The sequence below is a fragment of the Streptomyces glaucosporus genome, from assembly GCF_039533345.1.
GTDB classification, from domain to species: domain Bacteria; phylum Actinomycetota; class Actinomycetes; order Streptomycetales; family Streptomycetaceae; genus Streptomyces; species Streptomyces glaucosporus.
This window is the reverse complement of record NZ_BAAATJ010000034.1, coordinates 1-53,983: the sequence shown is the minus strand read 5'-3', so window position 1 is coordinate 53,983 and position 53,983 is coordinate 1. Positions and strand designations below refer to the sequence as shown.

Below are 53,983 nucleotides of genomic sequence, written 5' to 3'. Positions count from 1 at the left end.
GCAAGCAGAACCACCGCGACACCCTGCGTTCCCTCGGCCTGCGCCGTCTGAACGACACGGTCGTCAAGGAGGACCGTCCCGAGATCCGCGGCATGGTGCACACCGTCCGCCACCTCGTGACGGTCGAGGAGGTCGACTGAGATGGCTGAGTCCTCGGCCAACAACCCGCTGAAGGTCCACAACCTCCGGCCTGCCCCGGGTGCCAAGACCGCCAAGACCCGTGTCGGTCGCGGTGAGGCCTCCAAGGGCAAGACCGCCGGTCGTGGCACCAAGGGCACCAAGGCCCGCTACCAGGTGCCGGAGGCCTTCGAGGGTGGGCAGATGCCGCTGCACATGCGGCTGCCCAAGCTCAAGGGCTTCAAGAACCCGTTCCGCGTCGAGTACCAGGTCGTCAACCTCGACAAGCTGGCGGCCCTGTACCCCGAGGGCGGCGAGGTCACCGTTGCGGACCTGGTCGCCAAGGGCGCGGTGCGCAAGAACCAGCCCGTCAAGGTGCTGGGCAACGGCGACATCTCCGTGGCCCTGCAGGTGACCGTGGACAAGGTCTCCGGCTCCGCCAAGGAGAAGATCACCGCTGCCGGCGGCACGGTCAACGAGCTCGCCTGAGCCCGATGACGTGACCAACCGGGGGCGCCCAGGAACGGGCGTCCCCGGTTGGTCGTTCCAAGGGGGGCACGGTCGCCGGTAAGGTGGCGTGCACTGTTGACCTCCACAGGATCTCCCTGTGGAATCTGAACCGTTTTATCCGTTGATCCTCAGACCGTAACCTCTCGCGCATGACGCGGGGGGCGCAGGAGGCACCGTGCTCACCGCGTTCGCCCGGGCGTTCAAGACGCCCGACCTGCGCAAGAAGCTGCTGTTCACCCTTGGCATCATGGTGCTCTTCCGGCTCGGGGCGCACGTACCCGTCCCGGGTGTCAGCTTCGAGAACGTCAACCTGTGCGTGAAAGAAGCCGAGGCGGCCGACTCCGGTGCGGGCCTCTTCGGTCTGGTCAACATGTTCAGCGGCGGCGCGCTGCTGCAGTTGACCATCTTCGCGCTCGGTGTCATGCCCTACATCACGGCGAGCATCATCCTGCAGCTGCTGGTGGTGGTGATCCCGAGGCTGGAGGCCCTGAAGAAGGAGGGGCAGTCCGGCCAGGCGAAGATCACACAGTACACCCGGTACCTGACAGTGGCGCTCGGCGTGCTCCAGGCCACCGGCCTGGTGGCGACGGCTCGTAGCGGCAGCCTCTTCGCGCAGTGCAGCGTCCGTGACGAGATCGTCCCGGACGATTCGATCTTCACCACGATCACCATGGTGATCGTGATGACCGCCGGCACCACGCTGATCATGTGGATGGGTGAGCTGATCACCGACCGCGGCATCGGCAACGGCATGTCGATCCTGATGTTCGTCTCGATCGCCGCCACCTTCCCGAGCGCCCTGTGGGCCATCAAGCAGCAGGGACACCTGGCGAAGGGCTGGATCGAGTTCGGCGTGGTGATCCTCTGCGGCCTGGCGATGGTCGCGCTGGTGGTCTTCGTCGAGCAGGCCCAGCGCCGCATCCCGGTGCAGTACGCCAAGCGGATGATCGGGCGTCGCTCGTACGGCGGTACTTCCACCTACATCCCGCTGAAGGTGAACCAGGCGGGCGTGATCCCCGTGATCTTCGCCTCGTCGCTGCTCTACATCCCGGCGCTGATCGTCCAGTTCAGCAACTCTCAGGCGGGCTGGGCGGACTGGATCAGGACGAACTTCCAGAACCAGGACAAGCCGATCTACATCGTCACGTACTTCGTGCTGATCGTCTTCTTCGCCTTCTTCTACGTCGCCATCTCCTTCAACCCCGAAGAAGTTGCCGACAACATGAAGAAGTATGGTGGGTTCATTCCGGGTATCCGGGCCGGTCGTCCCACGGCGGAGTACCTGAGCTACGTGCTGAACCGCATCACGTGGCCCGGATCGCTCTACCTGGGCCTGATCGCCCTGGTGCCCACCGTCGCGCTGGTGTTGTTCAACGCGAACCAGAACTTCCCGTTCGGCGGAACCAGCATCCTGATCATCGTGGGTGTGGGTCTGGAGACCGTGAAGCAAATCGAGAGCCAGCTTCAGCAGCGCCATTACGAAGGGTTCCTACGCTGATGCGAATCGTCCTCGTCGGACCGCCTGGCGCGGGGAAGGGCACGCAGGCCGCGTTCCTGGCCGAGAACCTGTCCATCCCGCACATCTCCACGGGCGACCTCTTCCGCGCCAACATCAGCCAGGGCACCCAGCTCGGGCAGAAGGCGCAGGAGTACATGCGAGCCGGACAGCTCGTACCGGACGAGATCACCATCGGCATGGCCAAGGACCGCATGGCGCAGCCGGACGCCGCGGGCGGCTTCCTGCTGGACGGCTTTCCGCGGAACCTGGGTCAGGCCGAGGCGCTGGACGGCATCCTGCGCGAGACGGGGACGAAGCTGGACGCGGTGCTCGACCTGGAGGTCCCCGAGGACGAGGTCGTCCGGCGGATCGCCGGGCGCCGGATGTGCCGCAACGACAGCAGCCACATCTTCCACGTGGAGTACAACCCGTCGAAGGCCGAGGGCGTCTGCGATATCTGCGGCGGTGAGCTGTACCAGCGCGAGGACGACAGGGAGGAGACCGTCCGCAAGCGCCTGGAGGTCTACCACAACGAGACCGAGCCGATCATCGACTACTACAAGGCTCAGGAACTCGTGGTGACCATCTCGGCGCTCGGCAAGGTCTCCGAGGTGACCCGGCGCGCCATGGAGGCGCTCGGGCGAGCCTAGGCCGCACGAGGACGACGGTAGGCCGCGGTGCCCCATCCGGGTGCCGCGGCCGTATCGTGTAAGGATGGGCCCGGTACCGGCGTACCGGGCGGACGTTGCAGGAAACGGAAGCTGGAAGGCGTCAGCCGCATGGTGGAGATCAAGACCCCCGAGCAGATCGCGAAGATGCGTGCGGCCGGGCTGGTCGTCGCCGCGATGCACGCGGCGTGCCGCGAGGCGGCTGTGCCGGGCGCGACCACCAAGGACCTGGACGAGGTCGCCGCCAAGGTGCTCGCCGACCACGGGGCCAAGCCGAACTTCCTCGGTTACGGCGGGTTCCCCGGCAACATCTGCACCTCCGTGAACGACGTCGTCGTCCACGGCATCCCGGACCGGGAGACCGTCCTGAAGTCGGGCGACATCATCTCCATCGACGCGGGCGCCATCGTCGACGGCTGGCACGGGGACGCGGCGATCACCGTCTTCGTCGGCGAGGGACACGGACCGGAGCTGTACGAGCTCAGCCGGGTCACCGAGGAGTCGATGTGGGCCGGCATCGCGGCCATGCGCAAGGGCAACCGGCTGGTGGACGTCTCCAAGGCGATCGAGGGCTACATCCGCCGCCAGCCCCGCCCCTCCTCCGGCCGCTACGGGATCATCGAGGACTACGGCGGCCACGGCATCGGCAGCCAGATGCACATGGACCCGCACCTGCTGAACTACGTGGACCGCCGGCGCGGCCGCGGGCCGCGGCTGGTGCCGGGGATGTGCCTGGCGATCGAGCCGATGGTCAGCCTGGGCAGCCCGAAGACCCACGTGCTGGACGACGACTGGACGGTCAAGACGGACGACGGCTCCTGGGCCTGCCACTGGGAGCACTCCGTGGCGCTGACCGAGCAGGGCCCGCTGGTACTGACCGCGCCGGACGGCGGCAGGGCGAAGCTGGCCGAGTACGGCGTCACGGCCGCCCCCGACCCCCTGGCCTGAGCCCGCACGCCCCCTCACGCGCCCCCGGTGGTTCCCCCGGGGGCGCTTTCCCGGTGCGGTTCCGGTATCTTCCCCGGGTCCGCGTAAGGATCTACCGGGATGGGCATACATCCCCGGATTCGTCTTTCCCTCCGACGTGCCGTAGACTGGCTCGTCGGTCCATGTGTGCCTGCGCGCACCCACGGGCTGACCCAGGTAGCCGATCCCGGAAGGTGAAGCGCTCAAGCATGGCCAAAAAACAAGGGGCCATCGAGATCGAGGGCACCGTCGTCGAGTCTCTCCCGAACGCGATGTTCAAGGTGGAGCTCCAGAACGGGCACCAGGTCCTCGCGCACATCAGCGGCAAGATGCGGATGCACTACATCCGTATCCTTCCCGACGACCGTGTCGTGGTGGAGCTGTCTCCCTACGACCTGACGCGTGGGCGGATCGTCTACCGCTACAAGTAGATCTTGCCTCCGCCCCGTCCCCGCGGGGTGGTGGCCTGACCCGGAGAACCTCACATCCATGAAGGTCAAGCCGAGCGTCAAGAAGATCTGCGACAAGTGCAAGGTGATCCGCCGCCACGGCCGGGTCATGGTCATCTGCGAGAACCTGCGCCACAAGCAGCGCCAGGGCTGACGCACGACGACCCCCGCCTCGCACCTCGCGGTTCTTCGCGCGACGCAAGCGACAAGTAGATACGCAGACACCCGACCCCCCGCCGTGACATCCGTTACCGCCGGTGGGGACGACACCCCCGGACGGAGGCCGGGGACCCGGCTCGTAGACCGCTACGGGAACGGTGCTGCGGAAGACCTCCGACAAGAAAACAGGAGCCACGTTCATGGCACGCCTCGAAGGCGTCGACCTCCCGCGCGACAAGCGGGTGGAGGTCGCCCTCACCTATGTCTTCGGCATCGGTCGCACGCTCTCCAAGCAGACGCTGGCGAGCACCGGTGTGAACCCGGACACCCGAGTCCGTGATCTGACCGAGGACGAGCTGGTCCGGATCCGCGAGTACGTGGACGCCAACATCAAGACGGAGGGTGACCTCCGCCGTGAGATCCAGGCCGACATCCGCCGCAAGGTGGAGATCGGCAGCTACCAGGGTCTGCGCCACCGCCGCGGTCTGCCCGTCCGGGGTCAGCGCACCAGCACCAACGCCCGCACCCGCAAGGGCCCGCGTCGCGCGATCGCCGGCAAGAAGAAGCCGGGCAAGAAGTAGTCCGCACCGGACACCGAACAGTGGTCCGGACTGTAGGACCGACCACCTCCACGGGAGAGAGTTTCCATGCCTCCGAAGGGCCGTACGGCCGGCGCCAAGAAGGTGCGCCGCAAGGAGAAGAAGAACGTCGCCCACGGGCACGCTCACATCAAGAGCACGTTCAACAACACCATCGTTTCCATCACCGACCCCACCGGCAACGTGATCTCCTGGGCTTCGGCCGGTCACGTGGGCTTCAAGGGTTCGCGCAAGTCGACGCCGTTCGCCGCGCAGATGGCCGCCGAGTCGGCCGCCCGTCGCGCGCAGGAGCACGGGATGCGCAAGGTCGACGTGTTCGTCAAGGGTCCCGGCTCCGGCCGTGAGACCGCGATCCGCTCCCTCCAGGCCACCGGTCTCGAGGTCGGCTCGATCCAGGACGTCACCCCGACCCCGCACAACGGCTGCCGCCCGCCGAAGCGTCGCCGCGTCTGATCCAGGCTGAAGTAGGAGATACACGAACATGGCGCGTTACACCGGGGCCGACTGCAAGCGTTGCCGTCGGGAGAAGCAGAAGCTCTTCCTCAAGGGAGCCAAGTGCGAGAGCGCTAAGTGCCCGATCGAGATCCGTCCTTACCCCCCGGGTGAGCACGGACGCGGGCGCACCAAGGACAGCGAGTACCTGCTGCAGAAGCGTGAGAAGCAGAAGGCCGCTCGCATCTACGGAGTCCTGGAGAAGCAGTTCCGCGGGTACTTCAACGAGGCCAACCGCAAGCAGGGCAAGACGGGTGAGAACCTGCTGCAGATCCTCGAGACCCGTCTGGACAACGTGATCTACCGGGCCGGCTTCGCCAAGTCCCGCGACCACGCCCGTCAGCTCGTCCGTCACGGGCACATCATGGTGAACGGTCGCAAGACCGACATCCCGTCGTTCCGGGTCTCCCCGAACGACATCGTCGAGGTCCGTCCCTCCTCCCGTAACCTGACCCCCTTCCAGGTGGCTCAGGCGGAGGCCGGCGAGAAGACCGTGCCGGCGTGGCTGGAGGCCATCCCCTCCAAGCTGCGGATCCTCGTCCACTCGCTGCCCGAGCGCCAGGTGATCGACACCCAGGTGCAGGAGCAGCTCATCGTCGAGCTGTACTCGAAGTAACGGCTCGCGGTACGGGCGGCACGGTACGCACGTGCGGTGCCGCCCGTACCCTTGCAGTAGAAATCGGGCCTCCTGCCCGATGCTCGGCATCAAATAGCGGTTGCCGAAGACTGGAGGCACATCCCCATGCTGATCGCTCAGCGCCCCTCACTGACCGAAGAGGTCGTGGACGAATTCCGTTCCCGGTTCGTGATCGAACCGCTGGAGCCCGGCTTCGGCTACACCCTCGGCAACTCCCTGCGCCGTACGCTCCTCTCCTCGATCCCCGGTGCTGCCGTGACCAGCATCCGGATCGACGGCGTCCTGCACGAGTTCACCACCGTGCCGGGCGTCAAGGAGGACGTCACCGACCTGATCCTCAACATCAAGAGCCTCGTCGTCTCCTCCGAGCACGACGAGCCGGTCGTGATGTACCTGCGCAAGCAGGGCCCGGGTCTGGTCACCGCCGCCGACATCGCCCCGCCGGCCGGTGTCGAGGTCCACAACCCCGACCTGGTTCTCGCCACGCTGAACAGCAAGGGGAAGCTGGAGATGGAGCTGACCGTCGAGCGCGGTCGCGGCTACGTCTCCGCCGCGCAGAACAAGCAGGCCGGCCAGGAGATCGGCCGCATCCCGGTCGACTCCATCTACTCGCCGGTCCTCAAGGTGACCTACAAGGTCGAGGCGACCCGTGTCGAGCAGCGCACCGACTTCGACAAGCTGATCGTCGACGTCGAGACCAAGGAGGCCATGCGTCCCCGTGACGCCATGGCGTCCGCCGGCAAGACCCTGGTCGAGCTGTTCGGCCTGGCCCGTGAGCTGAACGTCGACGCCGAGGGCATCGACATGGGTCCGTCCCCGACGGACGCCGCGCTCGCCGCCGACCTGGCCCTGCCGATCGAGGAGCTGGAGCTGACCGTCCGCTCCTACAACTGCCTCAAGCGCGAGGGCATCCACACCGTGGGCGAGCTCGTCGCCCGCTCCGAGGCGGACCTGCTCGACATCCGCAACTTCGGTGCGAAGTCGATCGACGAGGTCAAGGCGAAGCTCGCCGGAATGGGCCTGACCCTCAAGGACAGCCCGCCCGGATTCGACCCGACCGCCGCCGCGGACGCCTTCGGCGCCGACGACGACGCGGACTCCGGTTTCGTCGAGACCGAGCAGTACTGACCGGTACCGGACGGTACCGGCGCCGGCTCCCGCCGGCACCCCGGCCGGGCACGGCACCAGCCGCGCCCGGCCGGCCCACGCATCCGGGCCGCGCAGCGCCCCGGACTCCCACGGGCACAAGCACGTGCGGACACTGACACCGGTACCTGATACGGCCGGTGCAGGAGAGAGGACAACGGAACATGCCGAAGCCCACCAAGGGTGCCCGCCTCGGCGGCGGCGCCGCGCACGAGAAGGCCATGCTGGCGAACCTCGCCACCGCCCTCTTCGAGCACGGCCGCATCACCACCACCGAGGCCAAGGCCCGCCGCCTGCGCCCGGTGGCGGAGCGTCTGATCACCAAGGCGAAGAAGGGCGACCTTCACAACCGCCGCCAGGTGATGAGGACGATCCTCGACAAGAGCGTCGTGCACACGCTCTTCACCGAGATCGGCCCGCGCTACGAGAACCGTCCGGGCGGCTACACCCGGATCACCAAGATCGGCAACCGTCGCGGCGACAACGCGCCCATGGCGGTCATCGAGCTGGTGGAGGCCCTGACCGTGCAGCAGGAGGCTGTCGGCGAGGCCGAGGCCGCCACGAAGCGCTCCGTCAAGGAGCAGCAGGCCAAGGACACCGCGGGCGACGAGGCCGCGGCGGACCTGAAGAAGGACGAGGCCGCCGAGGCCCCGGCCGAGGAGAAGGCCGAGACCGAGGCCCCGGCCGAGGAGAAGGCCGAGGCCGACGAGGAGAAGAAGGACGCCTGAGGCGCCCTCGACCCCTCGTGACGAGCGACACGCGGCGGACCCGCCTCCCCATCCGGGAGCGGGTCCGCCGCCGTCTGGGAGGAACACCGGCGTGAGCGACGAAGTGGAGCCCGGGCACGTACGGGTCCGGCTGGACCTGTCGTACGACGGCAGGGACTTCTCGGGCTGGGCGCGGCAGCACGGGCGGCGCACCGTGCAGGGCGAGCTGGAGGACGCGCTGCGGACCGTGACCCGCTCGGAGAGGACCTTCGAGCTGACGGTGGCGGGCCGCACCGACGCGGGCGTCCACGCCCGCGGCCAGGTGGCCCACGCCGATCTGCCCGGGGAGCTGTGGGAGGCGCACCGGGAGAGACTGCTGCGCCGGCTGGCCGGACGGCTGCCGCACGACGTGCGGGTCCACCGCGTCACCCAGGCCCCGCCCCACTTCAACGCGCGCTTCTCGGCGGTCTGGCGGCGCTACGCCTACCGGGTCTGCGACCACCCGGGCGGTGTGGACCCCCTCCTGCGCGGCCATGTGCTCTGGCACGACTGGCCGCTGGACGTGGACGCCATGAACGAGGCGGCCCGCGGGCTGCTGGGGGAGCACGACTTCGCGGCCTACTGCAAGCGGCGCGAGGGCGCGACCACCATACGCACGCTCCGGGAACTGAGCTGGGAGCGGCGGCCGGACGGCATCGTGGAGGCCAGGGTCGTCGCCGACGCCTTCTGCCACAACATGGTCCGCTCCCTGGTCGGCGCGCTGCTCTTCGTCGGCGACGGCCACCGGCCGCCGTCGTGGCCCGCCGAGGTGCTGGCCGCCGGCGTGCGGGACTCGGCCGTCCACGTGGTGCGGCCGCACGGCCTCACCCTGGAGGAGGTCGGCTACCCGGCCGACGACCTGCTGGCCGCGCGCAACGCCGAGGCGCGCAACCGGCGCACGCTCCCGAGTGTGGCGGCGGGCTGCTGCTGAGGAATTGGCCCGATATCGATGGCAACCCTCCAGCTCCTCCGCTTGTCTGATGGTCAGAGCCCGCGGTATGCGGGCCCACGACCATGACGACGGAGCGACCATTGAGATCTCGAACGAGGGGGGCCCGCCGGGCGGGCGCGGTGGCGGTGACGGCGGGAGCCGTGCTGATCGCGGGACCGCTGGTGGCGCCGGCGCAGGCGGCCACGGGACCGTCCGGAATCAAGGCCAAGGGAGCCTTCCTCCTGGACAGCGGTCCCAACAGGACCCTGTGGAGCAAGGCCGCGGACACCAAGCGCCAGATGGCCAGCACCACCAAGATCATGACCGCGGCGGTCGTCCTCACCACCAAGGGCGTCGACCTCGACCGCAAGGTCACGGTGAAGAAGGCCTACCGCGACTACGTCGCCAAGAACGGCGCCAGCACCGCGGACCTGAAGACGGGCGACAAGCTCACCGTGCGGCAGCTCCTGTACGGCCTGATGCTGCCCTCCGGCTGTGACGCGGCGTACGCGCTGGCCGACACCTTCGGCAGCGGCAGCACCACGTCGGCCCGCACCAAGTCGTTCATCTCCAAGATGAACAAGAAGGCCGCCGACCTGGGGATGAAGAACACGAAGTTCGACTCCTTCGACGGCATATCCCAGGCGGGCAACAACTACTCCACCCCGCGCGACCTGGCGAAACTGGCGCGGCACGCGATGGGGAACTCCACCTTCAAGACGGTGGTCAAGTCGACCAGCACCGTCCAGAAGGCGACCAACGGACGCACGTACACCTGGTACAACACCAACAAGCTGCTGGGCTCGTACAAGGGCGTCGTCGGCATCAAGACGGGCACGGGCACCAAGGCCGGCCCCTGCCTGGTCTTCGCGGCGACGCGCGACAAGCGCACGGTCGTCGGCGTCATCCTCAACAGCGCCGACCGCTACCCGGACGCGACGAAGATGCTCGACTGGGCCTTCAAGCAGAAGACCCCCACCAAGGTGAAGCTGCGCACGCTCCCCATGGGCGCCCAGCAGGACTGACGCCCGGCGCCGCCCCGGGCCGGCCCGGGGCGGCACCCGCGTCCGTCAGTCCCGCGTGCCCTCCGTGACGGAGGCCGCCGCCTGGTCCTGGCCGCGCTTGAGGATGCGGGCGAAGGCGAAGTCCGCGGCGTCCCGCCCGGCCCGGGGGGCGGCGGTGTCGGAGGCGGTGACGCTCCGGCCGCTGGTGTAGCCGGAGATGGTGAAGTACGCGTAGCGGCCCAGCGCGTTGGCCGAGGTGTGGCAGGTCACCCCCCGGCAGAAGGCGGGCACGCCCGCGCCCGGCAGCGAGGCGACATTGGGCCTGGCCTGCGCCTTGGCCTTCGAGGCGGCCTCGGCGCTGTCGAAGACGGCGACGCCGACGGTCACCGCGATGCCGTCGCGTTCGTACGTCACCCGGATCAGCTCGCGGCAGCCGTTGTTCGTCAGCACCGCGCCGAGGGTGCCCTGGGTGCCGGCGGCGCAGTTCTCGGTGGAGCCGGAGGCGCCCTTGCCGTAGGCGCGGCCGTTGGCCCTCATCGAGTCGCCGGGGAAGAGGGTGGCGGCGCTGAGCGGAGCGGTGTCCTTCTTTGGGTCGGAGAGGAACTCCCGCGGGTCCGGCGGCGGAGGGGGCGGGGGCTCGGAGGAGAAGGTCGGCTCCGGCTGCTCGGGGGCGGGCGGCAGGCTCCCGGCGGAGGGAGCCGCCGACGGAGTCCCGGCGGACGCCTCGGACCCGCTTTCGCTGACGACGGCGGTGGCCACGATCGCGGCCACGGCGGCCGTGGCCACCGCGCCGCCCCCGATCATCAGCCAGCGGCGGCGGCGGGCGCGGGTGCGCTCGGCCTCCTCGGCGAGTGCCGCCCAGTCCGGCGTGGACGGTGCGGATGGTCCCCCGGGGCCCCAGCCCGGCCCCCCCTGCCCAAAGCTCATGGGCGCATCTTATTCGCTTGCCGTAGCCCCCGGTCCCGGTCAGAGTCGCCCCATGGGACATGTGGAGGCGGCACACCTGGAGTACTGGCTTCCCGACGGGCGGATGCTGCTGAACGACGTCTCGTTCCGGGTGGGAGAGGGCGCCTCGGTGGCGCTGGTGGGTGCCAACGGCGCCGGGAAGACCACCCTGCTGCGGCTGATCTCGGGGGAGCTGAAACCGCACGGCGGCACGGTGACGGTCAGCGGCGGGCTCGGGGTGATGCCGCAGTTCGTGGGATCCGTGCGGGACGAGCGGACGGTCCGCGACCTGCTGGTCTCGGTCGCCCGGCCGCGCGTCCGGCAGGCCGCGGAGGCCGTGGACGCCGCCGAGCTGGCGATCATGGAGGTCGACGACGAGGCCGCGCAGATGGCGTACGCGCAGGCCCTCGCCGACTGGGCGGAGGCCGGCGGGTACGAGGCCGAGACCCTCTGGGACGTGTGCACCACGGCCGCCCTGGGCGTGCCGTACGAGAAGGCGCAGTGGCGCAAGGTGCGCACCCTCTCCGGCGGGGAGCAGAAGCGGCTGGTCCTGGAGGCGCTGTTGCGCGGCCCGGACGAGGTGCTGCTGCTGGACGAGCCGGACAACTACCTCGACGTCCCCGGCAAGCGCTGGCTGGAGGAGCGGCTGAACGAGACCCGCAAGACGGTGCTGTTCGTCTCCCACGACCGGGAGCTGCTGGCCCGGGCGGCGCAGAAGATCGTCAGCGTGGAGCCGGGCCCCTCGGGGTCGGACGTGTGGGTGCACGGCGGCGGCTTCGCCACCTACCACCAGGCGCGGAAGGAGCGCTTCGAGCGCTTCGAGGAGCTGCGGCGGCGCTGGGACGAGCAGCACGCCAAGCTGAAGCAGCTGGTGCACACCCTCAAGCAGAAGGCCGCCTACAACGACGGGCTCGCCTCGCGCTACCAGGCGGCCCGCACCCGGCTGCGGAAGTTCGAGGAGGCGGGTCCGCCGCAGGAGCCCCCGCGCGAGCAGGACATCCGCATGCGGCTGCGCGGCGGGCGCACCGGGGTGCGGGCGGTGACCTGCTCCGGGCTGGAGCTGACCGGGCTGATGAAGCCCTTCGACCTGGAGGTCTTCTACGGGGAGCGGGTCGCGGTGCTCGGCTCGAACGGTTCGGGCAAGTCGCACTTCCTGCGGCTGCTGGCCGGCGGTGACGTCGCCCACACGGGGGAGTGGAAGCTGGGCGCCCGGGTGGTGCCCGGCCACTTCGCCCAGACCCACGCGCACCCCGAACTGGAGGGCCGCACCCTGCTCGACATCCTGTGGACCGAGCACGCCAGGGACCGGGGCGCGGCGATGTCCGTGCTGCGCCGCTACGAGCTGGACCGCCAGGCCGAGCAGCCCTTCGGGAAGCTCTCGGGCGGGCAGCAGGCCCGCTTCCAGATCCTCCTGCTGGAGCTGGCCGGCTCCACCGCGCTGCTGCTGGACGAGCCCACCGACAACCTGGACCTGGAGAGCGCGGAGGCGCTCCAGCAGGGCCTGGAGGCGTACGAGGGGACGGTGCTGGCGGTGACGCACGACCGCTGGTTCGCCCGGTCCTTCGACCGCTTCCTGGTCTTCGGCGCGGACGGGCGGGTGCGCGAGGTGCCGGAACCCGTCTGGGACGAGGGCCGGGTGGCGCGGGCGCGCTGACGCGGACGGTGGGCGGGCCGTCACCCACGGTCCGTTCGCGTCCCCTCCGGACGGTCCGGGCCGCGCCCGGCCGGAGGGGACGTTTTGACCCGTGCGGACGATGGCCGGTATCCTGCTGGTTCGTTGTGCGTATTGGCTTGCTCGTTCTCACGTGAGAGGCCGTTACGCCTGGTCCACCAGGACGATGACCAGCGACCCGCTTCGGCTTGCGTCACCGACGCGTGGTCAAGGCTGTCGTGATCTCCGGTGACCTTGTCAGGAAACACTCACTGAAGAAGCGAAGGCTACGACCGTGCGTACGTACAGCCCCAAGCCCGGCGACATCCAGCGCCAGTGGCACGTCATCGACGCCACCGATGTCGTCCTGGGCCGCCTGGCCTCCCAGGCCGCCACCCTTCTGAGGGGCAAGCACAAGCCGGTGTACGCGCCGCACGTTGACGCTGGTGACTTCGTCATCATCATCAACGCCGACAAGGTGCACCTCTCCGGCAACAAGCGGACCCAGAAGCTGGCCTACCGCCACTCCGGCTACCCGGGTGGTCTGCGGTCCGTCCGCTACGACGACCTCCTGCAGAAGAACCCGGAGAAGGCCGTGGAGAAGGCCGTCAAGGGCATGCTCCCGAAGAACTCCCTGGGCCGCCAGATGCTCTCGAAGCTGAAGGTCTACGCGGGCGAGAACCACCCGCACGCTGCCCAGCAGCCGGTCCCGTTCGAGATCACCCAGGTCGCGCAGTAGTCCGGCCACCCAAGACGAAGAGAAGCTGAGGAGAACCGTGGCCGAGACCACCCCCGAGACCCCGATCGAAGAGGTCGAGGACATCGAGTCGTACACCACCGAGACGCCCGAGGGCGTCGAGGAGTACACCACCGAGTCGCTGGCTTCCCGCTTCGGGGAGCCGCAGCCGGCCGCCGGCACCGGCCGCCGCAAGAACGCGGTCGCCCGTGTCCGCATCGTGCCGGGCACCGGCCAGTGGAAGATCAACGGCCGGACCCTGGAGTCGTACTTCCCGAACAAGGTGCACCAGCAGGAAGTCAACGAGCCCTTCAAGGTGCTCGAGCTGGAGGACCGCTACGACGTCATCGCCCGCATCAACGGCGGCGGCGTCTCCGGCCAGGCCGGTGCGCTGCGCCTGGGCGTGGCCCGTGCGCTGAACGAGGCGGACGTGGACAACAACCGCGGCCCGCTGAAGAAGGCCGGCTTCCTGACCCGCGACGCCCGCGCCGTCGAGCGCAAGAAGGCCGGTCTGAAGAAGGCCCGCAAGGGCACCCAGTACAGCAAGCGCTGACCCGCGCCGAGCCTGCTGGAATCCCTGGCATCCGCTGATGAGCGCCCCGACAGCACCGTCACGGTGCGTCGGGGCGTTCGTCTTCGGCCGCCGGCGGAGCCCCCGGCCGGGGCGCGCCCCCCTGCGCCCGGAGGGGTGGCCGGGGAGGTCCCGGGCGCGCGGTCGTGCCGCATCCGCGGCCGAGGGGCGTATATCTGGATGAGCCGGGCCCGTCACAGGCCCGACCTCGGCTTGGAACTCGGAGGAACCACGGTGGGACGACTCTTCGGTACGGACGGTGTGCGCGGAGTCGCCAACGCCGACCTGACCGCCGAAATGGCGCTCGGTCTGTCGGTCGCGGCGGCGCACGTGCTCGCCGAGGCGGGTACGTTCGCGGGCCACCGCCCGGTGGCGGTGGTCGGGCGTGATCCGCGCGCGTCCGGGGAGTTCCTGGAGGCCGCCGTGGTGGCCGGACTGGCCAGCGCGGGCGTGGACGTGCTGCGGGTGGGCGTGCTGCCGACCCCGGCCGTGGCGTACCTGACCGGCGTGCTCGGCGCCGACCTGGGCGTGATGCTGTCCGCCAGCCACAACCCCATGCCGGACAACGGCATCAAGTTCTTCGCCCGCGGCGGCCACAAGCTGGCCGACGAGCTGGAGGACCGCATCGAGCACGTCTACCGCGAGCACGCCTCCGGCGAGCCCTGGGACCGGCCGACGGGCTCCGGCGTGGGCCGGGTGAAGGAGTACGACGAGGGCTTCGACAAGTACGTCGCGCACCTGGTCGCCGTCCTGCCCAACCGGCTCGACGGGCTCAAGGTCGTCATCGACGGCGCGCACGGCGCGGCGGCCCGGGTCTCCCCGGAGGCGTTCGCGCGGGCGGGGGCCGAGGTGGTCACCATCGCCACCGAGCCCGACGGGCTCAACATCAACGACGGCTGCGGCTCCACCCACCTGGAGGGACTGCGCGCGGCCGTGGTCGAGCACGGCGCCGACCTGGGCGTGGCGCACGACGGCGACGCCGACCGCTGCCTGGCCGTGGACGCCGACGGCAACGAGGTCGACGGCGACCAGATCCTCAGCGTGCTGGCCCTGGGGATGAAGGAGGCCGGGACGCTGCGGGGCAACACCGTGGTGGCCACCGTGATGTCCAACCTCGGCTTCAAGCTCGCCATGGAGCGGGAGGGCGTCGAGCTGCTGCAGACGGCGGTCGGCGACCGCTACGTGCTGGAGGAGATGAAGCGCGGCGGCTACTCGCTGGGCGGCGAGCAGTCCGGGCACGTCATCGTCCTGGACCACGCCACCACCGGCGACGGCACCCTGACCGGTCTGCTGCTGGCCGCCCGTGTGGCCGCCACGGGCCGGTCCCTGGCGGAGCTGGCGGCCGTGATGGAGCGTCTGCCGCAGGTGCTGATCAACGTGCGGGACGTGGACAAGAGCCGGGTCGCCTCCTCGGCCCGGGTGGCCGCGGCCGTGGCCGAGGCCGAGCGGGAGCTGGGCGAGACCGGCCGGGTGCTGCTGCGCCCCTCCGGCACCGAGCCGCTGGTGCGGGTGATGGTGGAGGCCGCCGACCTGGAGCAGGCCCGCACGGTGGCCGGCCGGCTGGCCGACGAGGTCAAGTCCGCGCTGGGCTGAGCCCCGCGCGGGGCGGTGCGCGGCGCCGGTGCGGGCGCGTACGCTTCCGCGCATGGTGAGACTGGAGCGGCTCCGGGCCGGCCACGCGCCCGCCCTCCTGGCCTTCGAGCGGGAGAACCGCGAGTGGTTCGCCCGGTCCGTGGAGGACCGGGGGGACGCGTACTTCGCGGAGTTCGACGCCCGCCACACCGCCCTGCCGGCCGAGCAGGAGGCGGGGACGTGCCACTTCCACGTCGTCGTCGGCGAGGACGGGGAGCCGGTCGGCCGTGTCAACCTGGTGGACGTGACCGGGGGCAGCGCGGAGCTGGGCTACCGCGTCGCCGAGCGGGCCGCGGGCCGGGGCGTCGCGACGGCCGCGGTGCGGGAGGTGTGCCGGCCGGCCGGCGGGCCCTACGGACTCTCGGAACTGTGGGCGGTCACCACCCTCGACAACCCCGCCTCCAGGGCCGTGCTCGAACGCACCGGGTTCGTCCCGGGCGGGGACGCCCGGCCGGGCGGGCGGCCGGGCGTCCGCTACCGCCGCCACCTGGACGGCCCCGGCTGAGCCGGACCGCGGCCCGGCTCAGAGCTTGCGCAGCGACAGGCGCTGGACCTTGTGGTCCGGCCCCTTGCGCAGGACGAGGCCGGCCCGGCCCCGGGTGGGGAGGATGTTCTGCTCCAGGTTCGGCCGGTTGATCGTCCGCCAGATCCCGCGCGCGTAGTCCAGTGCCTCCTCCTCCGACACCTGCGTGTACCGGCGGAAGTACGAGGACGGGTCCTGGAAGGCCGTCTCGCGCAGCTTGCGGAAGCGGCCCAGGTACCAGCGCTCGATGTCCTCGGTGCGCGCGTCCACGTAGACGGAGAAGTCGAAGTAGTCGGCGACCGCGAGCCGGGTGCGGCCGTCCTTGCCGGGGAGGGCGGGCTGGAGGACGTTCAGGCCCTCCACGATCAGGATGTCGGGGCGGCGGACGGTGAGGGTCTCGCCGGGGACGATGTCGTAGATCAGGTGCGAGTAGACGGGAGCGGTGACCTCCTCCCGGCCCGCCTTGACGTCCGCGACGAAGCGGGTGAGCGCCCGGCGGTCGTAGGACTCGGGGAAGCCCTTCCGCGCCATCAGCCCGCGCCGCCGCAGCTCCGCGTTGGGGAACAGGAACCCGTCGGTGGTCACCAGCTCCACGCGCGGGTGCTCGGGCCAGCGGGCGAGGAGGGCCCGCAGCAGTCGCGCGACCGTGGACTTGCCCACCGCGACGCTGCCCGCGACGCCTATGACGAACGGCGTGCCGCGCTGGGCCCCGTGGCCGGCCGCGTCGCCGAGGAAGGTGTTGAGCGCCCCGCGCAGCCCGTGGGTGGCGCCGACGTACAGGTTGAGCAGGCGCGACAGCGGCAGGTAGACGTCCCGCACCTCGTCCAGGTCGATGACGTCGCCCAGCCCGCGCAGCTCCTCCACCTCGGCGGCGGTCAGCGGCAGGGGTGTCTTGTCGCGCAGCGCGCTCCACTCGGCGCGCGAGAGGTCGACGAAGGGACTCGCCTCGGAACGGCCGCGGCGCTGCGGCGCCGGCGACTCCGAGGGGGCTGGGGAGGCGGCGAGGGCGGACACGCGCCCATTGTGGTGCGCGCACGGCCCGGGGCAGGGGGCGGAGCCGTGTGATCAGCGGCACAGAAGCCGCCGCGAGGAGGCGCGGGAGGGGTGTACGGAACCGCATCGGACCGCTACGTTGACCGTAATCGCACGATTGTTCCGTGTGTTTCGGGTCGGAGGTCCGCCATGACGCCGTCGTTCCGTCGCCTCCGTGCGATGCGCCACCGTTCCGCCGCCCTGTCCGAGGCCCGGGCCGCCCGCGCCTGGGAGGACTCCGTCGAGGAACTGCCCGACGAGGATCTGGGCGAAGACCTGCGGGACGCGCTGGAGTTGTACCGGCGGGGCAGCAAGCCGCGCTGCGAGGAGTCGGAGTACCTGGAGATCATCGAGGACGCCATCGACCGAATATCGCGAGGGCGCTGACCACGATCACTCCCTCCGCCCTTTAGGCTGCCCACATGTGCGGAATCGTTGGTTATGCAGGAGGGCAGTCCGCCCTCGACGTCGTCATCGCGGGACTGAAGCGGTTGGAGTACCGCGGCTACGACTCGGCGGGCGTGGCCGTTCTCGCCGACGGGGGCCTGGCGGCGGCGAAGAAGGCCGGGAAGCTCGGCAACCTCGGCAAGCTCCTGGACGAGCGCCCGCTGCCCAGCGGAACCACCGGCATCGGCCACACCCGGTGGGCCACGCACGGCGGGCCGACCGACGCCAACGCGCATCCGCACCTGGACAACTCCGGGCGGGTCGCGGTCGTCCACAACGGCATCATCGAGAACTTCGCCGCGCTCCGCGCGGAGCTGGCCGAGCGCGGCCACCACCTGAACTCCGAGACCGACACCGAGGTCGTCGCCCACCTGCTCGCCGAGAACTTCTCCGCCTGCGGCGACCTGGCCGAGGCGATGCGGCAGGTGTGCCGCCGCCTGGAGGGCGCCTTCACCCTCGTCGCGGTGCACGCGGACGAGCCGGACACGGTCGTCGGCGCCCGGCGGAACTCGCCGCTGGTGGTGGGCGTCGGCGACGGCGAGAACTTCCTCGCCTCCGACGTGGCCGCGTTCATCGAGCACACCCGCGAGGCCATCGAGCTGGGCCAGGACCAGGTCGTGGAGCTCAAGCGGGACCAGGTGACGGTCACCGACTTCGACGGCGCGCCCGCCGAGACCCGCGCGTACCACGTGGACTGGGACGCCTCGGCCGCCGAGAAGGGCGGCTACGACTACTTCATGCTCAAGGAGATCGCCGAGCAGCCCAAGGCGGTCGCCGACACCCTCCTGGGCCGCATCGACGAGGCCGGCCGGCTGACCCTGGACGAGGTGCGCATCCCCGACCACGTGCTGCGCGAGGTCGACAAGGTCGTCATCGTGGCCTGCGGCACCGCCTACCACGCCGGGATGATCGCCAAGTACGCCATCGAGCACTGGACGCGGATCCCCTGCGAGACCGAGCTGGCCAGCGAGTTCCGCTACCGCGACCCGATCCTGGACCAGCGCACCCTGGTCGTCGCCATCAGCCAGTCCGGCGAGACCATGGACACCCTGATGGCGCTGCGCCACGCACGCGAGCAGGGCGCCAAGGTGCTGGCCATCTGCAACACCAACGGCTCGACGATCCCCCGCGAGTCCGACGCGGTGCTCTACACCCACGCCGGCCCCGAGGTCGCGGTCGCCTCCACCAAGGCGTTCCTGACCCAGCTCGTCGCCTGCTACCTGGTCGCCCTCTACCTGGGCCAGGTGCGCGGCACCAAGTGGGGCGACGAGATCCGCTCGGTGATCCGCGAGCTGTCCCAGATCTCCACCGAGGTCGAGAAGGTCCTGGGCACGATGGAGCCGGTGCGCGAGCTGGCCCGGAACCTGGCCGACAAGAACACCGTGCTCTTCCTCGGCCGCCACGTGGGCTACCCCGTCGCCCTGGAGGGCGCGCTCAAGCTCAAGGAACTGGCGTACATGCACGCCGAGGGCTTCGCCGCCGGAGAGCTCAAGCACGGTCCGATCGCCCTGATCGAGGAGGACCTGCCGGTGGTCGTGGTCGTGCCGTCGCCGCGCGGCCGGTCCGTCCTCCACGACAAGATCGTCTCCAACATCCAGGAGATCCGGGCCCGGGGCGCGCGGACCATCGTCATCGCCGAGGAGGGCGACGAGGCGGTCGTGCCGTACGCCGACCACCTGGTGCGCATCCCCGCCACGCCCACCCTGCTCCAGCCGCTGGTGGCCACCGTGCCGCTCCAGGTCTTCGCCTGCGAGCTGGCCACGGCCCGCGGCAACGAGGTGGACCAGCCGCGCAACCTCGCCAAGTCGGTGACGGTGGAGTGAGGCCATGACGCCGACGGGGGGCCTCCGGTGATCGTCGGAGTGGGCATCGACGTCGCCGGGATCGACCGCTTCGCCGCCGCGCTGGAACGCACCCCCGCCCTGGCGGACCGCCTCTTCGTCCCGGCGGAGCTGCTGCTGCCCGGCGGGGAGCGGCGCGGGGCCGCCTCCCTGGCCGCGCGGTTCGCCGCCAAGGAGGCGCTGGCCAAGGCCCTGGGCGCGCCCGGCGGGATGCTGTGGACGGACGCCGAGGTGGTGACGGACGGCAGCGGCCGTCCGTCGCTGCGGGTGCGCGGCACGGTGGCGGCCCGAGCGGACGAACTGGGCGTGCGGCGCTGGCACGTGTCCCTCAGCCACGACGCCGGGGTGGCCTCCGCGGTGGTGATCGCGGAGGGGTGACCCGGCGGGGGAGCGGTCAGACTGTGGGCATGAGAGATGCCTACAGCGTGGAGACCGTACGGGCCGCCGAGCGGGAGCTGATGGCACGGCTGCCCCCGGGGACGCTGATGAAGCGCGCCGCCGCCGGGCTCGCCGCCGCCTGCGCAGGGATGCTGGGGCGGACGTACGGCACCCGGATCGTCCTGCTCGTCGGCAGCGGCGACAACGGCGGGGACGCGCTGTTCGCCGGGGCGCTCCTGGCCCGGCGCGGCGCCGGGGTGACCGCCGTGCTGCTCAGCCCGGAGCGGGCGCACGCCGCCGGGCTCGCCGCCCTGCGGGCGGCCGGCGGCCGGGCCGTGGCGGCGCCCTCCGCCCCGCTGGAGGGCGTGCCCGCCGACATCCCCGCCCTGCTCCGGCGGGCCGACCTCGTCGTGGACGGCATCGTCGGCATCGGCGGCCGGGGCGGGCTGCGTCCCGACGCGGTGGAGGTCCTGGGGTTCGTCCAGGAGGCCGGGGCGCCGGTCGTCGCCGTGGACCTGCCCAGCGGCGTCGACGCCGACACCGGCGAGGTGCGCGGCGTGGCGGTGCGGGCCGCGGCGACGGTGACCTTCGGCGCGTACAAGCCGGGGCTGCTGATCGACCCGGCCCGCGAGTACGCCGGCGCGGTGCGGCTGATCGACATCGGTCTGGGGCCCCACCTGGCGGGCGCCGTCCCGGTGGCCCGCGCGCCGCAGCACGCGGACGTGGCCGCGCTGCTGCCCCGCCCGGCGGCCGAGAGCGACAAGTACCGGCGCGGCGTCACCGGGATCGCGGCCGGTTCCGGCCGCTACCCCGGCGCGGCCGTCCTCGCCGTGGCGGGCGCGCTGCGCGGCGGCGCGGGGGCCGTGCGGTACGCCGGGCCCGCGGCCGGCGAGGTGATCGCCCGCTTCCCCGAGACCCTGGTCTCCGCCGGCCCGCCCGCCGCGGCGGGCCGGGTGCAGGCGTGGGTCGTCGGCCCCGGGCTGGGCGACGGGCCGGACGCGCGGGAGACCGTGCGCGAGGTGCTGGCGTCCGGGGTGCCGGTGCTGGTGGACGCCGACGGGCTGCGGCTGATGGACGCCGGGCAGGTCCGGGCGCGCACGGCGCCGACGGTGCTCACCCCGCACGCCGGGGAGGCGGCGGCGCTGCTGGGCACGGCCCGCGAGGAGGTCGAGGCGGCGCGGCTGGCGTCGGTTCGGGAGCTGGCGCGGCGGTACCGGGCGACGGTGCTGCTCAAGGGCTCGACCACCCTGGTCGCCGAACCGGAGGAGGACCGTCCGGTGCGGGTCAACCCCACCGGGACCGGCTGGCTGGCGACGGCCGGCAGCGGCGACGTGCTCTCCGGGCTGGCCGGCTCGCTGCTCGCCGCCGGGCTCGCGGCCCCCGACGCGGCGGCGGCGGGCGCCTACCTCCACGGCCTCGCCGGGCGGCTGGCGGCCCCCCTGGCCGGCGCGTCGGACGTGGCGGCGGCCCTGCGCCGGGCGTGGCGGGACGTCGCGGACGGCGCGCTCCGGACGCCCCCGCCCGGCAGGCCGGAGGGCGGACGGGGGGACCTGAGACACTGAGGTCGTGAACGTCGCAAGCGAGCACCCCGCCCCCCGCGCGGCAGCGCCCCACCGGGTCAGCGCCGAGGTCGACCTCGGCGCGCTGCGCGGCAACGTCGGCGCGCTGCGGGAGCGCGCGGCCGGAGCGGCCCTGATGGCCGTGGTGAAGTCCGACGCGTACGGCCACGGAATGGTGCCGTGTGCCCGCGCCGCGCGGCAGGCGGGGGCGGCCTGGCTGGGAACGGCCACCCCCGAGGAGGCGCTGGCGCTGCGCGCCGCCGGGGACCGCGGCCGGGTGCTGTGCTGGCTGTGGACGCCCGGCGGGCCGTGGCGCGAGGCGATCGAGGCGGACGTCGACGTCTCGGCGAGCGCCCGGTGGGCGCTGGAGGAGATCACGGCCGCAGCCCGCGCCTGCGGCCGCACCGCCCGCGTCCACCTGAAGATCGACACCGGGCTGGGCCGCAACGGCTGCCGGCCCGCCGACTGGCCCGACCTGGTCGCCGCCGCCAGGGCCGCCGAGCGGGAGGGCACGGTCGAGGTCGCCGGGGTGTGGTCGCACTTCGCCTGCGCCGACGAGCCCGGCCACCCCTCCGTCGCCGCGCAGCTCGCCGTCTTCCACGACGCCCTGGCCGTCGCCGCCCGCGCCGGGCTCGACCCGGAGGTGCGGCACATCGCCAACTCGCCGGCCACGCTCACGCTCCCCGAGGCCCACTTCGACCTGGTCCGCACCGGCATCTCGGTCTACGGGCTCTCGCCCTCGCCCGAGATCGGCGCCCCCCAGGACTTCGGGCTGCGGCCGGCGATGACCCTGCGCGCCTCCCTCGCCAACGTCAAGCGGGTCCCGGCCGGCCACGGGGTGAGCTACGGCCACCACTACACCACCCCCGGCGAGACGACCCTGGCCCTGGTGCCGGCCGGGTACGCCGACGGCATCCCCCGGCACGCCTCCGGCACCGGCCCGGTGCTGGTGGCGGGGAAGTGGCGGACGGTCGCCGGCCGGGTGGCCATGGACCAGTTCGTGGTCGACCTGGGCGGGGACACGGCCGAGGCGGGGGACGAGGCGGTCCTCTTCGGCCCGGGCGACCACGGCGAGCCGACGGCCGAGGACTGGGCACGGGCCGTGGGCACCATCTCGTACGAGATCGTCACCCGGATCGGCGCCCGGGTGCCCCGCGTCCACCTGAACGCGGACGTGTGATCCGGGCATGGCCAGTACGTCCGGCAGGGGGTGGGCGCGCCGCGCGGGCATGGCCGGCGCGGTGCTGGGCCTCGCGGCGGCCGGAGCCGCCGCCGGCATGGCGATAGAGCGGCTGACGGTGCACCGCGCGGTCGGCCGCAGGGCGCGGCTGGCCCTGGACGCCGCCGGCCCCTACGGAACGCTGCGCGGCGTCCCGGGCCGGGCCGCGGCCGACGACGGCACACCGCTGTACTTCGAGACCGACACCCCCGTCGACGCCCCGGAGGCCGCCGTCGACGGGGCGCCCACGGTCGTCTTCAGCCACGGCTACTGCCTGGCGCAGGACGTCTGGCACTTCCAGCGCGCCGCCCTGCGCGGGCTGGAGCCCACCACGCCCCCCATGCCCGCCCTGCGGGCCGTCTACTGGGACCAGCGCGGGCACGGCCGCTCGGGGCGCGGGCGGGCCGGCGAGACGGTGACCATCGACCGGCTCGGACACGACCTGAAGGCGGTGCTCGACGCCGCCGTGCCCACCGGGCCGGTCGTCCTCGTCGGCCACTCGATGGGCGGCATGACGGTGATGGCGCTCGCCGCCCTGTACCCGGAGTACGTGGCCGAACGCGTCGCCGGAGTGGCCCTGGTCGGCACCTCGGCGGGCGGACTGGCCGAGGTGACGTACGGGCTGCCCGCCGCCGGGGCGCGGGCGCTGAGGCGGATGGCGCCGGGCCTGCTGAAGACGCTGGCGGCGCGGGCCGAGCTGGTCGAGCGGGGCCGCCGCGCCACCGCCGATCTGTTCACGGGGCTGGTCAAGCGGTACTCGTTCGGGACCCGCGACGTCGACCCCGGCGTGGCGCGCTTCGCGGAGCGGCTGATCGAGTCGGTGCCGGTCGACGTGGTCGCGGACTTCTACCCGGCCTTCGCCGAGCACGAGAAGACCGCCGCGCTGGCCGCCTTCGACAGCGGGCGGCCCGCCCTGATCCTCACCGGCGACCGGGACCTGCTCACCCCGCGCGAGCACGGCGAGGCGATGGCCGAGGCCCTGCCCCGCGCCGATCTGGTGATCGCCGAGGGCGCGGGGCACCTGATCATGCTGGAGTGCCCCGGCCTGGTCAACGATCATCTGGCCGCCCTGCTGACGCGTACCATCCACAGGCATGGAGACACCGCACCACCCGGCCGCGGGGACTGACACCGGGGCCTTTCCGGAGAGCAGCAGCACCGTACGGATCGCCGTCGGCACCCCTGACCGCATGCGGGAGGTGGGGCGCGGGCTCGCCCGGCTGCTGCGGCCCGGCGACCTCGTCCTGCTCACCGGGGAGCTGGGCGCGGGCAAGACCACCCTGACCCGCGGGCTGGGGGAGGGCCTGGGCGTGCGCGGCGCGGTGACCTCGCCGACCTTCGTCATCGCCCGGGTGCACCCCCCGCTCGGCGACGGCCCTCCGCTGGTGCACGTGGACGCCTACCGGCTCGGCGGCGGCCTGGAGGAGATGGAGGACCTGGACCTGGACGTCTCCCTGCCGGAGTCGGTGGTGGTCGTGGAGTGGGGCGAGGGCAAGGTCGAGGAGCTGTCCGAGGACCGGCTGCACGTGGTCATCGAGCGGGCCGTGGGAGCGGACGCGGCGGGCGTCCCGGCGGACGGCGTCGGGGACCACGACGTCCGGACGGTGACGGTCGCCGGGGTCGGCGCGCGCTGGGCCGGTGTGGACCTCTCCTTCCTGGGGCGGCCCGCGTAGGCCTTCCCGGGGCGCGTGGGTCCCTTTTCCGCGGCGGCCCGCGCGGGACCGCCGCGGCGCCCGGCGGAGTGTTCCGACAGGCTGTCGGCAAAATGTTGCGCGCGGCGCGGCCGCCGTGGTCACATGGGAGACCAGGAGCCGGTCAGGCATGCCTGACCGCATCCGCCCCAGGAGCCAGGAGGATCCATGGAGGCCCATGAGCGGGAGCCCGAGACCACCACGGGGACCGAGTCCGCGGAGGCGTCCGGCCTCCGGCCGCGGTGCGCCCCGGTGTCGATGAGCGAACTGCTGGCGTCGTGCGCGGCGGCCGACGCCGTCTCGACGCCCCCGGCGGCCCCCGAAGGGCGCCGGGAGCGCCGGGCTTCGAGGGCCGAGGCGGCCTGACACCGCCGGAGCGCCGAGGGGGCGCCGCCGGAGCGCCGGCCGGGGCCGCCGGGGGAGGACGCCGCTACCGGCGGGCCGCCCGGGTGGCGCGGGCCCAGGCGGGCAGCAGGAACCAGACGGTCACGAACCACAGGAAGAGCCCGCCGACGATCCACCAGACCAGGGCGTTGTGCAGCACCACGCGCAGGATCAGCAGCAGCGCGCAGGTGACGGTGCACAGCAGCAGGACCAGTCCGGCGATGGTCAGGCGGGAGGCCCACTCCACCGTCTGGGGTTTCATCCGGTGGCCGGTGACGAAGCGGTGCAGGGCGACCGGGGCGATCAGCGTCCCGGTGGCCGCCGACCCGAGGATGACCGTGACGACGTAGACGTTGCGGTCCAACGCCCCCAGGTCCTCGAAGCGCTCGGTGAAGGCGACGCTCAGCAGGAAGCCGAGCAGGATCTGGATGCCCATCTGGGCCACCCGGACCTCCTGGAGGAGTTCCGTCCACCGCCGGTCCGCGCGCTCCTTCTCGGTCTCGTGGTGATGCGTCGCGTTCTCCTCCCCGGACGCCCCGGATTCCGCTGTCACTGATCCGCCTCCCGACCTGTACGCTCTGTTCTCACCTGTTGGTGTGATGAGCGTTTGTTCGGTTGGGTGTGTCCCTAAACGTGCGGGCGGCGGGACCCCGGAAGCGGCTCAGGGAAGGATCGCGTCGACGTACCCGCCGTCGACCCGGACCGCACCGCCCGTCGTCGCCGACGCCAGGGGCGAGGCGAGGTAGACGACCATGTTCGCGATCTCCTCCGGCTCGATCAGCCGCTGGAGCAGCGACTGCGGCCGGTGCTCGCGCATGAAGAGGCGCTGCGCCTCGTCCCAGGGCAGGTCCGAACCGACCAGCTCGCGGACGAACTCCTCCACCCCGCCGGTGCGGGTCGGGCCGGCGATGACGGAGTTCACGGTGACCCCGCTGCCCGCCACCTCCTTCGCCCAGCCCCGGGCCACGGCGAGCAGCGCGGTCTTGGTCATGCCGTAGTGGATCATCTCCACCGGGGTGACGACGGCCGAGTCGCTGGCGATGTACTGCACACGGCCCCACGACCGCTCCACCATCCCCGGCACGTAGGCGCGCGTCAGACGGACGGCGGACAGCACGTTGACCTCGAAGTAGCGCCGCCACTCGGCGTCGGTGATCTCCGGAGCGGGCTTCGGGCCGTAGACGCCGAGGTTGTTGACCAGGATGTCGACGTCGGGCAGCGCCTCGACCACCCGTGCCGCGCCCTCCTCCGTGGCGACGTCGGCGGCGACCTCCACCACCTCCGCGCCCGCGACCTCCTCCCGGAGCCGCCCGGCGGCCGCCGCCACGGTCTCCTCCCGGCGCCCGTTGACCGCCACCCGGGCGCCGGCCCGGGCCAGCCCGGTGGCGATCGCCGCCCCGATCCCCCCGGTGGAACCGGTGACCAGCGCCGTCCTGCCCGACAGATCGATGCGCATCGCAGTGCCTTCCCTCGTCCGTTCGACGTTTCGCGTCCCCCATCCTCCGCCCGTCCTCCCACCGGGAGGCGGAACGGCAGGGCCGGGGGAGTGGTGCGGAAACCGGCCGGGACGGGCCTCCCCGGAGGCCGGAGAGGCCCGGAGGGGCTCAGGGAACGACGACGACCTTCGTGCCGACCGAGGCGAACCGCCACATCGCCTCGCCGTCCTCCGGCCTCTCCCGGATGCCGCCCGTGCCCTCCTTCGGGGGACCCTCGGGCAGCGAGCCGTCCACCGCGGCGCTGAAGCCGACCGGGACCCCGCCGGCCTGGGTGAACAGCACCACGTGGGCGATCGGCACCCCGTCGGTGCCGGTGACGCGCTCGGTGCGGGAGGTCACGGTGTACTCGCCCGGCTGCGGGTCCACCGCGCCGGGGACGACCCGGTAGGTGCGGGTGACCTTCTCGTTCGCGCCGACCAGCCACACCCGGTCGCCGCCCAGGGAGTAGACGACGCGCTCGCCGGTGCCCGAGCCGGGCGGCGGCGCGGCCTGCTCGCGCTTCTCGCCGTCCTTCTTCTGCGCACTCGGGGAGGGGGAGGCGGCCGCGGCGGGCTTGCGGTCGGGGTCCGGCCCGCGCCGGTCCTGGGCGGCGTCCGCCTGGTAGGCGAGGAAACCGACGACGGCCAGTGCCGCCGCGGTCAGTCCGGTCACGACCGCCCCCGCGCTGCTGCCTGCCACCTCTCGCCCGCCTCCCGCGTTCCGGTCTCCGACCGGTCTGATCGTACGCCTGACCGTAGCAGCCGCCGCGGGACCGGCGGCCCCGCAGCGCGCCGTAGGCTAAAAGCGTGCTCCTGCTCGCTCTTGACACCGCAACCCCCGCCGTCACCGTCGCCCTCCACGACGGGCGAAGGACCCTCGCCGCCGCGGACGAGGTGGACGCCCGCCGCCACGGCGAACTGCTGCTCCCGGCCGTCGACCGCGTCCTGGGCGAGGCGGGCGCGTCGCTCGGCGACGTGACCGGCATCGTCGTCGGCGTCGGGCCGGGCCCGTACACCGGGCTGCGGGTCGGCCTGATGACGGCGACGACCGTCGGGGCCGCCCGGGACATCCCCGTCCACGGCCTGTGCACCCTGGACGGCATCGCGTACGCCGCCGGGACCGCCGGGCTCGAAGGGCCCTTCGCGGTCGCCACCGACGCCCGCCGCAAGGAGGTGTACTGGGCGCGCTACGCCGACGCCCGCACCCGCCTCACCGAACCGGCCGTGGACCGCCCGGCCGACATCGCCGCCGAGGTCGGAGACCTCCCCGCCGTCGGCGCGGGAGCACGGCTGTACGCGGACACCTTCACCGGCGTACGGCAGGACATGCCCGAGCACGCCTCGGCCGCCGCCCTGGCGGCGCTGGCGGCCGAGCGGCTGGATTCCGGGGACGAGCGGGGCTTCCTGCCGCCGCTGCCGCTGTACCTGCGCCGGCCGGACGCCAGGGTGCCCGCCAACTACAAGGTGGTCACGCCCCGGTGACCGCCACCGACCGGCAGCCCGGCCGGCGGACCGTCCTGCGCGAGATGCGCTGGTGGGACATCGAACCGGTGCTGGAGCTGGAGAGGGAACTCTTCCCGCACGACGCCTGGTCGCCCGCCATGTTCTGGTCCGAGCTGGCCCATGCCCGGGGCCCCGGCGCCACCCGCCGCTACCTCGTCGCGGAAATGATCGCGGAAACAGCCGGGGAGACGGCCGGGGCGGCCGCCGGCGGCGGCGGCGAGGGCGGGCGCATCGTCGGCTACGGCGGACTCGCCGCCGCCGGCGGCACCGGCGACATCCAGACCATCGCCACCGCCCGCGACCAGTGGGGCACCGGCCTCGGCAGCCGCCTGCTCACCGCCCTGCTGAGGGCCGCCACCGACTTCGAGTGCCGGGAGGTCCTGCTGGAGGTCCGCGTGGACAACGTCCGCGCCCAGCGCCTGTACGAGCGCTTCGGCTTCGAGACGATCGGCCTGCGCCGCGGCTATTACCAGCCGGGCAACGTGGACGCCCTCGTCATGCGCCGCCCCGCGGACACCGAACCCGACCCCGGCTCCGCGCCCGACACCACAGAACACCAAGGAACACACCAAGGAACGGTGCCTCATGGCTGACGAACCCCTGGTCCTCGGCATCGAGACCTCCTGCGACGAGACCGGCGTGGGCATCGTGCGCGGACACACCCTGCTCGCCGACGCGGTGGCCTCCAGCGTCGACGAGCACGCCCGGTACGGCGGCGTGGTGCCCGAGGTCGCCAGCCGCGCCCACCTGGAGGCGATGGTCCCCACCATCCAGCGCGCCCTGAAGGAGGCCGGCGTCTCCGCGAGCGACCTCGACGGCATCGCCGTCACCGCCGGGCCCGGACTGGCGGGCGCGCTGCTGGTGGGCGTCTCGGCGGCCAAGGCGTACGCCTACGCGCTGGGCAAGCCGCTGTACGGCGTCAACCACCTCGCCTCCCACATCTGCGTGGACCAGCTCGAACACGGCGCGCTGCCCGAGCCGACGATGGCCCTGCTGGTCTCCGGCGGCCACTCCTCGCTGCTGCTGTCGGCCGACATCACCTCCGACGTCCGCCCGCTGGGCGCCACCATCGACGACGCGGCGGGCGAGGCGTTCGACAAGGTCGCCCGCGTGCTGAACCTCGGCTTCCCCGGCGGCCCGGTCATCGACCGCTGGGCCCGCGAGGGGGACCCGGACGCCATCGCCTTCCCCCGCGGCCTCACCGGCCCCCGCGACGCGCCGTACGACTTCTCCTTCTCCGGCCTGAAGACGGCCGTCGCCCGCTGGATCGAGGCGAAGCGGAACGCGGGCGAGGACGTGCCGGTCGCGGACGTCTCGGCGTCCTTCCAGGAGGCGGTCGTCGACGTGCTCACCCGCAAGGCGATCCGCGCCTGCAAGGACGAGGGCGTGGACCACCTGATGATCGGCGGCGGCGTCGCGGCCAACTCGCGGCTGCGCGCCCTGGCCGAGGAGCGCTGCGAGGCCGCCGGGATCACCCTGCGGGTGCCGCGCCCGAAGCTGTGCACCGACAACGGCGCGATGGTCGCGGCCCTGGGCGCCGAGATGGTCGCCCGGAACCGCGCCCCCTCCGACTGGGACCTGTCGGCCGACTCCTCCCTGCCGGTCACCGAGCCGCACGTCCCGGGCACGTCCCACGCGCACGGCCGCGGCGGCGCGCACGACCACGTCCACGAGGTGAGCGCGGGCAACCTCTACGACTGATCACCGCGTCGCGGGGAGCGGACGCTCCAGCCGGGCGTCGCGCAGCACCGAGCCCCACCACTCCAACTGGTCGAGCATCGTCTTCGCGGCGCCCTCCGCTCCCCCGGGTTCGCGCAGCCGCCCGTCGGCGTCGAACAGCTCGTAGTACCGGGGGAAGCTGACGCAGTCGCGCACGGTGTGGGCGTTCAGCTCGCCGAAGACCTGCCGGAGCTGCTCGACCGCCAGCAGGCCGCCGCCCGGGCGCGCTGCGCGCGGTGTAGGGGCCGACGGGCAGAATCACCCCATGACCGTCGCTCTGATGTGGGAGGCCCGCGCCGCCGCCGGCCGCGGCGCACGACTGCTGGACTGGGCCCGCGCCCAGGTCCTCGACCCCGCCCCGCTCCGCCGCGAGACCTTCACCGCCCCGGCCGACCGGGTCCTGGTCATCACCTGGTGGGACGCGCCCTACGACGCCGATCTCCCCGAACTGCCCGACCCGCCCGCGGAGTCGCTGCACCGCCCGGTCCACCGCTGGCGCTTCGAGAGCGTGGGGGAACCGTGAGGGCGCCCCTGCCCCCGCCGCCGCCCCCCGTCCACCTGTGGGCCTGGCCGGACCGTGCCGCCCTGCTCGCCGACCGGGCCCGGGCCCTGGCGGTGCTGCGCCGCCGGAACCTGTCCCCCCTGCGGCTGGTCCTGCTGTGGATCCTGGCGGCGGACGCCGTGCTGAGCTGCATGCTGTGGACGGCCTTCGCCAAGAACCTCTCCGGCTCCTCCGCCTCCCCCGTCGAGTACGCCCTGGCCGCCGTCCTGCTGCTGCTCGCCGCGGTCACCCTGGCCGCGGCGGCGATCGGCCTCACCGCCTGGCTGCGCCGGGGCCGCGACCTGCGGTGGCTGATGGCGGACTGGGCCACGGTGGACGGCGAACCCGCCGCGTACGCCCTCCCGCCCGGCGCCGCGCCCCCGGACGAACCGGCCGCCACGGGCGGCGGACGCTGGTGGGCCTGGCTGCTGGCCTCGGCCCTGGCCTGCCTGGCGGGTCTGGCCCTGCTCGGGGCGGTCGCCCCCGCCCTGGGCCCGGACACCGACCCCTACGACCTGGCCGCCTCCGCCGGAGTGATCGTCCCCCTGCTGGGAGCGGGTGCCCTGGGACTGGCCACGTGCGCGTACCACCGCCGGGCGCTGGGCGGCACCGCGGACTGAGGACCGGGCCGCGTCTCCTGCCCGCACACGCCGGAGCGCCGGGCCCGCGGCCCGGCGCTCCTCCTGACCGGCTCACCGGAGACCCCTGGTCCCGGATCAGAACCCGAAGACGATCCGGGCCGTGACATCCCCGCGCAGCACCTCCCGCATCGCCTCGTTGACCGTCTCCAGCGAGCAGGACTCGGAGATGACGGTGGTGCCGAAAGCCCGTCAGAAGGAGGACCGATGGTCCCGCCCGGGGTCCCGTCGGCCCCGGCCCGCCGGTCTCAGCCCTCCAGCAGCGGCGCGGTGTCCAGCTCCGGGTACGGGGCGGGCAGCGGCAGCCGGCGGCCGAGGTCCACCTCGGCCCGCGTCGCGTAGCGCGCCCCGGCCGGGTCCTCCCCCGGCACCGGGCCGGAGAAGGCGTACGCCTTCTTCTCCTGACGGTGGACCACCACGTGGACGGGCACCCCGGCGGCGGCGTAGGCGCGGTACTTCGACCCGGTGTCCGTCTCGTGGTTGGTGGAGGTGATCTCCCCGGCCAGTGCGAGCAGTTCGATGGAGTACCAGCCCTTGTGCGCGCGGCGGTACGCCTCGTCGAGCTCGGTGGGCTCACGGCGCGTGACGTAGAAGTCGGGGATCACCAGGGTGCGTACGCCTCCGTCCCGCGCGCCGGCGCAGTAGCCGTTACCGAGCCCGGCGAATCCCACACCGGCCGAGGTGAGCTGGACGGTGAGCTGGAACGCGCCCGCGTTGTGATGGTGGTCGGCTGGTGGCGTCAAGACGGGGAGTCCCTCGATGTATTCGGCTCGCAGTGGTGCATGGGAAGCCCTCTGGAGCGCGACCAGCAGATCGATGGGGTCCTGCGGCTCGTTCATCGGCTCGGTGACGGGAACGGCGGCCATCGCTGTCCTCCCCTGTCGCTGATGTCAGGCCACGCCGTGCCGGGTGCCCCGGAGAGGATTGCGGGTGGTTGCGCGCGGCGTATGGGTGAAACCATGCGATGTCACCTGTTCGAGTGGGGTACGGCTGCCTGGTCCGTCTCGGACACCGCCAGTACGGCGATCCGGGTGCGGCCGGGATCCAGGACCGCGAAACCGGCGTCCGTGAGATCGCCGAAGAACCAGTCGTTCTCCCGGCCGGGCTCCACGGTGAAGCGCAGCCAGCGGTACTCGCAGGCGAGGCGTACGGCGTACGGCGGCGGCCTCAACGGCCGGGCACCGGGGGAGGGCCGATGCGGCTGGGAGTGCTCGTACCGCATATGGGCCTCGGTGATCCGGATCGGTTCACGGAGCGCTTCCTCGCCCCACGGGACCATGTGCCGCACGGATGCCTCCCGGAACGACGGGGCGTGCAGGAGGACCAGCGCGTCCTGGGCCTGCCTGGCGAGCGGCGGGAGGAACTCGTCGCAGAAGGGATGCTCGGAGGCGATCGCGTCCTGGACCGCCTCCGCGAAACCACGGGGCTCGTCGTTGAAGTCGATCCAGGTCGTCCAGAAACCCCGCAGTCCGGCGAACCGCACCGCGTCCGGGACGAGTCTGCCCGGTGCGGGGCGCGGCGTCAGGCGGCCGGCCGGCCCAGGAGCACGGCGGGGGCGCCGGCGACGCGGGTGAGGAAGACCGTGGCGGCGTTCGGGCCGGTGGGCCTCAGCTTCCGGCGCAGTTCCTCCGGCTCGACGGCGGAGCCGCGCTTCTTCACCGTCAGCGTGCCCACCCCGCGCTCGCGCAGCAGCGCCTTCAGCCGTTTGACGTTGAAGGGGAGCACGTCGGTGATCTCGTACGCGTTCGCGTACGGCAGCGGGCGCAGTTCGTCGGAGGTGACGTAGGCGATCGTCGGATCGATCAGGCGCCCGTCCACCCGCTCGGCGACCTCCGCGACCAGATGGGCGCGGATGACCGCGCCGTCCGGCTCGTACAGGTAGCGGCCGACCGGACCGGAGGGGGGGTCCGGCAGCCCGGCGGAGACCAGGGTGCGGGGGCCGGGCAGGAGGGTGGCGCGCGTGGCGCGCTCCCGCGCGGGGAGCCCGAACCACAGCACGGCCTCCTTCACGTCCCCGCCGTCGGAGATCCACTCGGCCGCCGCGTCGTCCGGCACCGCCTCGTGGGGGATGCCGGGGGCGACCTTCAACGCGGCGTGCGGGGCACGGCGGGCGGAGGCGACGGCCCAGGACAGCGGGGGCGAGTACGCCTCGGGGTCGAAGATCCGGCCGCGTCCGCCGCGCCGGGCCGGGTCGGCGAAGACGGCGTCGAAGCCGGACGTGTCCACCTCCGTCACGTCCTCGCAGCGCACCTCGATCAGATCGGCCAGGCCCAGCGCCTCGGCGTTGGCGCGGGCGACGGCGCAGGTCAGGGGGGAGCGGTCGACGGCCAGGACGCGGATTCCGGCGCGGGCCAGCGCGATGGCGTCGCCGCCGATGCCGCAGCACAGGTCGGCCACCGAGCGCACGCCCAGGGCGGCGAAGCGCCCGGCGCGGTGGGCGGCCACGCTCGCGCGGGTGGCCTGCTCCACGCCGTCGGGGGTGAAGTACATCCGGGCGGCGTCCCCGTCCTCCCCGCCCCCGAACTTCGCGGCCGCCCGCTGCCGCAGCCGCGCCTGGGCCAGGGCCGACGAGACCAGTTCGGCGGGGTGGTCGCGGCGCAGCCGGGTGGCGACGGCCAGCTCCCGCCCGGGGTCGTACGTCCGCAACTCCTCCAGGAGGCCCTGCCCCTCGTCGGTCAGCAGGGCACGGAAGGCGGAGACGGGGTCGGGCTCGGAACCGGTGGGCGCGTGCACCGGACCATCATCGCAGCGCCGTCGCGGCGGCCGTCGTCAGCGGGTGAACAGCGTGGCCGGATCGATGTCCATGGGGAAGTCCATGGGGAAGGGGACGGGGACGGGAACGGGGAGCTTGTCGCGGTGGATGCCGGTGGCCACGTACGCGCCGGTGGTGTCGTCCAGCTCGTAGACGTGGACGACCGGGACGCCGTCCTCCTCCACCCGCCAGAAGTGCCGGATGCCGGCCCTGGCGTACTTCAGCGGCTTGGTCTCCCGGTCCCGCACCGCCGACTCGTCCGGGACGATCTCGACGACGAGCACGACCTCTCCGGGGAGGCAGGAGGTGCGCTTCCTCCGAGGGGGAGCGTCGACGACCAGGATGTCCGGCCCAGGGCGCCGGCGCTCGCCCAGCCGGATCGGCATCCCGGCGGGAACCCGCAGGTGGTGAGGGCGGCGAGTTCTGTCGCGTTGGCCGGCCGCCGCATCACGATGCTGTGGAACTCGGTCCGCGGCGACATCATCACGAGGGCTCCGTCGATCAGCGTCGATCAGCTCGAAGCGCCGGGCGTCCGACGGCAGCCGGTCCAGGTCGCCGGCGGTCCAGCCGCCGGGCGGCGGATGGAACCAGTCGGGCAGGGGCTCTGCGGTCATCGGCGGCCCTCCTCACGGGTGGGCACCTGCGACGCGGCACGGGCTCAGCGTACCGACGGAGGCGCGCAACGCGCCGTGCATTGGCACTCCGGTTGACTGAGTGCTAACCCCCGCATAGTCTCGACGTTGGCACTCTCCCCAGGTGAGTGCCAATCCCAGCGACGGGCAGATCCGGCACCCGCGACGACGGATCTACCAGGTCGCCACCCCAGACATCCAAACCCCGTGAGATCTCCGAAGGGGGAGGTCGGATCGTGACGACCGCCACTAGCTCCAAGGTTGCCATCAAGCCGCTCGAGGACCGCATCGTGGTCCAGCCGCTCGACGCCGAGCAGACCACGGCCTCCGGCCTGGTCATTCCGGACACCGCCAAGGAGAAGCCCCAGGAGGGCACCGTCCTGGCCGTGGGTCCGGGCCGCTTCGAGGACGGCAACCGTCTGCCGCTCGACGTCAAGGTCGGCGACATCGTGCTGTACAGCAAGTACGGCGGCACCGAGGTGAAGTACAACGGCGAGGAGTACCTCGTCCTCTCGGCTCGCGACGTTCTCGCGATCATCGAGAAGTAAGTCACCGCGAAGACTGCCTGTGGTCCGCGCCCTGGTACCCGCGTCTGAGACAGCCGGGGCCGGGGCGCGGATCTTTTGACGAGGACCCGAGAGGAACCGAGCAACCATGGCGAAGATCCTGAAGTTCGACGAGGACGCCCGTCGCGCCCTCGAGCGCGGTGTCAACAAGCTCGCCGACACCGTGAAGGTGACGATCGGCCCCAAGGGCCGCAACGTCGTCATCGACAAGAAGTTCGGCGCCCCGACCATCACCAACGACGGTGTCACCATCGCCCGCGAGGTCGAGGTCGAGGACCCGTACGAGAACCTGGGCGCCCAGCTCGTCAAGGAGGTGGCGACCAAGACCAACGACATCGCGGGCGACGGCACCACCACCGCCACCGTGCTGGCCCAGGCCCTGGTCCGCGAGGGTCTGCGCAACGTCGCCGCCGGCGCCTCCCCGGCCGCCCTGAAGAAGGGCATCGACGCCGCGGTCAAGGCCGTCTCCGACGACCTGCTGGCCACCGCCCGCCCGATCGACGAGAAGTCCGACATCGCTGCGGTCGCCGCGCTGTCCGCCCAGGACAAGCAGGTAGGCGAGCTGATCGCCGAGGCGATGGACAAGGTCGGCAAGGACGGCGTGATCTCTGTCGAGGAGTCCAACACCTTCGGTCTGGAGCTGGACTTCACCGAGGGCATGGCCTTCGACAAGGGCTACCTGTCGCCCTACATGGTCACCGACCAGGAGCGGATGGAAGCGGTCCTGGAGGACCCGTACATCCTGATCCACCAGGGCAAGATCTCCGCGATCGCGGACCTGCTGCCGCTGCTGGAGAAGATCATCCAGGCGAACAGCTCCAAGCCGCTGCTGATCATCGCCGAGGACGTCGAGGGCGAGGCCCTGTCCACGCTGGTCGTCAACAAGATCCGCGGCACCTTCAACGCGGTGGCCGTCAAGGCCCCGGGCTTCGGCGACCGCCGCAAGGCGATGCTGGGCGACATGGCGACGCTGACCGGCGGCACCGTGGTCGCCGAGGAGGTCGGCCTCAAGCTCGACCAGGTCGGCCTGGACGTGCTGGGCACCGCCCGCCGCGTGACCGTCACCAAGGACGAGACCACCATCGTCGACGGCGGCGGCAAGAAGGAGGACGTCGAGGCCCGCGTCGCGCAGATCCGCGCCGAGATCGAGACCACCGACTCCGACTGGGACCGCGAGAAGCTCCAGGAGCGTCTGGCGAAGCTGGCCGGCGGCGTGTGCGTGATCCGCGTGGGCGCGGCCACCGAGGTCGAGCTCAAGGAGAAGAAGCACCGCCTGGAGGACGCCATCTCCGCGACCCGCGCCGCGGTCGAGGAGGGCATCGTCTCCGGTGGCGGTTCGGCGCTGGTCCACGCCTCCAAGGTGCTGGAGGGCAACCTCGGCAAGGAGGGCGACGAGGCCACCGGTGTCGCGGTCGTCCGCCGCGCCGTGGTCGAGCCGATGCGCTGGATCGCCGAGAACGCCGGCCTGGAGGGCTACGTCATCGCCTCCAAGGTCGCCGAGCTGGAGAAGGGCCACGGCTTCAACGCCGCGACCGGCGAGTACGTCGACTTGATCAAGGCCGGCGTCATCGACCCGGTGAAGGTCACCCGCTCCGCCCTGGAGAACGCCGCCTCCATCGCCTCGCTGCTGCTCACGACCGAGACCCTGGTCGTGGAGAAGCCGGCCGAGGAGGAGCCGGAGGCCGCCGGGCACGGCCACGGCCACGCCCACTGACCCCCGGGCGCCCGCACGCCGAGGCCCGGCCTCCCCTCCTCCGGATTCCGGAGCGGTCAGGGGAAGCCGGGCCTTCGCGCCGCCGCCGGGCGGGAGGCCCGTAAGCGGGGAAGGGGCCGCCCGCGGGACGGCCGTGCGCCGGTCACCTGGGGCTGAAGCGCCCGGTGGTGGAGGACGCGCGGGCGACCAGACCGCGCGGCGCCAGCCGGGCGACGCCCATCAGGGCCTTGTAGCGCGGGTCCGGGACGGACAGGGTCCGGCCCTTCGCCAGGTCGGCCATGGCCGCGTCGACCACCCGGTCCGCGTCCAGCCACATCCAGCCCGGCACGTTCTCCGCCGCCATCCCGGCCCGCCGGTGGAACTCCGTCCGCACGAACCCGGGGCACAGCGCCATCAGCCGCACCCCCGACCTCCCCAGGTCGCGGGCCGCGCCCTGGGTGAACTGCACGACCCACGCCTTGGAGGCGCCGTAGGTGCCGCGCGGGAGGAACGCCGCCACCGAGGCCACGTTGACGATGCCGCCGCGTCCCCGCTCGCGCATGCCCTCCGCCGCGGCCGAGGTCAGCCGCAGCACGGCCTCGCAGTGCACCTTGAGCATCCGCAGCTCGTCCTCGACGGGGACCTCCAGATAGCGGCCCTTGTTGCCGAACCCGGCGTTGTTGACCAGCAGGTCCACCGGGTGTTTGCGGTCGCCCAGACGCTCCTCGACCGACGCGATGCCCTCGTCCGTGGCGAGGTCGGCGGCGAGGGTGGACGCCTCGATGCCGTGCCGGTCGTGGAGTTCGGTGGCGTGCTGCCGCAGCCGCTCGGTGTCCCGGGCCACCAGCACCACGTCGTGGCCGTCGCGCGCGAGCCGGCGGGCGAAGGCGGCGCCGATGCCCGCGGTGGCTCCTGTGATCAGTGCAGTCGTCATATCGGCACGCTATCCGGCCGGACGCGGAATGCCGTCCGTCAGGAGGACTGCTTCGCCGTGTACTTCAGGGCCTGCTCGCGCTCGGGGGGAGGCAGTGCCTCCCCGGCGGCCAGGACGCGGGGGAGCAGTTCCCGTTCGGTGGTCAGGGCGCGGAAGAGGAACGAGACGGTCACCTCGTGGTCCGGGCGGTGGAGGATCTCGATCCGGTCCCCGGCGCGGACCTCGCCCGGCTCGACCACCCGGAGGTAGGCGCCGGGCAGCGCGGCCCGCGTGAACCGCTTCGCCCAGCCCGTCTCCCCCAGCCAGACCGCGAACGTCCGGCAGGGGATGCGCGCGCAGGAGACCTCCAGCACCACGTCCGGCCCGACGCGCCAGCGCTCGCCGACCAGGGCGCCGTTCACGTCGACGCCCGAGGTGGTGAGGTTCTCGCCGAAGACCCCGCCCGGCAGCTCCCGGCCCAGTTCCCTCTCCCACGCGTCCAGGTCCTCCCGGGCGTAGGCGTACACCGCCTGGTGGTCGCCGCCGTGGTGCCGCAGGTCGCCGATGGCGTCGCCGGCGAGGGCGCTGCCGCCCACACCCTTGGGGCCGGGGGCGGCGACGGCGACCGGACCGTCGGCCGGGCGCTTGTCGATGCCGGTGATCCCGGTGGGGGAGTCGGTGTAGTCGGCCGCGAAGGGCCGGGCCAGGTTCACGGAAAGGAGCCGCATGCGGGCAGCCTAGGGCGACACCGCCCAAAGGGACGAGCGGATATCCGGGCGGCCGGCCAAGCGCTGCTTATGGTGAGGACATGTTCGAGGTCCGTCACCTCCGCGTGCTGCGCGCCGTGGCCCGCACGGGATCGTTCTCGGCCGCCGCCCGCGAACTGGGCTGTACACAGCCGGCCGTCAGCCAGCAGATGAGAGCCCTGGAGCAGGCCGCGGGCACCCCTCTGCTGGTCCGTACCGGGCGCGAGACGCGTCCCACCGAGGCGGGGGAGGCACTGGTGCGGCACGCGGCGGGGATCCTGGCCGCCCTGGCCGCGGCCGAGGAGGAGGTGGCGGCCATCGCGGGGCTGCGGGCGGGACGGGTGCGGCTGGCGTCCTTCCCCAGCGCCAGCGCCGCTCTGGTGCCGGCGGCCGTCGCCGCGCTGCGCGAGGAGTACCCCGGCGCCCGGGTGTCGCTGGTGGAGGCCGGGCCGCCGCGCTCGGCGGAGATGGTCGGGGAGGGCGAGTGCGAGATCGCCCTCGTCTACCGCCACACCGGTTCCGGCGCTCCGGCGGCGGACGGGGCGTTCGGGGACCCGGGGGACGGCCTGGTGGTGCGTCCGCTGCTCACCGAGCGGTTCGTCGGGCTTCTCCCGGAGGACCACCACCTGGCACGGGCGGAGAGCGTGGACCTGGGGGAGCTGGCGGAGGAGTCCTGGATCGCGGGCTGCCGGCGCTGCCGCGGCCATCTGGTGAGGATCTGCGAGAGCGCGGGCTTCGCCCCGCGGATCGACTTCACCGCCGACGGCTCCCCGGCCGTGGCGGGACTGGTCGGGGCGGGGCTGGGGGTGGCCGTGCTGCCCGAGTCGGCGATCGGGCCGGTGCGTCCGGAGGGCGTGCGGACCGTGCGGATCACCCCGGAGGCGGGGCGGGAGGTGGCGGCGCTCACCCTGCCGGATCTGGTCCGTGTCCCGGTGGTGGCCGCCATGCTGGACCGCCTGTCGGCCGCCGCCCGCGGATGAGGCGCGTCCGCACCCATGGGCACCGCGTCCGGGCGCGGACGCGCAGGAACGTTTCTTCGCGAGGTCCTCGGGCCGGGACGGTCTCTTGGTGCGCGGGACGGCTAGGCGCCGGCGGCGCCGACGAGCCGGTTCCGGGCGCGTCCCATCAGTTCCTCGCGTTCGTCCTCGGTGAGCCCGCCCCATACTCCGTACGGCTCACGCACGGTGAGCGCGTGGGTGGCGCACTCGGCCCGGACCGGGCAGCGCATGCACACCTCCTTGGCGGACGCCTCGCGCGCGCTGCGCGCCGCCCCGCGTTCCCCTTCCGGATGGAAGAACAGCGAACTGTCGACTCCTCGACAGGCGGCCAGCAGCTGCCAGTCCCACAGATCGGCGTTGGGGCCCGGAAGGCGGGAGAAATCTGCCATGGCTTGTCCTCTCGGAAGCGAACTGATGCTGGTGAACCAGTCGAGAACAGTCACGACCGTACATCCACGGTATGAGTAGATGTAAATATGTCTCTTCGCAATTTTTGCGACACACGCGGCAATAAAGAGAAAACCCGCCAAACAGGGCAAATGACGACACGGCCGCTGATCTGCGCGGGATAGCCCCTCCGTGTCGGGCCGATCACGTAGGGTGTTGAAAGCGGGCGCCGAAGACCGTAACTCTTTCGGGTGACCGTCGTTGAGTGTGCGGAGGCGGTTGACGGAGACAAGTGCCGGACGGATGCCCGGGACGGTCAACCGCGCAGGTGACGATTCGTACCAGCCCTGGAGGCCTAAGGTGATGCGCATGAGCTGCGGAGGGCGATCATGACTTCCGTCCTCGTCTGCGACGACTCCCCGCTTGCCCGAGAGGCGCTGCGCCGCGCGGTCGCGACCGTGCCCGGCGTGGAACGCGTGACCACGGCGGCCAACGGCGAGGAAGTCCTCCGCCGCTGGGGCGCCGACCGCTCCGATCTCATCCTGATGGACGTCCGGATGCCCGGCCTGGGCGGCGTCGAGACCGTGCGCCGCCTGCTCTCGGCCGACCCCGGCGCACGCATCATCATGCTGACCGTGGCCGAGGACCTCGACGGGGTGGCACTGGCCGTCGCCGCCGGCGCCCGCGGCTACCTGCACAAGGACGCCTCGCGCGCCGAACTGCGGGCCACGGTCACCCAGGCCCTGGCCGACCCCACGTGGCGGCTGGCGCCGAGGCGGCTGCGGTCGGCCGAGATGGGCGCCGCGCCGACGCTCACCGCACGTGAGATCCAGGTGCTGGAGGGCATGAGCCACGGCCGCTCCAACGCCGAGATCGGACGCGAGCTCTTCCTGTCCGAGGACACGGTGAAGACCCATGCGCGGCGGCTGTTCAAGAAACTCGGAGCCTCCGACCGGGCGCACGCGGTGGCGCTCGGGTTCCGCTGGGGCCTCGTCCGCTAGAGGGTCCCTCCCCTCCCCGGACCGCGGACACCCGAGGACGCCGGAGCGGGGGAGCCCCGGTGCTCCCCGCCTCCCCGTCCCCGTTCCTCTCCTCGTTCCCGGAGAAGGTTCCCACCGGCCCCGGAGCCCCGGGCGGTGGGACCTCCGGGAAACGGCCCGGTGCCGTAATTTCCCGCGTGCCGCATCCTGGGTGTATGGAGTTCCTCGGGGACCGGACGGCCAGGCGTGAGGGGAGGGCGCGGGACGTGACAGCGAGTGCCCCTGTCCATAACGCTTCAGCGCACGACCGCGGACGCGGTGCGGCGAAACGCCCGCGACGGGTGCACCATGGACCGATGCGCGACGACGAGACGCTTCCCGCGGCCGAGGGCCAGGGGGAGATCGGTGCCCTCGTCCAGCGCGCGGTCGAGGGGGACGAGCAGGCCACCCACGACCTCCTCGCCCGCGTCCACCCGCTCGCGCTGCGCTACTGCAGGACGCGGCTGACGCGGCTCCCGGGAGACGCCCGCCACTTCGTGGACGACCTCGCCCAGGAGGTCTGCCTGGCGGTGCTGTGCGCCCTGCCGCGCTACCGCGACACGGGCAAGCCCTTCGAGGCCTTCGTGGTGGCCATCGCCCAGCACAAGGTCGCCGACCTCCAGCGGGCCGCCATGCGCGGGCCGGGCAGTACGGCGGTGCCCTCGGACGAGATGCCCGAGCGGCCCGACGACTCGCTCGGCCCGGAGGAGCGGGCCCTGCTGAGCAGCGACGCGGAATGGGCCAGGAAACTGCTGGCCAACCTCCCCGAGCACCAGCGCGAACTGGTCCTGCTGCGGGTGGCCGTCGGCCTGACCGCGGAAGAAACGGGACAGATGCTCGGAATGTCCCCGGGGGCCGTGCGCGTTGCACAACACCGTGCCCTGTCGAGGCTGCGCGCGCTCGCCGAGCAGTGACCGGTCCCTCCGGGGGCCGGTCCGGCCTGTGACACGGGGCACCCGTCAGGCCCGATAGCATGGACATCCGCGCCGGGCAAGAGTATTTGGGGAAGGTGCCATGGAAGGCGTCATGACAGGCAGTGTCGGCAATGGGGACGGGGTACCCGAGAAGTTCGCCGCGCTGGGCCTGACGTTCGACGACGTGCTGCTGCTGCCGGGCGAGTCCGACATGGCCCCGCAGGACATCGACACCTCCTCGTACGTCTCGCGCAACGTCCGCGTGAACATCCCGCTGATCTCCGCGGCGATGGACAAGGTCACCGAGGCCCGGATGGCCATCGCCATGGCCCGGCAGGGCGGTGTCGGCGTCCTCCACCGCAACCTGTCCATCGAGGACCAGGCCGACCAGGTCGACCAGGTCAAGCGGTCCGAGTCCGGCATGGTCACCGACCCGATCACGATCCGCCCGGACGCCACGCTCCGCGAGGCGGACGAGCTGTGCGGCCGGTTCCGCATCAGCGGTGTGCCGGTCACCGACGCCGCGGGCAAGCTGCTGGGCATCGTCACCAACCGCGACATGGCCTTCGAGACGGACCGCGACCGCCAGGTCCGCGAGGTCATGACGCCGATGCCGCTGGTCACCGGCCGGGTGGGCATCTCCCGGGCGGACGCGATGGAGCTGCTGCGCCGCCACAAGATCGAGAAGCTCCCGCTGGTCGACGACGACGGCGTGCTCAAGGGCCTGATCACGGTCAAGGACTTCGTCAAGGCCGAGAAGTACCCCAACGCCGCCAAGGACTCCGAGGGCCGGCTGATCGTCGGCGCCGCGGTCGGCGTGGCCGGCGACGCCTACGAGCGGGCCCAGGCGCTGGTCGAGGCGGGCGCCGACTTCATCGTCGTGGACACCGCGCACGGCCACTCCAGGCTGGTCGGCGAGATGGTCGCCAAGATCAAGTCGAACCACTCGGTCGACGTGGTCGGCGGCAACGTCGCCACCCGCGAGGGCGCCCGGGCGCTGATCGACTCGGGCGCGGACGGCGTCAAGGTCGGCGTCGGGCCGGGCTCGATCTGCACCACCCGCGTGGTCGCCGGCATCGGCGTCCCGCAGGTCACCGCCATCTACGAGGCCTCGCTGGCCGCCAGGGAGGCCGGTATCCCGGTCATCGGCGACGGCGGCCTCCAGTACAGCGGCGACATCGCCAAGGCCCTGGTCGCGGGCGCCGACACGGTGATGCTCGGCAGCCTGCTGGCGGGCTGCGAGGAGTCGCCGGGCGAGCTGCTGTTCATCAACGGCAAGCAGTTCAAGTCCTACCGGGGCATGGGCTCGCTGGGCGCGATGCAGTCGCGCGGGCAGGCCAGGTCGTACTCCAAGGACCGCTACTTCCAGGAGGCGGTCGCCGCCGACGACAAGCTCATCCCCGAGGGCGTCGAGGGCCAGGTGCCCTACCGCGGCCCGCTCGGCGCGGTGGTGCACCAGCTCGTCGGCGGTCTGCGGCAGTCGATGTTCTACGTCGGCGGCAGGACCGTCCCGGAGCTGAAGGACAGGGGGCGCTTCGTGCGCATCACGGCCGCCGGGCTCAAGGAGAGCCACCCGCACGACATCCAGATGACGACGGAAGCCCCGAACTACTCGGGTCGCTGAGCCGTATAACCTGGTCGCGCCTGTGTGAGGGGGTCCGTTCCGATGCTCTACGCGGTCAAGTACACCGAAGAGGCCGCCCGCATCCGGGACGGGCTCCCCGCCGACCGCAGGGAGCTGCTGGAGCGGGGCCTGCTGGTCCTCGCGCAGGATCCGCGGCCGAAGATGTCGATCCCCATCTCCGAGGACGAGGCCACCCGCTCGCTGGCGCTGACGCCGAACATCGGCATCGAGTACCTGGTGAGCGACGGCCTCCTGCTCGTCCTGGTGGTCCACGTCGTGGACTTCACCCAGGTGCTCCTGGAGGAGTGACACCGGGGTCCGGCCCCCGGACCCCGCTCGGGGATACTGGGGGAGTAGACCGTAGGAAGGGCACAGCACGTGACTGAGATCGAGATCGGCCGTGGCAAGCGCGGACGGCGCGCGTACGCCTTCGACGACATCGCCGTGGTGCCCAGTCGGCGCACCCGGGATCCGAAGGAGGTCTCGATCGCCTGGCAGATCGACGCCTACCGCTTCGAGCTGCCGTTCCTGGCGGCGCCGATGGACTCGGTCGTCTCGCCGCGCACCGCGATCCGCATCGGCGAGATGGGCGGCCTCGGGGTGCTCAACCTCGAGGGGCTGTGGACGCGCTACGAGGACCCCGAGCCGCTGCTCGCGGAGATCACGGAGCTGGACGAGTCCGAGGCGACCCGCCGTCTCCAGGAGATCTACGCCGAGCCGATCAAGGAGGAGCTGATCGGGCAGCGGATCAAGGAGGTCCGCGACTCGGGCGTGGTGACGGCCGCGGCGCTGTCGCCGCAGCGCACCGCGCAGTTCTCCAAGGCGGTCGTCGACGCGGGCGTCGACATCTTCGTCATCCGCGGCACCACCGTCTCCGCGGAGCACGTCTCCTCGGCAGCCGAGCCGCTGAACCTCAAGCAGTTCATCTACGAGCTGGACGTCCCGGTCATCGTGGGCGGCTGCGCCACGTACACCGCCGCGCTGCACCTGATGCGCACCGGAGCCGCGGGCGTCCTCGTCGGCTTCGGCGGCGGCGCCGCGCACACCACCCGCAACGTGCTGGGCATCCAGGTGCCGATGGCCACCGCCGTCGCCGACGTGGCGGCGGCCCGCCGCGACTACCTGGACGAGTCCGGCGGCCGGTACGTCCACGTCATCGCCGACGGCGGCGTGGGCTGGTCCGGCGACCTGCCCAAGGCCATCGCCTGCGGCGCGGACGCGGTGATGATGGGCTCCCCGCTGGCCCGCGCCACCGACTCGCCCGGCCGCGGCCACCACTGGGGCATGGAGGCCGTCCACGAGGACGTGCCGCGCGGCAAGCGCGTCAACCTCGGCACGGTCGGCACCACCGAGGAGATCCTGCTGGGCCCCTCGCACAGCCCCGACGGCTCCATGAACTTCTTCGGCGCCCTGCGCCGGGCCATGGCCACCACGGGCTACTCGGAGCTCAAGGAGTTCCAGCGCGTGGAGGTCACGGTCTCCCGCTGACGGCGGACGCGCGCACGCGAAGGGGCCGGGCCCGGCGGACGATCCGCCGGGCCCGGCCCCTTCCGCCGTCCCTCACAGCCGGTGTGCCGCCCCCGTCGGGCTGGCGCCGCGGGTGTCGAGCAGGAGCTGGGCCTTGGCGGACAGGCTCTGCAGGTCGTAGACGCGGTGGTGCTGGAGGAGCAGGGTGAGGTCGGCCGCGGCGGCGGACTCGTAGAGGGAGTCCGCGCGCGGGACCGGCCGGCCCGCCACCCGCCACTGCGGCACGTGCGGGTCGTGGTAGCTGAGTTCCGCGCCCATCTCCAGCAGCCGGAAGGCGATCTCGGGGGCGGGGGAGCCCTCCTGGTCGGCCAGGTCGGGCTTGTAGGTGACGCCCAGCAGCAGGACGCGGGCGCCGCGGGCCGACTTGCCGTGCTCGTTCAGCAGCGTGGCCGCGCGCTGGGCGACGTAGCGGGGCATCCGGGCGTTGACCTCCTGGGCGACCTCCACCAGGCGCAGCGGATAGCCCGGGGTGCGGTTCCCCCGGTACAGGCAGGCCGGGTCGACGGGGATGCCGTGGCCGCCCACCCCCGGGCCGGGCCGGAAGGCCTGGAAGCCGAACGGTTTGGTCTCCGCGCAGCGGATCACGTCCCACAGGTCCACGCCGAGGTCGTGGCAGAGCACGGCCATCTCGTTGACCAGGGCGATGTTGACGTGCCGGTAGTTGGTCTCCAGCACCGCCGTCATCTCCGCCTCGCGCAGCCCGCGCGCCCGCACCACCTTCTCGGTCAGCCGCCCGTAGAGGGCCGCGGCGGCCTCGGTGCAGGCCGGGGTGAGCCCGCCGATGACCCGCGGGGTGTTGGCGTAGCCGTGGGAGCGGTTGCCGGGGTCGAGGCGGGCGGGGGCGCAGGCGAGGTGGAAGTCGCGCCCGGCGCGCAGTCCCGAGGCCTGCTCCAGCAGCGGGGCGACGCACTCCTCGGTGCCGCCCGGGTGAACGGTGGACTCCACCACGACGGTGGTCCGCGGCCGCAGCCGCTCGCCCAGGGTCAGCGCGGCCCGGCGCACCGCGCCGAGGTCCAGCGAACGGTCCCCGGCCGGCGGGGTGGGGACGCAGACGAGGGCGCTGCGGACCTTGCCGAGGACGGCCGGGTCCGAGGTGGCGCGGAAACCGGCGGAGAGCATCCGGCGGACCTCGGCCGCCGACAGCCCGCCGCCGGCCGGGGGCCGTCCGGCGTTCAGCTCCGCCACGGCGTGCTCGTCGGGGTCGTAGCCGATGGTGCCGATACCGGCGGCGGTGGCGGCCTGAGCTGCCGGAAGGCCGAGGTGGCCCAGGCCGAGGACGGCGAGATCTGCGGGCATGAGGCGGCGTCCCTTCCCCTGTCGACTGGAGCACGGCTCGTGGGGACGGTGTCAGGTTAAGCGCATATATGACAGTTATGGTGGATTGCGCGCGGTGAGGTGTCCGCTCGGGTCCAAAGTCGTGGGAAAGGCGGACGACCGGGTAAAGGCCAGAGCAGGGACGGACGGCCGACGGATCTGGGAGGCAGCGGTGAGGACAGCGGCACTGGGACCGGCCGAGCGGGCCGAGGCGCTCGCCCACATGGCGGAACGCGAGCTGGACGTACTGGTCGTCGGCGGCGGCGTGGTCGGCGCGGGCACCGCCCTGGACGCGGTGACCCGCGGGCTGTCGACCGGGATCGTCGAGGCGCGCGACTGGGCCTCGGGCACCTCCAGCCGGTCCAGCAAGCTCATCCACGGCGGACTGCGCTACCTGGAGATGCTGGACTTCGCCCTGGTGCGGGAGGCCCTCAAGGAACGCGGCCTGCTCCTGCAGCGGATCGCCCCCCACCTGGTCAGGCCCGTGCCGTTCCTCTACCCGCTCCGGCACCGGGGCTGGGAGCGGCTGTACGCGGGCACCGGCGTGGCGATGTACGACGTGCTCGGCGCGGCGTCCGGACGCAGCCGCGGACTGCCCCGCCACCGGCACCTGACGCGCGGCCACGCCCTGCGCGTGGCGCCGGCCCTGCGGAAGGACGCGCTGGTGGGCGCCCTCCAGTACTACGACGCCCAGGTGGACGACGCGCGCTACGTGGCCGCCCTGGTCCGCACGGCCGCCGCCTACGGGGCCCACGCCGCGAACCGGGCGCGGGTCGTCGGCTTCCTGCGCGAGGGGGAGCGCGTGGTCGGCGCGCGGGTGAAGGACCTGGAGCAGGGCGGGGAGTTCGAGGTCCGCGCCAAGCAGGTGGTCAACGCCACCGGGGTGTGGACCGACGACACCCAGCGGCTGACCGCCGAGCGCGGGCAGTTCCACGTCCGCGCCTCCAAGGGCATCCACCTGGTGGTCCCCAGGGACCGCATCCACTCCACCACCGGGCTGATCCTGCGGACCGAGAAGAGCGTGCTGTTCGTCATCCCCTGGGGGCGGCACTGGATCATCGGCACCACGGACACCGACTGGGACCTGGACAAGGCTCATCCGGCGGCCTCCAGCGCCGACATCGACTACCTCCTCGACCACGTCAACTCCGTGCTGGCCGTGCCGCTCACCCGCGACGACGTGGAGGGCGTGTACGCCGGGCTGCGCCCGCTGCTGGCGGGGGAGTCGGAGGCCACCAGCAAGCTGTCGCGCGAGCACACCGTCGCCCACGCGGTGCCGGGCCTGGTGGTGGTCGCGGGCGGCAAGTACACCACGTACCGGGTGATGGCCAAGGACGCCGTCGACGCGGCCGTGCACGGGCTCGACCACCGGGTCGCCCCGTGCTGCACCGAGGAGGTGCCGCTGGTGGGCGCCGAGGGCTACCCGGCGATGTGGAACGCCCGCGCCCGGATCGCCGCCCGCACCGGCCTCCACGTCGCGCGCGTGGAGCACCTGCTGGGCCGGTACGGCTCGCTCACCGACGAGGTGCTGGCCCTGATCGCCGACGACCCCCGGCTCGGCGAGCCCCTGCCGTACGCGGACGACTACCTCAAGGCGGAGGTGGTGTACGCCTGTTCGCACGAGGGCGCGCGCCACCTGGACGACGTCCTCACCCGCCGGACCCGCATCTCCATCGAGACCTTCGACCGCGGCACGCGCAGTGCCCGCGAGTGCGCCGAGCTGATGGCGCCCGTGCTCGGCTGGGACGGCGACCAGATCGAGCGGGAGGTCGCGCACTACGAGAAGCGGGTCGAGGCCGAACGGGAGTCCCAGCGCCAGCCCGACGACCAGACCGCCGACGCCGCGCGGCTGGGGGCTCCGGACATCGTGCCGCTGTGACGTTCCCGCCCGCCGGGCCGCCGGAACGGCGTGCCGGGGCGTCAGCGGCGCGCCCGTGCACCGCCGTTCCGGTGGCATGACCATGGCCGCGTACGTCTCGGCCGACCCCGTGGGAGAGAATGGGACGACTGCTGGGGCGGGCTGAGTGTGAGGGGACACATGAGCGACGTGGACGGCCGCGGCAAGAAGTCAGGGCGGCTGCTTGGCGGACGGTACCGGCTGGGCGACGTCCTGGGGCGCGGTGGCATGGGCACCGTGTGGCGTGCCGAGGACGAGGTGCTGGGCCGCACCGTCGCGGTGAAGGAGCTGCGCTTCCCCTCCAGCGTGGACGAGGAGGAGAAGCGCCGCCTGATCACGCGCACCCTGCGCGAGGCCAAGGCCATCGCACGCATCCGCAGCAGCAACGCCGTCACCGTCTACGACGTGGTGGACGAGGACGACCGGCCCTGGATCGTGATGGAGCTGGTCGAGGGACGCTCCCTGGCCGACGTCCTGCGCGAGGACGGGCCGCTGGAGCCGCGCCGGGCGGCCGAGGTGGGCCTGGCCGTCCTGGACGTGCTGCGGGCCGCGCACCGCGAGGGCATCCTCCACCGTGACGTGAAACCGTCCAACGTCCTCATCGCGGACGAGGACGGCAGGGTCGTCCTCACCGACTTCGGCATCGCCCAGATCGAGGGCGACCCCTCCCTGACCTCCACCGGCATGCTGGTCGGAGCGCCCTCCTACATAGCGCCCGAACGGGCCCGCGGCCGGCGCCCCGGCCCGCCCTCCGACCTGTGGTCGCTGGGCGGGCTGCTGTACGCCTCGGTGGAGGGCCACCCGCCGTACGACAAGGGCTCGGCGATCGCCACCCTGACCGCGGTGATGACCGAGCCGCTGGAGCCCCCGAAGCGGGCCGGGAGCCTGGAGGAGGTCATCTACGGGCTGCTGGAGAAGGACCCGGCCAAGCGGCTGGACGAGCCGGGCGCGCGGGCGCTGCTGGAGAAGGCGGCCCAGGGCGGCGCCGAGGCCGAGGGCACCCGGACGACCGTGCTCCCGCTGCTGGGCGGGCGCGCGTCCGCCGCCATGGCCGCGATCGGCGGCAAGCGGGCGAAGGACGCCAAGGACCCGAAGGACGCGAAGGACCCGAAGGACGCGAAGGGACCGGGAGAGGCCGCGAAGCCGGGGGACCCCGAGGCCCGGGAGGGCAAGGGGAGACCGGCCGCCGCGGCGGCGCCGGATACCCCGGCCGTCTCCTCCCCGGCGGCCGGCCCCACCGGACCGGCCGCCGAGCGGGCGCGCGAGGCGCTGCGGGCCGTGCGCGGCGCCGCTGCCGCAGCGGCGGCCAGGCTCGCCGCGGAGCGGCGGCCGGCCCCGGACGGCGGGAACCCCGGAGGCGCCGGCATCACCACGGCCGCGCTCTCCGCGCGTCTGGCCGGCCTGACCCGTATGACGCGTCAGCCCACCGGCATCGCGGTGGTCGCCGTGGTCGTGCTCGCCCTGCTCGGGACCGTCCTCGCCGTCGCGTTCAGCGGTGGCGAGGAGGCGAACGGCGGCACCCGGCAGCAGCAGTCCGTCACCGGCGGCAGCGCCGACGGGGACAACGGCGACCGGAAGGCCCGGGACGGCGAGGAGGACGGCGAGGCCGCCGGCAGCGGGACGTCCGGCCGGGGCGACCGGGACGGCGGGAACGGCGGCTCCGGCGGCGGGAACGGCGAGGACGGCCGGGACGGCGGGAGCGGCGAGGACACCGGCTCCGGCACCGGCGAGGACGCCGGCACCGGCGGGGACGGCGGCAACGAGGGCGACAAGGGAGGCCAGGGCGGCGGCGGAACGCTGCCCGACGGCTTCGAGAAGATCGTCGACGACCGCTTCAACTTCTCGATGTTCATGCCCGGGGGCTACGAGCGCACCGCCATAGCGGGACAGAACTCCGGAGGCATCTACACCCCGCCCGGCGGCGGTTACCCCAAGGTCCAGGTCGACTTCAACAGCAGCCCCGGGAAGAGCGCGGCGGGCGCGTGGAGGTCCCTGGAACCCGCGGTGAGGAGCAGCAGCAACGGCTACTCCCTGATCGGGATCAAGTCCGTGAGCTGGCGGGACTACCCGACCGTCGCCGACTGGACGTTCGAGCGCGTGGAGAGGGGCGTGAAGGTCCGCGTCCTCAACCGCGGCTTCCGGGTGGACTCCGAACGCGGCTACGCCATCATGATCACGTGCAAGGCGGGCAAGTGGGACGGTGAGGAGTGCCGCACCGTGCGGGAGACCGCTTTCCGGACGTTCCGGCCGCGGTAGGGAAGGCAACCGCGCCGACCGGCGACGTGAGGGCCCTCCGGCACGTATCGTGATATGCCGCAGACCCTGCGCATCCGCGATCCGCTGATGGGAACGGGTCGTCGGGCAACCGTAGGCGGGGGAGCAGTGGGGAGGCGCGCCGTGGACGACTACTCGGGTCGGCTGCTGGCCGATCGGTACCGCCTGCCGCGTCCGCCGTCCGACGAGTACGAACTCGTCGAGTCCCGCGCGTACGACACCGCCAGCGGCCAGGAGGTGACGGTCCGCCAGGTGCCGCTGCCCGAGGTGGTGGAGGCGGAGTTCGTCGGCGGGGGCGCGGGGCGGACGGGCGGCCACGGCGGCACGCGCACCGGGCGGGCGACGCGGCGCCCGGCCGACCCCACCGTGCGGCGCGCGGTGGAGGCCGCGCTGGCCGCCGCCCGGATACCCGACCACCCGCGGCTGGACCAGGTCTTCGACGTCTTCGTCGAGGGCGACGGGCTGTGGATCGTCAGCGAACTCGTCGCCGCCCGGCCGCTGGCGGCCCTGCTCGCGGAGAAGCCGCTGAGCCCCCACCGCGCCGCCGAGCTGGCCGACGACCTGCTCACCGCCCTGCGCGTGGTGCACGCGCACGGCTGGGTCCACCGCAACATCACCCCTCACACGGTCCTGGTCTGCGACGACGGCCGTGCCGTCCTCACCGGGCTGGCCGCCGGCGCGGCGGAGGAGGCCCTGTGCGGGTACGACCCCCTTCCGGCCCCGCCGCGCGGCCGGCCGCAGGAGGAGCCGCCCGGCCTCCCCGGCGGGGACGCCGGACCGTTCCGCGGCGGCGTGCCCCGGCAGACGTCCGGTCCCGGATCCGGCCCGCACCAGGGCGGACTGCCCGCCTTGCCGGAGGGCTACCGGAAGGAGGACGGCGACCTCGGCCCCGTCATCCCCGGAGTCCGCGGGGAGGCCCCCGGCGGAGGCGGCGCGGACACGGACCCCCCCGCCGCGCGCTGGGACGAGAACTGGGAGGCCGGGGACGGGGACCGCTACCGCGGCCCCGCCACCGCCCTCGCCGCCGAACGGGCCCGCCAGGCCAGGATCACGACCGTCGGCGCCGTCACCGAGCGCTGGGCGCCCGAGCAGGCCGGGCCGGTGTACGAGAACTGGCGGCTGGCCCCGCCGGTCGGCCCGGCGGCCGATCTGTGGGCGCTGGGCGCCCTGCTGTTCCGGGCCGTGCAGGGGCACGCTCCCTACCCGGAGGACTCCGCGGCCGAGCTGGTGCAGATGGTGTGCGCCGAGCCGCCGGCGTTCGCCGAGGAGTGCGGGGCGCTGCGGCCCGTCGTGGAGTCGCTGCTGCGCCAGGACCCCACCGAGCGGCCGGACGCCGAGGAGCTGGGCGGCTGGCTGCGGTCGCTGATCCGCTCCGCGCCCGAGCCGGAGGTCGGGCTGCACACCGTCACCGTTCCGCTCTCCCTGGAGGCGGGCCGGGCCGCCGACCCGCGGCGGCTGCCCATCGTGCGGCGCCGGGGCGAACTGGTCCGCAGGAAGCGCGCCGAGCGCGCGCCGGTGCCCGCCCGCGCCCGGCACCGGCGCGCCCGGAAGGAGCGCAGCCCGCGCCGCCTGGGATGCGCGCTGGTCGGTCTGGTCCTGCTGCTCCTGACCGGGACGCTGGTGTACGCGGCGCTGTTCATGCCCGGGGCGGACACCGGATCCTCCGTGTCCCCGCGCGACCAGCGCGCCGGCCGGGTGGAGACCGGACCGGGGGAGTCCGGCCGGACGTCCCCGGAGTCCTCCGCGCCGTCCTCCGCGGAACCCTCCGGCCCCGGGGAGGACGGGGGCACCGCCTCGCCCGGCGCCCGGGAGCCGCGGACCACCGAGTCCGCGCAGGGACTCGACGGCTATGTGCGGCACAAGGACGACCGGGGCTTCCAGATCGCCGTTCCCGAGGGCTGGCGGCGCAGCGGGCCCAACGGCAGCGGCCAGGTCGTCTTCCGGGGGCAGGGCGTGGAGCTGGTCGTGGTGCCCGGCCGGGACACCACCGAGGAGTACGGCGACGACCCGATGGCGTACCTCACCGGCGAGCAGCCGGAGCTGGACGCCTACCGCGCCTCCGAATGGGCCACCAGCTCCGGCATGCGGCGGATAGAGGTGGGCCGGACGGTGATGGCGGAGGGCCGGTTCAGCTGGACCGACGACCGGGGCGACACGTACATGCGCAACCGGGCGATCGTCATCGGCGACAGGTACCACACGGTGCTGATCAGGGGGCCCGAGAACCGCAAGGCCACCGTCGACCGCCACTTCGACGCGCTGGCGGACACCTACCGCTTCACCGGCTGACGGGACGCCCGGGCGGGGAGGCCGGGGCACGGCACGGACCCGCGCAGGTTTGTGCCAGTGATCGCTGGCAGATTCCGTGAAAAGTGGTTACCGGCGGGTACCCACCGGCCTGGATCCGGCCTACCCTCCGCTCTATGACGGAAACGCCAGGCACCGCCACCGGGACGACGAGCGCGGCACACGCGACGGACGGCAACCCGGTCGCTCCTTCCCCCGCCACCGCCCGCACCGCCGCGGACGTGGTGACCGACGCACTGGTCGCCCGTCTGACCGAGGGCGTCGCCGGCAGCGGCAGCACCGCCTGCCACACCCCCTTCACCGGCGAGAAGCTGGCCACCCTCCCCGAGTCCACACCGAAGGACGTCGCCGAGGCGTTCGCCCGCGCCCGCGAGGCCCAGCGCGCCTGGGCCGCCCGCCCCGTGCGCGAGCGCGCGGCCGTCCTGCTGCGCTTCCACGACCTGCTGCTCAGCCGCCAGTCCGAGGTGCTGGACCTGATCCAGCTGGAGACGGGCAAGGCGCGGCTGCACGCGCACGAGGAGGTGCAGGCGGTCGCCGTCGCCGCCCGGCACTACGGCCGCAAGGCCGCCTCCTACCTGCGCCCCCGGCGCCACACCGGCGCCATCCCCGTCCTGACCAAGGTGCGCGAACTGCGCCACCCCAAGGGCGTCGTCGGGCAGATCGCGCCCTGGAACTACCCCCTGGAGCTGTCCGTCGGCGACGCCCTGCCGGCCTTCGCCGCGGGCAACGCCGTGGTGATGAAGCCCGACACCGAGACCGCGCTGACCGCCCTGTGGGCGCGCGCCCTGCTGATCGAGGCCGGACTGCCCGCCGCCGTGTGGCAGGTGGTGATCGGCGACGGACCCGTCGTGGGCCCGGCGGTCGTCGACCACGCCGACTACGTCTCCTTCACCGGCTCCACCCGCACCGGCCGCGAGGTCGCCCAGCGCGCCGCGTTCCGACTGGTGGGCTGCTCGCTGGAACTGGGCGGCAAGAACGCCATGCTCGTCCTGGACGACGCCGACCCGGACAGGGCGGCGGCCGGCGCGGTGCGCGCCGCGTTCTCCTCGGCCGGCCAGCTCTGCATCTCCATCGAGCGGATCTACGTCCACGCGTCCCTCGCCGACGCCTTCACCGAGCGCCTCACCGCCCGCACCAGAGCCCTGCGCCTGGGCTCCGCCCTCGCCTACGGCGCCGACATGGGATCGCTGGTCTCCGAGCGGCAGCTGGAGACCGTCACCCGCCACGTGGAGGACGCCGTCGCCAAGGGGGCCAGGGTGCTGACGGGCGGCAGGCCGCGCCCCGACATCGGCCCGCTGTTCTACGAGCCGACCGTCCTGGAGGGCGTCACCGCCCCGATGGCCGTCTGCGAGGAGGAGACCTTCGGCCCCGTCGTCTCGGTCTACCGCTTCACCGACGACGACGAGGCCGTCTCGCTCGCCAACGCCACCCCGTACGGGCTCAACGCCAGCGTCTGGTCCGGCAGCGCCCGCCGCGCCCGGGCCGTCGCCGCCCGGCTGCGCACCGGCACGGTGAACATCAACGAGGGCTACGCGGCGGCGTACGGCAGCGTCCAGTCCCCGATGGGCGGCATGGGCGATTCCGGGCTGGGCCGCCGCCACGGCTCGGAGGGCATCCTCAAGTACACCGAGGCCCAGACCGTCGCACACCAGCGCGTCCTGCCCATGGCGCCGTCGCTGGGCATGGACGACGAGAGGTACGCGGCGTTCATGTCGCGTTCGCTGCGCGCGCTGAAGGCGTTCCGCTTCCGCTGACGCCCGCCGCTCCCATCCCCGCCGTCCCCATCCCCTCCCGCCGCCCCCCGAACGACACGGCCGCACCACCGGAGGTCCCGCCATGCCCGAAACGCAGGACAGAGCAGCACACACCCCGTCCGAACCGCCGTACGACTACGACGTGATCGTCGTCGGCTCCGGCTTCGGCGGCTCGGTGTCCGCGCTGCGGCTCACCGAGAAGGGCTACCGCGTCGGCGTCCTGGAGGCGGGCCGCCGCTTCACCCGCGAGACGCTGCCGA

Annotated in this window: 58 protein-coding genes and 1 pseudogene (1 of these 59 cut by a window edge); 45 read left to right on the top strand and 14 right to left on the bottom strand. The window is 72.9% G+C overall.

What is annotated here, in order from left to right; translation table 11 throughout:
- The 14 genes from rpmD to ABD358_RS25810 all read left to right on the top strand — a co-directional run.
- Positions 1-140 carry the 3' portion of a 50S ribosomal protein L30 gene (gene rpmD, locus ABD358_RS25875; protein WP_344633566.1) on the top strand. It extends 43 nt beyond the left edge of the window, so only the last 140 of its 183 coding nucleotides appear in the window; its start codon lies beyond the left edge, outside the window; it ends in the stop codon at positions 138-140.
- Position 141: 1 nt separating this feature from the next.
- On the top strand, positions 142-606 hold the full coding sequence (rplO, locus tag ABD358_RS25870) for a 50S ribosomal protein L15 (protein ID WP_344633565.1): 465 nt from the start codon (positions 142-144) through the stop codon (positions 604-606).
- Positions 607-802: 196 nt separating this feature from the next.
- On the top strand, positions 803-2,125 hold the full coding sequence (gene secY / locus ABD358_RS25865) for a preprotein translocase subunit SecY (RefSeq protein WP_344633564.1): 1,323 nt from the start codon (positions 803-805) through the stop codon (positions 2,123-2,125).
- Positions 2,125-2,775 carry an adenylate kinase gene (locus tag ABD358_RS25860; protein WP_344633563.1) on the top strand — a complete coding sequence of 217 codons (651 nt, stop codon included), beginning with the start codon at positions 2,125-2,127 and terminating at the stop codon, positions 2,773-2,775. Before secY ends, ABD358_RS25860 begins: the two co-directional genes overlap by 1 nt.
- Positions 2,776-2,904: 129 nt before the next feature.
- Positions 2,905-3,741, top strand: a complete 837-nt coding sequence (map, locus tag ABD358_RS25855) for a type I methionyl aminopeptidase (RefSeq protein WP_344633562.1) — start codon at positions 2,905-2,907, stop codon at positions 3,739-3,741.
- 227 nt (positions 3,742-3,968) lie between these two features.
- Positions 3,969-4,190: a translation initiation factor IF-1 gene (gene infA, locus ABD358_RS25850; RefSeq protein WP_003948620.1), complete on the top strand. Its 222-nt coding sequence runs from the start codon at positions 3,969-3,971 to the stop codon at positions 4,188-4,190.
- Between the two features lie 58 nt (positions 4,191-4,248).
- Positions 4,249-4,362: a 50S ribosomal protein L36 gene (gene rpmJ / locus ABD358_RS25845; protein WP_009740505.1), complete on the top strand. Its 114-nt coding sequence runs from the start codon at positions 4,249-4,251 to the stop codon at positions 4,360-4,362.
- A 205-nt stretch (positions 4,363-4,567) separates the two neighbouring features.
- Complete coding sequence (gene rpsM, locus ABD358_RS25840; RefSeq protein WP_344633561.1) at positions 4,568-4,948, top strand: 30S ribosomal protein S13; 381 nt, start codon at positions 4,568-4,570, stop codon at positions 4,946-4,948.
- A 66-nt stretch (positions 4,949-5,014) separates the two neighbouring features.
- Positions 5,015-5,419 carry a 30S ribosomal protein S11 gene (rpsK, locus tag ABD358_RS25835; protein WP_004571845.1) on the top strand — a complete coding sequence of 135 codons (405 nt, stop codon included), beginning with the start codon at positions 5,015-5,017 and terminating at the stop codon, positions 5,417-5,419.
- A gap of 28 nt (positions 5,420-5,447) precedes the next feature.
- Positions 5,448-6,074 carry a 30S ribosomal protein S4 gene (rpsD, locus tag ABD358_RS25830; RefSeq protein ID WP_344633560.1) on the top strand — a complete coding sequence of 209 codons (627 nt, stop codon included), beginning with the start codon at positions 5,448-5,450 and terminating at the stop codon, positions 6,072-6,074.
- A gap of 126 nt (positions 6,075-6,200) precedes the next feature.
- Entirely contained in the window at positions 6,201-7,223 is a 1,023-nt protein-coding gene (locus tag ABD358_RS25825) for a DNA-directed RNA polymerase subunit alpha (RefSeq protein ID WP_344633559.1), read from the top strand.
- A 182-nt stretch (positions 7,224-7,405) separates the two neighbouring features.
- A complete protein-coding gene (gene rplQ, locus ABD358_RS25820) occupies positions 7,406-7,969 on the top strand; it encodes a 50S ribosomal protein L17 (protein WP_344633558.1) in 564 nt (187 codons plus the stop codon).
- A gap of 91 nt (positions 7,970-8,060) precedes the next feature.
- Positions 8,061-8,918, top strand: coding sequence for a tRNA pseudouridine(38-40) synthase TruA (truA, locus tag ABD358_RS25815; protein ID WP_344633557.1), 858 nt, complete (start codon positions 8,061-8,063; stop codon positions 8,916-8,918).
- 83 nt (positions 8,919-9,001) lie between these two features.
- Positions 9,002-9,943 (top strand): D-alanyl-D-alanine carboxypeptidase family protein, encoded by a 942-nt coding sequence (locus tag ABD358_RS25810; RefSeq protein ID WP_425576427.1) that lies wholly within the window; start codon positions 9,002-9,004, stop codon positions 9,941-9,943.
- A 45-nt stretch (positions 9,944-9,988) separates the two neighbouring features.
- Here ABD358_RS25810 and ABD358_RS25805 read toward each other — a convergent pair whose 3' ends face one another.
- Entirely contained in the window at positions 9,989-10,849 is an 861-nt protein-coding gene (locus ABD358_RS25805; RefSeq protein ID WP_344633555.1) for a hypothetical protein, read from the bottom strand.
- A 52-nt stretch (positions 10,850-10,901) separates the two neighbouring features.
- Between ABD358_RS25805 and ABD358_RS25800 the strand changes: the two genes are divergently transcribed.
- The 5 genes from ABD358_RS25800 to ABD358_RS25780 all read left to right on the top strand — a co-directional run bounded on the left by ABD358_RS25800 (position 10,902) and on the right by ABD358_RS25780 (position 15,962).
- Positions 10,902-12,521 carry an ABC-F family ATP-binding cassette domain-containing protein gene (locus ABD358_RS25800; protein WP_344633554.1) on the top strand — a complete coding sequence of 540 codons (1,620 nt, stop codon included), beginning with the start codon at positions 10,902-10,904 and terminating at the stop codon, positions 12,519-12,521.
- Positions 12,522-12,813: 292 nt separating this feature from the next.
- Entirely contained in the window at positions 12,814-13,257 is a 444-nt protein-coding gene (gene rplM, locus ABD358_RS25795; RefSeq protein WP_344633553.1) for a 50S ribosomal protein L13, read from the top strand.
- Positions 13,258-13,294: 37 nt separating this feature from the next.
- Positions 13,295-13,807 carry a 30S ribosomal protein S9 gene (gene rpsI / locus ABD358_RS25790; protein WP_344633552.1) on the top strand — a complete coding sequence of 171 codons (513 nt, stop codon included), beginning with the start codon at positions 13,295-13,297 and terminating at the stop codon, positions 13,805-13,807.
- 252 nt (positions 13,808-14,059) lie between these two features.
- Complete coding sequence (glmM, locus tag ABD358_RS25785; RefSeq protein ID WP_344633551.1) at positions 14,060-15,418, top strand: phosphoglucosamine mutase; 1,359 nt, start codon at positions 14,060-14,062, stop codon at positions 15,416-15,418.
- 52 nt (positions 15,419-15,470) lie between these two features.
- On the top strand, positions 15,471-15,962 hold the full coding sequence (locus tag ABD358_RS25780; RefSeq protein WP_344633550.1) for a GNAT family N-acetyltransferase: 492 nt from the start codon (positions 15,471-15,473) through the stop codon (positions 15,960-15,962).
- Positions 15,963-15,980: 18 nt separating this feature from the next.
- Here ABD358_RS25780 and coaA read toward each other — a convergent pair whose 3' ends face one another.
- Positions 15,981-16,994, bottom strand: coding sequence for a type I pantothenate kinase (gene coaA, locus ABD358_RS25775; protein ID WP_344633549.1), 1,014 nt, complete (start codon positions 16,992-16,994; stop codon positions 15,981-15,983).
- Positions 16,995-17,192: 198 nt separating this feature from the next.
- Here coaA and ABD358_RS25770 point away from each other — a divergent pair, with 198 nt between their 5' ends.
- The 8 genes from ABD358_RS25770 to ABD358_RS25735 all read left to right on the top strand — a co-directional run bounded on the left by ABD358_RS25770 (position 17,193) and on the right by ABD358_RS25735 (position 24,513).
- Positions 17,193-17,399 carry a hypothetical protein gene (locus ABD358_RS25770; protein WP_344633548.1) on the top strand — a complete coding sequence of 69 codons (207 nt, stop codon included), beginning with the start codon at positions 17,193-17,195 and terminating at the stop codon, positions 17,397-17,399.
- A gap of 35 nt (positions 17,400-17,434) precedes the next feature.
- Positions 17,435-19,282, top strand: a complete 1,848-nt coding sequence (glmS, locus tag ABD358_RS25765) for a glutamine--fructose-6-phosphate transaminase (isomerizing) (RefSeq protein ID WP_344633547.1) — start codon at positions 17,435-17,437, stop codon at positions 19,280-19,282.
- Positions 19,283-19,309: 27 nt separating this feature from the next.
- Positions 19,310-19,678 carry a holo-ACP synthase gene (locus tag ABD358_RS25760; RefSeq protein WP_344633546.1) on the top strand — a complete coding sequence of 123 codons (369 nt, stop codon included), beginning with the start codon at positions 19,310-19,312 and terminating at the stop codon, positions 19,676-19,678.
- 29 nt (positions 19,679-19,707) lie between these two features.
- Entirely contained in the window at positions 19,708-21,240 is a 1,533-nt protein-coding gene (locus ABD358_RS25755; RefSeq protein ID WP_344633545.1) for an NAD(P)H-hydrate dehydratase, read from the top strand.
- A 4-nt stretch (positions 21,241-21,244) separates the two neighbouring features.
- Entirely contained in the window at positions 21,245-22,417 is a 1,173-nt protein-coding gene (gene alr, locus ABD358_RS25750; RefSeq protein ID WP_344633544.1) for an alanine racemase, read from the top strand.
- A 7-nt stretch (positions 22,418-22,424) separates the two neighbouring features.
- On the top strand, positions 22,425-23,585 hold the full coding sequence (locus tag ABD358_RS25745) for an alpha/beta fold hydrolase (protein ID WP_344633543.1): 1,161 nt from the start codon (positions 22,425-22,427) through the stop codon (positions 23,583-23,585).
- Positions 23,551-24,129, top strand: a complete 579-nt coding sequence (tsaE, locus tag ABD358_RS25740) for a tRNA (adenosine(37)-N6)-threonylcarbamoyltransferase complex ATPase subunit type 1 TsaE (protein WP_344633542.1) — start codon at positions 23,551-23,553, stop codon at positions 24,127-24,129. The genes ABD358_RS25745 and tsaE overlap by 35 nt, the downstream gene beginning before the upstream one ends.
- Before the next feature lie 186 nt (positions 24,130-24,315).
- A complete protein-coding gene (locus ABD358_RS25735) occupies positions 24,316-24,513 on the top strand; it encodes a hypothetical protein (protein ID WP_344633541.1) in 198 nt (65 codons plus the stop codon).
- 64 nt (positions 24,514-24,577) lie between these two features.
- Here the strand turns inward: ABD358_RS25735 and ABD358_RS25730 are convergent, their stop codons facing one another.
- The 3 genes from ABD358_RS25730 to ABD358_RS25720 form a co-directional block, all read right to left on the bottom strand.
- On the bottom strand, positions 24,578-25,084 hold the full coding sequence (locus ABD358_RS25730; protein ID WP_344633540.1) for a DUF6328 family protein: 507 nt from the start codon (positions 25,082-25,084) through the stop codon (positions 24,578-24,580).
- Between the two features lie 108 nt (positions 25,085-25,192).
- Positions 25,193-25,987 carry an SDR family NAD(P)-dependent oxidoreductase gene (locus ABD358_RS25725; RefSeq protein WP_344633539.1) on the bottom strand — a complete coding sequence of 265 codons (795 nt, stop codon included), beginning with the start codon at positions 25,985-25,987 and terminating at the stop codon, positions 25,193-25,195.
- 148 nt (positions 25,988-26,135) lie between these two features.
- On the bottom strand, positions 26,136-26,705 hold the full coding sequence (locus tag ABD358_RS25720) for a hypothetical protein (RefSeq protein WP_344633538.1): 570 nt from the start codon (positions 26,703-26,705) through the stop codon (positions 26,136-26,138).
- Between the two features lie 107 nt (positions 26,706-26,812).
- Between ABD358_RS25720 and tsaB the strand changes: the two genes are divergently transcribed.
- From tsaB to tsaD, 3 genes are read left to right on the top strand one after another with little or no spacing between them, the layout of a single operon-like run.
- Entirely contained in the window at positions 26,813-27,487 is a 675-nt protein-coding gene (gene tsaB / locus ABD358_RS25715; protein ID WP_344633537.1) for a tRNA (adenosine(37)-N6)-threonylcarbamoyltransferase complex dimerization subunit type 1 TsaB, read from the top strand.
- Positions 27,484-28,101 carry a ribosomal protein S18-alanine N-acetyltransferase gene (gene rimI / locus ABD358_RS25710; RefSeq protein ID WP_425576426.1) on the top strand — a complete coding sequence of 206 codons (618 nt, stop codon included), beginning with the start codon at positions 27,484-27,486 and terminating at the stop codon, positions 28,099-28,101. Before tsaB ends, rimI begins: the two co-directional genes overlap by 4 nt.
- Positions 28,094-29,209 (top strand): tRNA (adenosine(37)-N6)-threonylcarbamoyltransferase complex transferase subunit TsaD, encoded by a 1,116-nt coding sequence (gene tsaD / locus ABD358_RS25705; RefSeq protein WP_344633536.1) that lies wholly within the window; start codon positions 28,094-28,096, stop codon positions 29,207-29,209. Before rimI ends, tsaD begins: the two co-directional genes overlap by 8 nt.
- On the opposite strand, the pseudogene ABD358_RS25700 reads toward tsaD, so the two are convergent.
- Positions 29,210-29,443 (bottom strand): annotated as a pseudogene (locus tag ABD358_RS25700) (NADPH-dependent FMN reductase); the annotation flags it as partial.
- 49 nt (positions 29,444-29,492) lie between these two features.
- Here ABD358_RS25700 and ABD358_RS25695 point away from each other — a divergent pair.
- Together ABD358_RS25695 and ABD358_RS25690 are read left to right on the top strand one after the other, a co-directional pair.
- Positions 29,493-29,750, top strand: a complete 258-nt coding sequence (locus ABD358_RS25695) for a hypothetical protein (protein ID WP_344633535.1) — start codon at positions 29,493-29,495, stop codon at positions 29,748-29,750.
- Positions 29,747-30,388 carry a hypothetical protein gene (locus ABD358_RS25690; protein WP_344633534.1) on the top strand — a complete coding sequence of 214 codons (642 nt, stop codon included), beginning with the start codon at positions 29,747-29,749 and terminating at the stop codon, positions 30,386-30,388. Before ABD358_RS25695 ends, ABD358_RS25690 begins: the two co-directional genes overlap by 4 nt.
- A 266-nt stretch (positions 30,389-30,654) precedes the next feature.
- Here the strand turns inward: ABD358_RS25690 and ABD358_RS25685 are convergent, their stop codons facing one another.
- The 4 genes from ABD358_RS25685 to ABD358_RS25670 form a co-directional block, all read right to left on the bottom strand.
- Positions 30,655-31,272, bottom strand: a complete 618-nt coding sequence (locus ABD358_RS25685; protein WP_344633533.1) for a Uma2 family endonuclease — start codon at positions 31,270-31,272, stop codon at positions 30,655-30,657.
- 101 nt (positions 31,273-31,373) lie between these two features.
- Positions 31,374-31,889, bottom strand: a complete 516-nt coding sequence (locus tag ABD358_RS25680) for a DUF6183 family protein (protein WP_344633532.1) — start codon at positions 31,887-31,889, stop codon at positions 31,374-31,376.
- 38 nt (positions 31,890-31,927) lie between these two features.
- Positions 31,928-33,139, bottom strand: coding sequence for a THUMP-like domain-containing protein (locus ABD358_RS25675; protein WP_344633531.1), 1,212 nt, complete (start codon positions 33,137-33,139; stop codon positions 31,928-31,930).
- Positions 33,140-33,175: 36 nt separating this feature from the next.
- The gene (locus tag ABD358_RS25670) at positions 33,176-33,772 is read right to left on the bottom strand and encodes a Uma2 family endonuclease (protein WP_344633530.1); all 597 of its coding nucleotides are present in this window, start codon (positions 33,770-33,772) and stop codon (positions 33,176-33,178) included.
- A 254-nt stretch (positions 33,773-34,026) separates the two neighbouring features.
- Here ABD358_RS25670 and groES point away from each other — a divergent pair, with 254 nt between their 5' ends.
- Complete coding sequence (gene groES, locus ABD358_RS25665) at positions 34,027-34,338, top strand: co-chaperone GroES (RefSeq protein ID WP_031510287.1); 312 nt, start codon at positions 34,027-34,029, stop codon at positions 34,336-34,338.
- Between the two features lie 106 nt (positions 34,339-34,444).
- Positions 34,445-36,070 carry a chaperonin GroEL gene (groL, locus tag ABD358_RS25660; RefSeq protein ID WP_344633529.1) on the top strand — a complete coding sequence of 542 codons (1,626 nt, stop codon included), beginning with the start codon at positions 34,445-34,447 and terminating at the stop codon, positions 36,068-36,070.
- Positions 36,071-36,212: 142 nt separating this feature from the next.
- Here the strand turns inward: groL and ABD358_RS25655 are convergent, their stop codons facing one another.
- Both ABD358_RS25655 and ABD358_RS25650 read right to left on the bottom strand, forming a co-directional pair.
- A complete protein-coding gene (locus ABD358_RS25655) occupies positions 36,213-36,983 on the bottom strand; it encodes an SDR family NAD(P)-dependent oxidoreductase (RefSeq protein WP_344633528.1) in 771 nt (256 codons plus the stop codon).
- Positions 36,984-37,021: 38 nt separating this feature from the next.
- Positions 37,022-37,690 carry an MOSC domain-containing protein gene (locus ABD358_RS25650; protein ID WP_344633527.1) on the bottom strand — a complete coding sequence of 223 codons (669 nt, stop codon included), beginning with the start codon at positions 37,688-37,690 and terminating at the stop codon, positions 37,022-37,024.
- Between the two features lie 80 nt (positions 37,691-37,770).
- Between ABD358_RS25650 and ABD358_RS25645 the strand changes: the two genes are divergently transcribed.
- Positions 37,771-38,688 (top strand): LysR family transcriptional regulator, encoded by a 918-nt coding sequence (locus tag ABD358_RS25645; RefSeq protein ID WP_344633526.1) that lies wholly within the window; start codon positions 37,771-37,773, stop codon positions 38,686-38,688.
- 101 nt (positions 38,689-38,789) lie between these two features.
- Here the strand turns inward: ABD358_RS25645 and ABD358_RS25640 are convergent, their stop codons facing one another.
- On the bottom strand, positions 38,790-39,095 hold the full coding sequence (locus ABD358_RS25640) for a WhiB family transcriptional regulator (RefSeq protein WP_344633525.1): 306 nt from the start codon (positions 39,093-39,095) through the stop codon (positions 38,790-38,792).
- A 387-nt stretch (positions 39,096-39,482) separates the two neighbouring features.
- Here ABD358_RS25640 and ABD358_RS25635 point away from each other — a divergent pair, with 387 nt between their 5' ends.
- From ABD358_RS25635 to ABD358_RS25615, 5 genes are all read left to right on the top strand, one after another.
- A complete protein-coding gene (locus ABD358_RS25635; RefSeq protein WP_003948568.1) occupies positions 39,483-40,094 on the top strand; it encodes a response regulator transcription factor in 612 nt (203 codons plus the stop codon).
- 335 nt (positions 40,095-40,429) lie between these two features.
- A complete protein-coding gene (locus ABD358_RS25630; RefSeq protein ID WP_344633524.1) occupies positions 40,430-41,026 on the top strand; it encodes a sigma-70 family RNA polymerase sigma factor in 597 nt (198 codons plus the stop codon).
- Between the two features lie 112 nt (positions 41,027-41,138).
- Positions 41,139-42,650, top strand: coding sequence for an IMP dehydrogenase (guaB, locus tag ABD358_RS25625; protein WP_344633523.1), 1,512 nt, complete (start codon positions 41,139-41,141; stop codon positions 42,648-42,650).
- Between the two features lie 42 nt (positions 42,651-42,692).
- Positions 42,693-42,959 (top strand): hypothetical protein, encoded by a 267-nt coding sequence (locus ABD358_RS25620; protein WP_344325022.1) that lies wholly within the window; start codon positions 42,693-42,695, stop codon positions 42,957-42,959.
- Positions 42,960-43,028: 69 nt separating this feature from the next.
- On the top strand, positions 43,029-44,138 hold the full coding sequence (locus ABD358_RS25615; RefSeq protein WP_344633522.1) for a GuaB3 family IMP dehydrogenase-related protein: 1,110 nt from the start codon (positions 43,029-43,031) through the stop codon (positions 44,136-44,138).
- Positions 44,139-44,210: 72 nt separating this feature from the next.
- Here the strand turns inward: ABD358_RS25615 and ABD358_RS25610 are convergent, their stop codons facing one another.
- Entirely contained in the window at positions 44,211-45,473 is a 1,263-nt protein-coding gene (locus ABD358_RS25610; protein WP_344633521.1) for a nucleotide sugar dehydrogenase, read from the bottom strand.
- 190 nt (positions 45,474-45,663) lie between these two features.
- On the opposite strand from ABD358_RS25610, the gene ABD358_RS25605 reads away from it, so the two are divergent.
- From ABD358_RS25605 to ABD358_RS25585, 5 genes are all read left to right on the top strand, one after another.
- Positions 45,664-47,370, top strand: a complete 1,707-nt coding sequence (locus ABD358_RS25605; protein WP_344633520.1) for a glycerol-3-phosphate dehydrogenase/oxidase — start codon at positions 45,664-45,666, stop codon at positions 47,368-47,370.
- 159 nt (positions 47,371-47,529) lie between these two features.
- Positions 47,530-49,644 carry a serine/threonine-protein kinase gene (locus ABD358_RS25600; RefSeq protein ID WP_344633519.1) on the top strand — a complete coding sequence of 705 codons (2,115 nt, stop codon included), beginning with the start codon at positions 47,530-47,532 and terminating at the stop codon, positions 49,642-49,644.
- 141 nt (positions 49,645-49,785) lie between these two features.
- Positions 49,786-51,951, top strand: a complete 2,166-nt coding sequence (locus ABD358_RS25595; RefSeq protein WP_344633518.1) for a serine/threonine-protein kinase — start codon at positions 49,786-49,788, stop codon at positions 51,949-51,951.
- Between the two features lie 134 nt (positions 51,952-52,085).
- Positions 52,086-53,723, top strand: coding sequence for a succinic semialdehyde dehydrogenase (locus ABD358_RS25590; RefSeq protein WP_344633517.1), 1,638 nt, complete (start codon positions 52,086-52,088; stop codon positions 53,721-53,723).
- 82 nt (positions 53,724-53,805) lie between these two features.
- Positions 53,806-53,983, top strand: a 178-nt coding sequence (locus tag ABD358_RS25585; RefSeq protein WP_344633578.1) for an NAD(P)-binding protein, incomplete at its 3' end; no start/stop codon positions are given.

Coding starts and splice junctions, on each gene's coding strand:
- rplO (WP_344633565.1), top strand. CDS start 142: ATGGCTGAGTCCTCGGCCAACAACCCGCTGAAGGTCCACAACCTCCGG.
- ABD358_RS25860 (WP_344633563.1), top strand. CDS start 2,125: ATGCGAATCGTCCTCGTCGGACCGCCTGGCGCGGGGAAGGGCACGCAG.
- map (WP_344633562.1), top strand. CDS start 2,905: ATGGTGGAGATCAAGACCCCCGAGCAGATCGCGAAGATGCGTGCGGCC.
- infA (WP_003948620.1), top strand. CDS start 3,969: ATGGCCAAAAAACAAGGGGCCATCGAGATCGAGGGCACCGTCGTCGAG.
- rpmJ (WP_009740505.1), top strand. CDS start 4,249: ATGAAGGTCAAGCCGAGCGTCAAGAAGATCTGCGACAAGTGCAAGGTG.
- rpsM (WP_344633561.1), top strand. CDS start 4,568: ATGGCACGCCTCGAAGGCGTCGACCTCCCGCGCGACAAGCGGGTGGAG.
- rpsK (WP_004571845.1), top strand. CDS start 5,015: ATGCCTCCGAAGGGCCGTACGGCCGGCGCCAAGAAGGTGCGCCGCAAG.
- rpsD (WP_344633560.1), top strand. CDS start 5,448: ATGGCGCGTTACACCGGGGCCGACTGCAAGCGTTGCCGTCGGGAGAAG.
- ABD358_RS25825 (WP_344633559.1), top strand. CDS start 6,201: ATGCTGATCGCTCAGCGCCCCTCACTGACCGAAGAGGTCGTGGACGAA.
- rplQ (WP_344633558.1), top strand. CDS start 7,406: ATGCCGAAGCCCACCAAGGGTGCCCGCCTCGGCGGCGGCGCCGCGCAC.
- ABD358_RS25810 (WP_425576427.1), top strand. CDS start 9,002: ATGACGACGGAGCGACCATTGAGATCTCGAACGAGGGGGGCCCGCCGG.
- ABD358_RS25805 (WP_344633555.1), bottom strand. CDS start 10,849: ATGAGCTTTGGGCAGGGGGGGCCGGGCTGGGGCCCCGGGGGACCATCC.
- ABD358_RS25800 (WP_344633554.1), top strand. CDS start 10,902: ATGGGACATGTGGAGGCGGCACACCTGGAGTACTGGCTTCCCGACGGG.
- ABD358_RS25780 (WP_344633550.1), top strand. CDS start 15,471: ATGGTGAGACTGGAGCGGCTCCGGGCCGGCCACGCGCCCGCCCTCCTG.
- ABD358_RS25770 (WP_344633548.1), top strand. CDS start 17,193: ATGCGCCACCGTTCCGCCGCCCTGTCCGAGGCCCGGGCCGCCCGCGCC.
- glmS (WP_344633547.1), top strand. CDS start 17,435: ATGTGCGGAATCGTTGGTTATGCAGGAGGGCAGTCCGCCCTCGACGTC.
- ABD358_RS25755 (WP_344633545.1), top strand. CDS start 19,708: ATGAGAGATGCCTACAGCGTGGAGACCGTACGGGCCGCCGAGCGGGAG.
- ABD358_RS25745 (WP_344633543.1), top strand. CDS start 22,425: ATGGCCAGTACGTCCGGCAGGGGGTGGGCGCGCCGCGCGGGCATGGCC.
- tsaE (WP_344633542.1), top strand. CDS start 23,551: ATGGAGACACCGCACCACCCGGCCGCGGGGACTGACACCGGGGCCTTT.
- ABD358_RS25735 (WP_344633541.1), top strand. CDS start 24,316: ATGGAGGCCCATGAGCGGGAGCCCGAGACCACCACGGGGACCGAGTCC.
- ABD358_RS25725 (WP_344633539.1), bottom strand. CDS start 25,987: ATGCGCATCGATCTGTCGGGCAGGACGGCGCTGGTCACCGGTTCCACC.
- tsaD (WP_344633536.1), top strand. CDS start 28,094: ATGGCTGACGAACCCCTGGTCCTCGGCATCGAGACCTCCTGCGACGAG.
- ABD358_RS25695 (WP_344633535.1), top strand. CDS start 29,493: ATGACCGTCGCTCTGATGTGGGAGGCCCGCGCCGCCGCCGGCCGCGGC.
- ABD358_RS25685 (WP_344633533.1), bottom strand. CDS start 31,272: ATGGCCGCCGTTCCCGTCACCGAGCCGATGAACGAGCCGCAGGACCCC.
- ABD358_RS25670 (WP_344633530.1), bottom strand. CDS start 33,772: ATGACCGCAGAGCCCCTGCCCGACTGGTTCCATCCGCCGCCCGGCGGC.
- groL (WP_344633529.1), top strand. CDS start 34,445: ATGGCGAAGATCCTGAAGTTCGACGAGGACGCCCGTCGCGCCCTCGAG.
- ABD358_RS25655 (WP_344633528.1), bottom strand. CDS start 36,983: ATGACGACTGCACTGATCACAGGAGCCACCGCGGGCATCGGCGCCGCC.
- ABD358_RS25650 (WP_344633527.1), bottom strand. CDS start 37,690: ATGCGGCTCCTTTCCGTGAACCTGGCCCGGCCCTTCGCGGCCGACTAC.
- ABD358_RS25645 (WP_344633526.1), top strand. CDS start 37,771: ATGTTCGAGGTCCGTCACCTCCGCGTGCTGCGCGCCGTGGCCCGCACG.
- ABD358_RS25640 (WP_344633525.1), bottom strand. CDS start 39,095: ATGGCAGATTTCTCCCGCCTTCCGGGCCCCAACGCCGATCTGTGGGAC.
- ABD358_RS25635 (WP_003948568.1), top strand. CDS start 39,483: ATGACTTCCGTCCTCGTCTGCGACGACTCCCCGCTTGCCCGAGAGGCG.
- ABD358_RS25630 (WP_344633524.1), top strand. CDS start 40,430: ATGCGCGACGACGAGACGCTTCCCGCGGCCGAGGGCCAGGGGGAGATC.
- guaB (WP_344633523.1), top strand. CDS start 41,139: ATGACAGGCAGTGTCGGCAATGGGGACGGGGTACCCGAGAAGTTCGCC.
- ABD358_RS25620 (WP_344325022.1), top strand. CDS start 42,693: ATGCTCTACGCGGTCAAGTACACCGAAGAGGCCGCCCGCATCCGGGAC.
- ABD358_RS25610 (WP_344633521.1), bottom strand. CDS start 45,473: ATGCCCGCAGATCTCGCCGTCCTCGGCCTGGGCCACCTCGGCCTTCCG.
- ABD358_RS25600 (WP_344633519.1), top strand. CDS start 47,530: ATGAGCGACGTGGACGGCCGCGGCAAGAAGTCAGGGCGGCTGCTTGGC.
- ABD358_RS25590 (WP_344633517.1), top strand. CDS start 52,086: ATGACGGAAACGCCAGGCACCGCCACCGGGACGACGAGCGCGGCACAC.